Raw genomic sequence first — 57,406 nt, 5'->3', positions numbered from 1 at the left:
CTGCGCGGCGTGGCGTGGACCATCGGGCTCACCGCCATCGGCACCGTGCTGGGCATGATCGTGGGCATCTTCTGTGCGTGGGCCCGCTCGGGCGGGCCGCGCTGGCTGCGGCTCATCGTGGGCACGTACGTGGAGCTGATCCGCAACACGCCCTTCATCGTGCAGCTGTTCTTCATCTTCTTCGGGCTGCCCGCGGCGGGCGTGAAGCTTTCGCCCGAGGTGGCGTCGGTGATCGCGATGGTGATGAATCTCGGCGCCTACTCCACCGAGATCATCCGCGCCGGCATCGAGGCCACGCCCAAGGGGCAGATCGAAGCCGCCGTGAGCCTCGCGCTCAGCAAGGCGCAGGTCTTTTTGCGCGTGGTGCTGCCGCCCGCGCTCAAGAAGGTGTGGCCGGCGATGGTGAGCCAGATCATCATCGTGATGCTGGGCTCGGCGGTGTGCGGCCAGATCTCGACCGAGGAGCTGAGCTACGCGGCCAACCTGATCCAGAGCCGCAACTTCCGCGCGTTCGAGGCTTTCATCATCGCCACGCTGATCTATCTCGCGCTGTCGGTGGCGCTGCGGCGGCTGCTCGACTGGGCGGGGCCGAAGTTCTTCTTCGGCCGCTGAACACGAGGAGCCCATTGCCATGAGTGATTTTTCTCTGTGGGACATCGTGCGCAACCTGCTGATGGCGCTGCGCTGGACCGTGGTGCTCTCGCTGATCGCCTTCATCGGCGGCGGCATCGTGGGCGGGCTGCTGCTGTTCGCGCGGCTGCGCGGCGGCCGCATCGCGGGCAAGGCCGTGGGCCTGTACGTGCAGCTCTTCCAGGGCACGCCGCTGCTGATGCAGCTTTTTCTCGCCTACTTCGGCATCGCGCTGTTCGGCATCGACGTGTCGGCGTGGACGGCCGCGAGCGTGGCGCTCACGCTCTACACGAGCGCCTTTCTCACCGAGATCTGGCGCGGTTGCGTGGCCTCGATCCCGAAGGGCCAGTGGGAGGCCTCGGGCAGCCTGGCCTTGAGCTTCGGCGAGCAGATGCGCCACGTGATCCTGCCGCAGGCCGTGAAGATCGCGATCGCGCCGACGGTCGGGTTCCTGGTGCAGGTGATCAAGGGCACCGCGCTCGCCTCGGTGATCGGCTTTGTCGAACTCACCAAGGCCGGCAGCATGATTTCGAACGCCACCTTCAAGCCCTTCGTGGTGTTCAGCTGCGTCGCCCTGCTTTATTTCGTGCTGTGCTTCCCCGTGAGCCTGTACGCCAAGACCCTCGAGAGAAAGACCCATGGCCGCCGTGCTTGACCCCACCAAACCCGAACCCGCGAGCACCTTCGCCGCGCCCATCGTGCGCATCACGGCGCTGCGCAAGTCCTACGGCACCAACGAGGTGTTGAAGGGCATCGACCTGGACGTCAAGCGCGGCGAGGTGATCGCCATCATCGGCAAGAGCGGCTCGGGCAAGAGCACGCTCCTGCGCTGCATCAACGGGCTGGAGGTGTTCCAGGAAGGCTCGCTCACCGTGGACAGCAAGCCGCTGCTGCACGAGAGCGCGATGGCCATGCGCGAGCTGCGCCAGCGCGTGGGGATGATCTTCCAGAGCTTCAATCTTTTTCCGCACCTCACGGTGGGCAAGAACGTGATGCTCGCGCCCACGCTGGTGAAGAAGCGCGCGTCGCTGGAGGCCGCCTCGCAGGCGCGCAAGCTCCTCGAACGCGTGGGCCTCGCCGAGAAGTTCGATGCGATGCCCGACCAGCTCTCGGGCGGCCAGCAGCAGCGCGTGGCGATCGCCCGCGCGCTCGCGATGGAGCCGGCCGTGCTGCTGTGCGACGAGATCACCTCGGCCCTGGACCCCGAGCTCGTGGGCGAGGTGCTGCGCGTGGTGGAGTCGCTGGCCGACGAGGGCATGACGCTCCTGATGGTGACGCACGAGATGAGCTTCGCGCGCAAGGTGAGCGACCGCGTGATCTTCATGCACCAGGGGCGGGTGCATGAGATGGGGCCGCCGGCGGAGTTGTTCGGCAATCCGCAGACTGCGGAGTTGAAGCAGTTTCTTTCTTCGCTGCACGACTGATTTTTTTCGCTGTCGGTTCGGGGTGGGTGCACAGGCCATCGGGTACTCCCCTCCGCGAATGTCCCCCGGGCTTCGCCCTCCTCCTTGATTTCGCTGCGGGGAGCACCCGACGACCTGCGCACCGGGGCACGCTGCTGGCGTGCGGCCTGTCAACGATGGCTCTGACGGTTCGCGGTCCGCTATCCTCGCCCGCGATGCACATCGACCAAGCCCTCCCCGCCGAAGCGGCCACTGTTGCCGCTGTCCTGAACGAAGCCGCTCGATGGCTCGCCACCGAGGGGCGGCCATTGTGGTCTGCGACCGACGTCGGCATCGAACGCGTGCAGCGCGACACCGATGCGGGGCGCTACTTCATCGCACGTGAGAACGGGGACGTGGCCGGCGTGGTGCGGATCGACATGGAAGATCCCTTCTTCTGGCCCGAGATCGAATCCGGCAGCTCGGCGTTCGTGCACAAGCTGGCTGTTCGCAGGTCGTGGGGCGGCAAGGGCGTATCGACCGCCCTCCTGACCTTCGCGCGCGAACGCACCCGCGGCCTGGACCGCCCGTACCTGCGCCTGGACTGCGTGGCGGACCGGCAGGCGCTGCGCAGGCTCTACGAAGGCTTCGGCTTCGTGCTGCACAGCGTCATCCAGAAGGGAACCGGGTCTTTTGCGCGCTATGAATTGCGCATCGACGGCTGACTGTCCGACAGGCGGTAGCGCCGCACCGGCGCTGGCGGGAACGCATCGGCCTGTGGCAAGCTCGGAACCCCTATGACCCTCCGCTCCCCGTCCCCCCACCGCTCCCCCATCTCCCGCCGCCGGGTGCTGCACGCGCTGCTGGGCGCCGCGGCCCTGCAAGCCCCGTTCGCGGCGCTGGCCGGCTTCAACTTCTTCACCAACGAATACACCGCCAGCCGCGACGAGCTGCAGGCGATGATCGCCAAGCGCTTTCCGGTGGCCGAGCGCTACGCCGAGATCTTCATGGTCGGGCTGCGCGATCCGCAACTGGGGCTGGATGCCGGCACCAACCGCGCGGCCCTCACCGCCACGCTGACGATCGCGAGCCCCCTCTTGGCCGCCTCGCCGGTGCAGGGCGTGGTGTCGATGAGCAGTGCGCTGCGCTACGACGCGGCCACGCGCACGCTGCGTCTGGATCACCCCAAGTCCGAGCGCCTCGAACTGCAGGGCGTGGAAGGCCGCGATGCCGAGCGGCTGCAGAAGGTCGGCGCGGTGGTCGCGCAGGAACTGCTGCAGGGCCAGGTGCTGCGCAGCTTTACCGCCGACGAACTCACCGTGGGCCGCAAGACCTACGAGATCGGTGACATCACCGTGCAGGAAAACGGCATCAAGGTGCAGCTGAAATGAAATACCCCCTGCTCGTCGCCGCATTGCTCGTCGCGGGCTGCGCCGCCATCGCTCCCACCGCGAAGCAGCACTTCGACCTGCAGGCCCACCGCGGCGGACGCGGGCTCGCACCCGAGAACACGCTCGCTGCGTTCTCGAACGCGATCGACCTGGGCGTGACCACGCTCGAACTGGACATCGGGCTCACCGCCGACAACGTGGTCGTGATTTCGCACGACACCACGCTCAACCCCGACCACACGCGCGATGCCAGTGGCAACTGGCTCCCGGCGAACAGTGGTGCAGCCGTGCGCTCGCTCACGCTGGCGCAGTTGCAGACCTACGACGTGGGGCGCCTGAACCCCACGAGCAACTACGGCAAGCAGTTCGCCCTGCAGCAGCCGCGCGACGGCGAACGCATCCCGACGCTCGCCACGCTGTTCGCGCTGGTGCAGGCGCGCGGCGCCGCTTCGGCCACGGTGCACTTCAACATCGAGACCAAGATCGATCCGAACAAGCCGGACGAAACCGCCGCGCCCGAGCCCATGGTGCGCGCGCTGCTCGCCGAGATCGACAAGGCGAAGATGGCCGGCCGCGTGACCATCCAGAGCTTCGACTGGCGCACGCTGGCCCTTGTCGGCCAGTTCGCGCCGCAGCTGCCGCGCGCCTATCTCAGTACGCCGCGCACCCTGAAGGACAGCCGCTGGACCGCGGGCCTGGATGCGGCCGGCTTCGCCTCGGTGCCGCAGTTGGTGAAGGCCGCGGCGGGCAAGGGCGCGGGGCCGGTGATCTGGTCGCCGGCCTATGCCGACCTCACGCCGGCCGTCATCAAGGAAGCCCAGAAGCTCGGCATGAAGGTGCTGCCCTGGACCGTGAACCAGCGTGCCGACATGCAGCGGCTGATGGACTGGGGCGCGGACGGCATCATCACGGACTACCCCGATGTGCTGCGCGACCTGATGCGCGAGCGCGGGCTGTCGATGCCGCCTTCCGGAAAGGCGGCGGGATGAGCGCGACGCAGCAACTCGACGCCATCTCGGCCCGCATCGCGGCGCTCAGCGGTGGCAGCGGATCGGTATCTACGCTTTCGACCGAAGCGCGCGCCAGCACCGAACTGCTCGGCGCCCTGCCCCCGCGCTATGGCGAGGTCTTGCTGAACCTGCTCGACCGGCTCGAATCGAGCGCGCTCTTCAGCGAAGAGAGTTGCTCCTTCAGCCAGAAGGACCTGCTCGACAACCTGCAGGTGTGGGCAGACAAGGCCCGCGGACAACTGGTGTCTTAGGGCACGGGTTTATCATCCCGCCCCATGCGCACCCTGCTGCTCGCCCTCATGATCGCCCTGCTGCCCATCCGCGGCTGGCTGGGCGACGCGATGGCAGTCGAGATGGTGCGGCACTCGCTGCCCGCAGCCTCGCTGGTTGCGGAAGCTGCGCCGGCCAAGGCGGCGGCAGACGCGCATTGCCATGAAGCCATGGAAGCCGCCGACAGCGGCATGGACACCATGGCACACCATGCCGGCGCACACGATGACGGCGGCAACGGCAGCAACAACGACCACGGCACCGACCACCAGGGCTGCGGCACCTGCACCGTCTGCCAGGTCTGCCACACGGTGGCGCTCGGCGGCACACCCCTCATCGACATCGTGCACAGCGCCCCCCAGGCGCCACCGGCGGCCCACGCGGCCCGCTTCGCGAGCGCAGAGCCCGCCCCGGGCCTGAAGCCGCCCATTTCCTGATCTCCCTGCCCGTAGTCCGTCCGCAGTGAGCCTTTGCCGGCTCTCGGCGTTGGTCGTATTGCTCATGGAGATCGAGCGTGAACCCCATTCTTCGCCGGCAATTTGCCGGCACCCTTCGCTGTCGCAAAAGTAGCGACCTGCTCAGGAGCGCCGCGGCACTGGCCGGCGCATTGACGCTGGCCGGCTGCGCCAGCCTTTCACCCGACGGCGGTTCGGCCGACGTGCAGGCGCTGGTCGCAGGCAACCCGCTCCTGGCGGGCAGCACGGCCCAACGCATGCCCGACGAGGCTTCGCAAAAGAGCGTCGATGCGCTGCTCGCCAAGCCGCTCGATGCCGAGGCCGCGGTGCGCATCGCGCTCATCAACAGCCCGCGCGTGCAGGACGCCTTTGCCACGCTGCAGCTGAGCGACGCCGACCGCGTGCAGGCCGCGAGCCTGCCGAACCCGGTGCTCTCGTTCAGCCGTTTGGCGCAGGGCCGCGAGCGCGAGTTCGAGCGGATGCTCAGCTTCAACGTGATCGGGCTCGTCACGCTGCCGTGGCAGGCACGGTGGGCCGGCCAGCGGCACGAGGCCGCCAAGCTGCAGGCCGCGCAGAGCGTGCTGGTACTGGCCGCCGACACGCGCCGCGCGTGGGTGCGCGCGGTGTCGGCGCAGCAGAGCGTGGTGTACCTGCGCGACGCGAAGGAAGCCGCCGAGGCCGGCGCCGAGCTCGCGCACCGCATGGCCCAGGCCGGCAACTGGAGCGCGCTGCAGCGCACGCGCGAGCAGCTGCTGCTGGCCGATGCCGCGGCGCAACTCGCGCGCGCCGAGCAGGCGGCCGTCGCTTCCCGCGAGCAACTCAATCGATTGCTTGGCCTCGGCGGCGGGCGCACGGGCTATACGCTGCCCGATCGCTTGCCTCCCCTGCCGCAGTCCGCGCCCGACCTGGGCGACGTGCAGGCCCGCGCGCTGCGCGACCGGCTCGACGTGCGCTCGGCACAGGCGCAGAACGCGGCGGTGGCCGATTCGCTCGGCCTCACGCGCGCCACACGTGTGATCAACGCGATGGAGATCGGCGCGGTGCGCAACACCACCTTCGAAAACGACGCCGATCGCTCGCAGAAAACGAAGCGCGGCTTCGAACTCGACCTGCCGCTGCCGCTGTTCGACTGGGGCCAGGCGCGCACCGGGCGTGCCGAGGCGCAGTACATGCAATCGGCCGCACGCGTGCGCGACGTGGGCGTGCTGGCCGCGAGCGAGGCGCGCGAGGCCTGGCAGGGCTGGAACACGTCCTACGCACTGGCGCGCCGCTACCGCGACGAGGTGCTGCCGCTGCGCAAGAAGGTCAACGAGGAAATGGTGCTGCGCTACAACGGCATGCTCGCCAGCGTGTGGGAGTTGCTCGGCGAAACCCGCGCGAGCATGCTCGTGGTGAACGCCGGCATCGAGGCGCAGCGCGATTTCTGGCTCGCCGACACCGACCTGCAGCTCGCGCTCACGGGCAGTTCGCCCGGCGGCATGACGGCGCTGCAGACGGCCACGGCCGGCGATGCGCCCGCGGCGGGAGGGCACTGAGATGAACCGCCGCAACTTCTTCGCAGGCGCCGCCACGGCCGTGGCCGCAGCAGGCGTGAGCCGCGTCTCGATGGCCGCGCTGCCCGAGCCCGTGATTCAAGGCTCTACAGCCACGGCACCGCCGCTCACGCCCCCGAACGGCCGCCCGTACAACCCGGTCGTCACCCTCAACGGCTGGACGCTCCCCTGGCGCATGAACGCGGGCGTCAAGGAATTCCACCTCGTCGCCGAACCGGTCGTGCGCGAGATGGCGCCCGGCTTCAAGGTCAACATGTGGGGCTACAACGGCCAGTCGCCGGGCCCGACCATCGAGGTGGTCGAGGGCGACCGCGTGCGCATCTACGTGACCAACCGGCTGCCCGAGCACACGACCGTGCACTGGCATGGCCAGCGCCTGCCCAACGGCATGGACGGCGTGGGCGGCATCACGCAGCCGCACATTCCGCCGGGCAAGACCTTCGTCTACGAATTCACCGCGCGCCGCCCCGGCACCTTCATGTACCACCCGCATGCCGACGAGATGGTGCAGATGGCGATGGGGATGATGGGCTTCTGGGTCACGCATCCGAAGGAGAGCCATCCGCTCATCGAGCCCGTGCAGCGCGACTTCTGCTTTCTGCTCGGCAGCTTCGACGTGGAGCCCGGCAGCGCCACGCCCAAGGTCAACACCATGACCGACTTCAACATCTGGAGCTTCAACAGCCGCGTGTTCCCGGGCATCGACACGCTCAACGTGCGCCGCGGCGATCGCGTGCGCATCCGCGTGGGCAACCTCACGATGACCAACCACCCGATCCATATCCACGGCCACGAGTTCGAGGTGACCGGCACCGATGGCGGCCCCGTGCCGCGCACCGCGCGCTGGCCCGAGGTGTCGGTGGACGTGGCGGTCGGCCAGATGCGGCAGATGGAATTCATCGCCGACGAGGAAGGCGACTGGTCGCTGCACTGCCACAAGGCGCACCACACCATGGGGCCGATGGGGCACGCGGTGCCGACCATGATCGGCGTGGACCACAAGGGCGTGGCCGAGAAGATCCGGAAGCTCGTGCCCGACTACATGGTGATGGGCGACAAGGGCATGGCCGGCATGGGCGGGATGGGCGGCATGGAGATGCCCATTCCCGACAACACGATGCCCATGATGACCGGCGCCGGCCCGTTCGGCTCGGCCGAGATGGGCGGCATGTTCACGCTCTTGAAGGTGCGGCGCGACCAGAAGCCGGGGGACTACAAGGACCCGGGCTGGTTCAAGCACCCGGCCGGCACGGTGGCGCGCGAAGTGCCCGGCGCCGCCGTGCCGCCGGCCACGCGCAACGCGCCATCGCAGGACGACAGCAGCAACACCGACGCCACCGTGCGCAAGCCCTCGGGCGCGCACAACCACTGACCTCATTCACTTTCATTTTCTGGAGTTCATCTCATGAACAAGACCTTCAAGTCCGTCGCCCTCTGCATCGCGCTCGCCGCAACTGCAGCCGCATCGCAAGCCCATGAAAACCACACGCCGAAGCCGAAGGGCGCGGCCACGCTCGCGCCCGAGCAGAAGCCCTGGGGCATCGAAGGCAAGGCCGGCGCCGTGCGCCGCACCATCGACATCGCGATGGCCGACGACATGACCTTCACGCCTTCGGTCATCGAAGTGCGCGAGGGCGACACCATCCGCCTGCGCCTGAAGAACAAGGGCAAGGAACTGCACGAGCTCGTGCTCGGCACCGAGGCGGAGATCGCGAACCACGCGGCCCTGATGAAGAAGTACCCCGACATGGAACACGACGATCCGTGGATGGTGCACGTGCCCGCGGGCAAGACCGGCGAGATGGTCTGGACCTTCAACCGCGCCGGCGACTTCGACTTCGCATGCCTCGTGAAAGACCACTTCGAACTCGGCATGGCCGGCCGCATCCGCGTGCTGGCCGCCGCGCCCAGGAAATCCTGAATGAACGAATCAACCAAGGAGATCACCATGCAACGACGAACCCTCTTGAAGCGCGCCGCCCCGCTGCTGGCGCTCGCATCCACCCTGCCGCTCACCGCTTTCGCCGCGGCGCCGATGGTCGAGATCTGGAAAGACCCGAACTGCGGCTGCTGCCAGGACTGGGTGAAGCACCTCAACAAGAACGGCTTCGCCACGAAGGTGCACGACGAAGGCAACACGGCCGCGCGCACGCGCCTGGGCGTGCCCGCCAAGCTGGGCTCGTGCCACACCGGGCTCATCGGCGGCTACGCCCTCGAAGGCCACGTGCCCGCGCGCGAAGTGCAGCGCCTGCTGAAGGAAAAGCCCAAGGCCGTCGGCCTCGCCGTGCCGGGCATGCCGGTCGGCTCGCCGGGCATGGACGGCCCGGCCTATGGCGACCAGCGCGATCCCTACGACGTGCTGCTCGTGCTGGCCGATGGCAGCACGCGCGTCTATCAAAGCTATCGCTGAAGGAGTTCGGCGATGAAGAAACTCCTCACCACCCTCTCCGCCGCCCTTCTCGCCGCGGCGGCTTTCGCACAGGCCGCGCTGCCCGCTGTCGAAGGCGAAGTGCGCAAGATCGACACCGATGCGAAGAAGATCACCCTCAGGCACGGCGACATCCCGAACCTGGAGATGCCCGGCATGACGATGGTCTTCCGCGTGAAGGACCCCGCGCTGCTCGGCAAGGTGAAGCCCGGCGACAAGGTGCGCTTCACGGCGGACAAGGTCGATGGGGCGCTCACGGTGCTGTCGATCGAGCCCGAGCCGGCCAGCTGAATCGCCCCGGATCGAACGGCGCCAGCGGCGTCTCCGGCTCGATGCCGGCGAGCAGCTGCGCCGCCAGCCGCCCCGTGCGCGCCGAGCCGCACAGGCCCACATGGCCGTGGCCGAACGCGAGCACGATGTCCGCGCTCGCCGCCGAGGGCCCGATGCAGGGCAACCCGTCGGGCATGCTGGGGCGGCGGCCGAGCCAGTGTCTGAAGGTCTTGGCACCGCCCGTTTCTGCCAGCGCCGGAAACATCGATTGCAGATGGCGATGCAGGATCTCCGCGCGGCGCCAGTCGGGCTCGGCGTCCAGCCCGCCGATCTCGACCTGGCCCGCTGCGCGCAGGCCCCCATCCATCCAGTGCGCGATGAGCTTGCCGTCCGCCACCATCACCGGCGTGCGCGGCCCGACGCTCGCGCCTTCGACGACCACGTGGTAGCCGCGTTCGGTATCGAGCGGCACCGGGGAACCCGCGGCTGCGGCCAGCGGGCCGGAATATGCGCCGGCGCAGATGGCGGCGGCATCGCAGGCGACGTCGCCGTGGTCCGTGCGCACCGCGCGCAACCGGCCGCCTTCGATGCGAAAGCCCGTGGCGCGACCGAAGATCCGCTCGGCCCCGGCATCCACCGCATGCTGCGCCAGCGCGGCCACGTAGGCGCCCGGGTCGCGGCAGTGGCCGGCCTCGGGCACGAAGATGCCGAGCGTGTAGCGCGCATCGAGGTCGGGTTCGCGGCGGCGCAGCTCGTCGGCCGGCCACTCCTCCCACTGCACGCCCACGCGCTCGCGCACCCGCCAGCCCAGCGCGTCGTCTTCGAACTCGGCGCGCGAGCGGTAGGCGTGCAGCAGTCCGCGCTGCTCGATGAGCTGCGGCACGCCGGCCTCGGCTGCGAGCTGCGCATGCAGCGCGGGCGCGTCCGCCAGCAGGGTGCGCAGCGCCTCGGCGGTGCGCTGCACACGCGCCTCGGTCCAGCCCGAGGCCAGGTAGCGCAGCAGCCACGGCAGCGCGCGCGGCAGATGGCGCCAGCGCACCGCGAGCGGCCCTAGCGGATCGGCCAGCCAGCCCGGCACCTTGCGCCAGGCGCCGGGGAGCGCGGGCGGCACCACCGAATGCGAGGAGAGCCAGCCTGCGTTGCCGTAGCTCGTCGCCTGCGGGCCACCGGGCGTCTCGGGCTCCAGAAGGGTCACGCGCAGGCCCGCGCGCAGTGCCTCGATGGCGGTGGCGCAGCCCACCGCGCCCGCGCCGATCACCACCACGTGGCGCCGTGCATCGCCCCCGGGGGCGAAACTACTTCTTGCAACTGTCATGGCGCCCATCGTAGAGGCCATGGAGGCACGGTCCCATAATCGGCCGCCATGTCAGCCACGACTTCCACTTCGTCCTCCCCCTCCAACTCTGCCGGTGCCATCACCGACGTCGCCGGCATCGAAGTCGGCCATTTCTCCGACACCCGCCGCCCCACGGGCTGCACCGTCGTCATGGCGCGCGAAGGCGCCGTGGCCGGTGTCGATGTGCGCGGCGCCGCGCCGGGCACGCGCGAGACCGACCTGCTCTCGCCCGGCAACCTGGTGCAGCAGGTGCATGCGGTGATGCTCGCGGGCGGCAGCGCCTGGGGCCTCTCGGCCGCCGAGGGCGCGATGCGCTGGCTCGAGGAGCGCGGCATCGGCATGGACGTGCGCTTCGGCACCCTGCCCATCGTGCCGGCCGCGGTGCTGTTCGACCTGCCGATGGGCGATGCGCGCATCCGCCCCGATGCGGCATCCGGCTATGCGGCCTGCGATGCGGCATCGAACGCCGCGCCCGCCGAGGGCAACGTGGGCGCCGGCAGCGGCGCGCTGGTGGGCAAGCTCTTCGGCGTGCACCGCGCGATGAAGGGCGGCATCGGCACCGCGTCGGTCATCGTCGGCGGCGTCACGGTGGGCGCGCTGATCGCGGTCAACTCGCTGGGCGACGTGATCGACCACAACACCGCGCAGCCCGTGGCGGGCGCGCGCACCGAAGACGGCACCGCCTTGCTCGACACGCGCCGCGCCCTGCTGCGCGGCGAGCTGCCCAAGCCCCTGCTCGCGGGCACCAACACCACGCTGGGCGTGATCGCCACCGACGCGGTGCTGACCAAGGTGCAGGCCAACCGCCTCGCCAGCGTCGCCCATGACGGCCTGGCGCGCGCCATCAACCCCGTGCACACGATGAGCGACGGCGACACGCTGTTCGCGCTGGCCACCGGCCGCGTGCCGCTCGAAGGCAACGCGCCGGGCATGACGGTGCTGGGCACCATGGCGGCCGAGGCGGTGGCCATCGCCACGCTGCGCGCCGTGCGCGCGGCGCAATCGGTCACCGTGGGCGACCTGCACATCCCGTCGGCCACCGACTTCGCCGCGGCGCGCGGCTGAAACCACAAGAAAGGACCACCATGGCGTTCCCCAGAACCCTGAAGCTGATCCTGCTGTCGATCCGCGACCTGATCGCCTCGGCCGGGCCCATCATCTTTCTCGTGATCGGCCTGCTGGTCGCCGCCTACTGGTACCTGAAGCCGCAGCCGCCCAAGCATGTGACGCTGGCCACCGGCCCCACGGGCAGCGCCTATGCGGAGTTCGGCAAGCGCTATGCGGCGGCGCTCAAGGCCAGCGGCATCACGGTCGAGCTGAAACCCACCTCGGGCGCCTCGGAAAACCTGGAGCTGCTGCGCAAGGGCGGCGCCGACGTGGGCTTCGTGCGCGGCGGCAGCGCCGACCCGGTGGCCGACGAAGAGGCGGGGCTCAGTTCGCTCGGCAGCCTGTTCTTCGAGCCGATCTGGCTTTTCTACCGCGCCGACAGCGCGCTGAAGGTCGACAAGAAGACCGGCACGCTCACCTCGCTCACGCAACTGCGCGGCCTGCGCGTGAATGTCGACATGCCCGGCAGCGGGCTGCCCGAGATCATGGAACGGCTCTTCAAGGCCAACCGCCTGGGGCCCGACGACGTGCTGCTGTCCAACCTCGAACAGGCCGCCGCGGCCGAGGCGCTGCAGGCCGGGCTGCTCGATGCGATCGTGCTGTCTTCCGCGCCCCAGTCGCCGCAGGTGCAGCGGCTGCTGCGCGCAGGCGATATCAAGCTGATGGACTTCGGCCAGGCCGATGCGTACTCGCGGCGCTTTCCGTTCCTCTCGGCGGTGACGTTGCCGCGCGGCGTGGTCGACCTGTCGAAAGACCTGCCGCCCTCGGACGTGTCGCTGCTCGCGGCCACCACCTCGCTGCTCTCGCGCGAAGAAACCCACCCTGCCCTGCGCCAGCTGTTCGCGCAATCGGCGCAGACGGTGCACAGCGGCGCGGGCTGGTTCAACCGGGCGCGCGATTTTCCGAACACCCGCACCAGCGAGTTGCCGGTGAGCCCCGAGGGCGACCGCGCGATCAACGGCACGCCGCCGTTCTGGCAGCGCTACCTGCCCTTCTGGGCCAGCAACCTCGTGGAGCGCATGTGGCTGGTGCTGGGCGGTCTGCTGGTGCTGATGCTGCCGCTGAGCCGCGTGATTCCGCCGCTCTACCAGTTCCGCGTGCGGCGGCGCGTGTTCCGCTGGTATGCGCGGCTGCGCGACATCGAAGGCAAGGTCGATGCCAAGACGGGCGAGCGCGACACGCTCCTCAAGGAGCTCGACGACCTCGATCGCGTGGTCAACAAGGTGGCGGTGCCGCTGTCGTATGCGGACGAACTCTATGCGCTGCGCAACAACATCTATGCGGTGAGGAAGCGCGTGCTGGCCGGATCGGCGACTGGCGAAGCGGCATCGGCGCAAGCGCCCGCAACGCCGAAGCCTGCGGAATCCGCCTGACGCCTTGGTCTTGCAAACGCTGATCGATTTCGCCGAGCCGCGCGGCGATGGAGCGACGCGGCTGCGCGTGGCGTTCGGCGCGCCTTCGCGCGTGCTCGTGGCGCGCACCGCCGAAGAAGTGAAGCCGGTGCTGGAGGCCGTCCAGGCGCTGTCGCGCGAGGGGCGCTGGTGCGTGGGCTGTCTGCGCTACGAGGCGGCCGCGGCTTTCGACCCGGCCTTCGCGGTGCATGCGGGTGAGGAGCCGCTGGCGTGGTTCGGCGTGCACGATGCCGCCGTGCCGTGGCCCGATGCAGCGGCTGGTCCCGTGCCTCCCGTCGATTGGCAAGCCGGCCTGTCGCGCGCCGGCTTCGACCGGAACATCGAGGCGATCCATCGCGCGATCGCGAACGGCGAGCTGTACCAACTCAACTACACGGCGCCGCTGCGGGCCGAGTTCCGCGGCGATGCGCACGACTGGTTCATGGCCTTGCGAAAGGCGCAGCCCAACGGCTATGCCGCCTTCATCGACATCGGCGACGAGCAGGTGCTGTCGGTGTCGCCCGAGCTCTTTTTCGACTGGCAGGGCGAGCGGATACTCGCGCGCCCCATGAAAGGCACCGCCCCCCGCGGCGCGACCACCGCCGAAGACGAGGCGATGGCGCTGCGGCTGCGCACCGTGCCCAAGGAGCGCGCCGAGAACGTGATGATCGTGGACCTGATCCGCAACGACCTCTCGCGCGTGGCGCAGCCCTTCTCGGTGCGCGTGCCCCGGCTCTTTCACACCGAGGCGCTGCCCACCGTGTGGCAGATGACCTCCGACGTCGAGGCGAAGGTGCGCGACGGCGTTTCGCTGGTGGATGTGTTCTCCGCGTTGTTTCCGTGCGGCTCGATCACGGGCGCGCCCAAGGTCGGCGCGATGCGCATGATCCGCGCGCTGGAGCCCGAGGCACGCGGCGTGTACTGCGGCGCCGTGGGCGTGGTGCGGCCCGGCGGACATGCGACCTTCAACGTGCCGATCCGCACCGTGACGCTGCGCGGCACCCAGGCGCGCTGCGGCATCGGCAGCGGCATCACCGCCGATGCGCAGGCCGATGCGGAGTGGGATGAGTGGCGGCACAAGCGGGCCTTTCTGGGGCAAGGACCTTCGCCTGTATCGTCTGCGGCCATGGATTCCTTCGAATTGCTGGAGACGCTTGCACTGGTCGATGGCGCCTTGCGCGATGCGCCCGCGCACCTCGCGCGCATGCAAAAGGCCGCGGCGCACTTCGGCCATGCGTGGAGCGAGGCGGCCGCGACGGCATGCCTTCATCGACTGGCCGACGCGCATCCGACGGGTACCTGGCGCGTTCGCCTCCTGCTCGATGCACAGGGGCAGCCCCGCGCGGAGGCCTTCGCCATGGACGCCCCGCCGCCACGCGTGCAATTGCAATTGGCCTCCCGCGCCTTCGCCGAGGCCGACGGCGAGTTCTCCCGCTTCAAGACCACGCGCCGCGCGCACTACGAGGCCTTCGCGCCCACCGCGCCAGGCGTGTTCGACACCCTGCTGTGGAATCGCCACGGCGAGATCACCGAATGCACGCGCGGCAACATCGCCCTGCTGCTCGATGGCCGCTGGGTCACGCCGCCGCTGCGCTGCGGACTGCTCGACGGCATCGGCCGCGCCAGGCGCCTTGGCAGCGGCCAGCTTGCCGAAGCCGTCGTGCGGGTGGACGATCTGCCCCGTGTGCAGGCCCTGGCCTTCGTCAACAGCCTGCGCGGCTGGCTCGACGCCGATCTTGTGCACCCGCAAAAATAGTTCGACAAAGCGCTTGACTTAGAGCGCGCTCCAACTTCGAGAATCAACGCCATGGAAACCAGTCTGACCATCGCGCAAGTCGCACAGCGCACCGGCCTCACGGCCCACACGCTGCGCTACTACGAGCGCATCGGCCTGATCGCCGCGGTGTCTCGCGCACCGGGCGGCCAGCGCCGCTATGCGAGCGCCGACATGGACTGGCTGGCTTTCCTGTTGCGCCTGCGCGAGACCGGCATGCCCATCCAGGGCATGCAGGCCTTCGCCGGGCTTCGAAGCCAGGGGGACGCCAGCGTCGGCGAACGGCGGGAGATGCTCCAGGCGCATCTCGCCGAGGTTCAGGCCCGGGTGGAGGCGCTGCAGCAATCGATGCAGGCGCTTTCGACCAAGATCGCGCACTACCGCGCGATCGAGGCCAAGGCCAAGCCGAAGACAAGGCGTCCTTCGTTGTCGGGCACTGCCCCGGAAAGAAAGACAAGCGATGACGAACACACAAGCCAGCCAGACCCGCAACGACAACCTGCGCTACGAGCGCGGACTGGCCAAGCTCCAGGAAATCGACGGTGAAGGCGGCGTCAAGGTCGTCCAGAGCCTGGCGGACATCGCGCCCGACTTCGCGCGCCTTTTGATCGAATTTCCGTTCGGCGACATCTACTCGCGCCCCGGCCTGGACCTGCGCTCCCGCGAAATCGCGGTGGTGGCCGCGCTCACGGCCATGGGCAATGCGGCGCCGCAGCTGAAGGTGCACATCCAGGGCGCGCTCAATGTCGGCGTGACGCGCACTGAAGTGATCGAGATCATCATGCAGATGGCGGTGTACGCGGGCTTCCCGGCGGCGCTCAACGGCATCACCGCGGCGCGCGAGGTGTTTGCGGCGGACGATAAAAAAAGCGCGCAGTCCCTTGCGGAACCGCGCGCTCTTGCTGAAGCGATCTAAAGCCTATTCCAGAAACACCGAGGAACCGGCTTTGCCGGGCCTCTGGTGTTGCCCCCGGTAGGGGGTTGGCGTAGCGACACGAAGTGCGCGCAGGCTGGGGGCGAGCCTATTTCAGCGCCTTGTAGCGCATGCGCTTGGGCTTGGCGCCCTCTTCGCCGAGGCGCTTCTTCTTGTCGGCTTCGTACTCCTGGTAGTTGCCGTCGAAGAAGGTCCACTGGCTGTCGCCTTCGGCCGCCAGGATGTGCGTGGCGATACGGTCGAGGAACCAGCGGTCATGGCTGATCACCATGACCGTGCCGGCGAACTCGAGCAGCGCGTCTTCGAGTGCGCGCAGGGTTTCCACGTCCAGGTCGTTCGACGGTTCATCGAGCATCAGCACGTTGCCGCCGGCGATCAGGGTCTTGGCGAGGTGCAAACGACCGCGCTCACCGCCCGACAGCGTGCCGACCTTCTTCTGCTGGTCCGCACCGTTGAAGTTGAAGCGACCTGCATACGCACGGCTGGCCATCTGGAACTTGCCGACGTTGATGATGTCCAGGCCGTTCGAGATGTCCTCCCACACGGTCTTCTGATTGGCGAGCTCGTCGCGGTGCTGGTCGACGAAAGCCGCCTTGACGGTCGAGCCGATGACTACGCTGCCGGCGTCCGGCTGTTCCTTGCCTGCGAGCAGCTTGAAGAGCGTCGACTTGCCGGCGCCGTTCGGGCCGATGATGCCGACGATCGCGCCCGGCGGCACGGTGAAGCTCAGGTTGTCGATCAGCATGCGGTCGCCGAAGGACTTGCTGACGCCGTGGAACTCGAACACCTGCTGGCCCAGCCGCTCCGCCACGGGAATGAAGATTTCCTGCGTTTCGTTGCGCTTCTGGTATTCCATGTCGCTCAGCTCTTCGAAGCGGGCCAGGCGCGATTTGCTCTTGGCCTGGCGTGCCTTCGGGTTCTGGCGCGACCACTCCAATTCCTTCTTCAGGGCCTTGGCGTGGGCTTCTTCGCTCTTCTGCTCCTGCGCCAGGCGTTCGCCCTTCTGCTCGAGCCAGGTGCTGTAGTTGCCCTTCCAGGGAATGCCGCGACCGCGGTCCATTTCCAGGATCCACTCGGCCGCGTTGTCCAGGAAGTAGCGATCGTGGGTGATGGCCACCACGGTGCCGGTGAAGCGCTGCAGGAACACTTCGAGCCACTCCACCGATTCGGCGTCCAGGTGGTTGGTCGGCTCGTCGAGCAGCAGCATGTCGGGCTTGGACAGCAGGAGGCGGCACAGCGCCACACGGCGCTTTTCGCCGCCTGACAAGAGGCCGATCTTCGCGTCCCACGGCGGAAGGCGGAGGGCATCGGCGGCAATTTCCAGCTGATGTTCGGAATCGGTGCCGGCGGTGGCGATGACGGCTTCGAGCTGGGCCTGCTCGGCGGCCAGCGCGTCGAAGTCGGCGTCTTCGGCACCGTAGGCGATGTACACCTCTTCCAGGCGTGCCTTGGCCGCGAACACCGCGCCCATGGATTCCTCGACCGATTCGCGCACGGTGTGCTCGTTGTTGAGCTTGGGTTCCTGCTCCAGGTAGCCGATCGTCATCCCCGGCATGGGCAGCGCCTCGCCCTCGAACTCCTTGTCCACACCCGCCATGATCTTGAGCAGCGTGGACTTGCCCGAGCCGTTCAGGCCGAGCACGCCGATCTTGGCGCCGGGGAAGAAAGAGAGCGAAATGTCCTTCAAGAGCTGCCGCTTGGGCGGCACGGTCTTGCTGACACGGTTCATCGAATAGACGTATTGAGCCATCTGTGGATAGTTACCTTGGGTAGCGGAAATTGGGGGAAAAGCGCGGGCGCCAGAACAACGCATCCGGGCGCGGCAAACCACCGATTATCGACTCATGCGACAATAGCCACCGTTGCCGGGTCCAGTTGCCCGCAACACCGGCTCTCTGCCGGGGACGAAGAAGACCCTTCTCACAACGGGTTTTCCGGCTCCCACCCCTGACCTTCATCTGCCTTGACTGGCTCGGCGTCAACACTAAGACGCCAAGCGGGCCGATGCCACTGCGCCGTGTATGGCGCTTATTGTTTCCAATGAATTTTGATGAACTGAAGCTGGCTCCCGCCATCTTGAAGGCTGTGCACGAGCACGGTTACGACACCCCCACCCCCATCCAGGCGCAAGCCTTTCCCGCCGTTCTCGAAGGTCACGACCTGCTCGGCGGCGCCCAGACCGGCACCGGCAAGACGGCCGCCTTCACGCTGCCCATGCTGCACAAGCTCACCATGAGCCGCAGCGCCACCAACAAGTTCGGCGGCGTCGGCATCCGCGCCCTCGTGCTGACCCCCACCCGCGAACTCGCGGCCCAGGTCGAAGAGTCGGTGCGCACCTACGGCAAGTACCTGCAGCTCGATTCGACCGTGATCTTCGGCGGCGTCGGCATGAACCCGCAGATCAGCAAGCTCAAGAAGGGTGTCGACATCCTCGTGGCCACCCCCGGCCGCCTGCTGGACCTGCAGCAGCAAGGCATGCTGGACCTGAGCCAGGTCCAGATGCTCATCCTGGACGAAGCCGACCGCATGCTGGACATGGGCTTCATCCACGACGTGAAGAAGATCCTGGCGCTCGTGCCCAAGGAAAAGCAGAGCCTGCTCTTCTCGGCCACCTTCAGCGACGAGATCCGCGACCTGGCCGCCACGCTGCTCAAGAACCCGCAGAGCATCCAGGTCACGCCGCGCAACACCACCGTGCAGCGCATCACCCAGGTGATCCACCCCGTGGGCCGCGGCAAGAAGAAGGCGCTGCTCGCGCACATCATCAACGAGAACAAGTGGAGCCAGGTGCTCGTGTTCACGCGCACCAAGTTCGGCGCCAACAGCGTGGCCGAATTCCTCACCAAGAACGGCATCGAGGCGATGGCGCTGCACGGCAACAAGAGCCAGAGCGCCCGCACGCAGGCGCTGGCCGGCTTCAAGAGCGGCGACATCCGCGCGCTGGTGGCCACCGACATCGCGGCCCGCGGCATCGACATCGACGAGCTGCCGCACGTCGTGAACTACGAAATCCCGAACGTCAGCGAAGACTACGTTCACCGCATCGGCCGCACCGGCCGTGCCGGTTCGAGCGGCGAGGCCGTGAGCTTCGTGTGCCTGGACGAAGAAGGCTTCATGCAGGAAATCGAACGCTTCACCAAGCAGACGATTCCGGTGCAGATCGTCGAGGGCTTCGGTCCTGAAGAAGGCGAACGCGGCGAGCCGATCGCCATGGGTCGCCAGACGATCTGGGGCGGCGCGGGCCGTCCGCCCAGCCGCGAGGTGATGCAGGCGGCCGCCAAGGCTGCGCGCACCGAGATGCTGTCGCGCATCCGCGAGAACAAGGCCGGCCAGGGCGGCGGTGAACGCGCTGGCGGCGGTGGTGGTGGTGGCGGCGGTCAACGCCGTGGCGGCCAAGGTGGTGGTGGTGGTGGCGGCGGTGGTCAAGGCCGCAACGCCAATGGCGGCGGCCAAGGCCAGGGCCAAGGCCCGCGCGGCCAGGGTGCGCGTCCGGCGCAAGGCCGTGGCCCGCAAGGTCCGGCACGCACGCCGCACCATGCGCCCCAGCATCAACAACAACAGAATCACCTGCCGCACGACGAGCGCCAACCGCGCCATCACGGCAACAGCCACAGCCCGACGCAAGCCAACCAGGTCGCGCACCTGCGTGCCGAAGCGGTTGCCGGTGGCGGTGACGGCCAGCCGGATCCGTTGCGCACGAGCGTCGACCACATGGGTGGCGGACGCGGTCGCGGCCGCCCGGGTGGCGGTGGTGGCGGCTACGGTGGCAACCGTTCGGGCGGCGGTGGCCGTTCGGGTGGCGGCGGTGGTGGTGGTTACGGCGGTGGTGGCGGCGGCGGCGGTGGCAACCGTTCCGGCGGTGGCGGCGGCGGCCGTTCGTTCGGGCGCTGAGCGCTGCCGGCAGGAACACCTGTCTGCAAATAACAAAGGGCACTTCGGTGCCCTTTTTTTATTTGTCGAAAGCCTCGGCGCGAATGTCGCGCCGATGGCCCTGTCAGCCCCTGAACTCGACGGCACGCACGGCAGACGGCTTGCCGGCGAATCCGCTCACGAGGCCGTCGGCGCCGAAGCGCACGTCGACCGGCTCATCTTCCTGAATCGTCCAGTAGCGCCACGTGCTTGCGCCCAGGTCCTTGGTGTCGTTGGGTGATGGATAGCTGAGCGACATCAGCACCTGCGCACGCGTCATGCCGACCAGCACCTTGCCCGAATAGACGGCCTTCTGCACCTCGGGGCTCCACCGCGCGAGCGCCACCCTCGGGTCCGTGGGCACGACGATCTGCCGCGTCCAGCGCAGCACGTCGTCCTTGCTGCGCGCGGTGTCGTCGCGCAGCGTGATGTAGTCGCTGCCCATCGTTCCGTAGAGATAGCGGTCGCGCTTCATGGTGTCGACCATGACCGGCTGACCGGCCGGGATGATGGCGCCTCCGAGCATGTTGGCGCTGGAGATCCAACCCGCGTCGGGGTGGAGATTGCAGCAGGTGTAGCCGGTGACGGGTTGGGGGAGGTGGGTGGCGCAGGCGGTGAGGAGCAGGCCGGTGGTCAATGTGATGGCGAGGATTCGCATGGGGGAGCGGTGTGACAGCTTGATGGGTTTCATTTTTGTATCCAAGGCCAACGGCGAATACGCTCATCGGTATTTAATGGAATTGCAACTTTTGACGTTTTATAAAAATCAGAAACTCATTTCTTCCTCCATTGACTCCATCTCTATATCAAATCAATTATTAATGCATCCACTCAACGGCAGGCAAATCGCACGAGGCCATTTGATTCACGACGTTGAACACATACCGACCTCGTTGCCACGAGAGCCAAAGATAATGCCTCGGGCGTCGGGACCGGCAATTGTTGTTGCAGTCGATATATCAATATTTCCGTGACCTTGCTAAAAACCGTGCGCTCTGTTTCATGGCGCTCAAGGGGCACTCAAATCAACCTCTTGCTGAATGTTTTTGTTAGGTGTGGATTGAAGAAAACCCATCCACGCAAATAAAGCATTCTTCATTTTATTTAACGAAATAGCTTAGCACCTACCCTCATCGTGAAATGAATAGATTTTCGCTTCTCCCAGTGATAAATCTGCTCACCAAGCGTTTCTACCGAAATTAATAAGTTGAATCATTTTTTCGTTTAATAGCGCTATTTCGCACAGTCCATTGGCCAGCGAAGAAATTGTTTCAAGATAGAAAACGCCCCCATCATCCATCAGATAGTTGGCAATAAATTCATCTAAGTCTCTTTGGGGTTTGAGATAAGTGCATGCCGGCCTGAGAATGCCATCTTTATATGCCGCGGATAAATACCAATAAAGTTTTAGTCTCATTCTTAAATAAAATTGGGATAAACAGTTACCTTCGACACCAGCCACGCCTCTACTTTGACTCCACTCGAGGTAATGTCTCCGTCATGAGATTTCTGAAATTGGAGTCTTATTTACAGGTGGAAAAACAACTTCGAATTTAATTCAATCAAATCAGCCGAATTGTAAAAAACCCGGCCTCTATCGATGCATCTAGTCCTGTTGCCAAGAATTTCGAAACGATCGCCAAGGTCGGTAGCAAGGTGTTCGATTTTTTTGAGTGCCATCTATCGCCGCAGCTTCCGCGATGGCAGGCATAAATTATTTATGCCTAGCAGGCGTGCCGGCCCTGGGTATTTCTCTTAAATGGCTTCTTCTCAGTCAATGGTCATCAGCAAGAAAAACTCTCTTTCAGCAGATGGACCAAGTCTTTTTCTCGGCCGAAATATTCAACGTACAAGAATGAAAATTCGTCTATAGCTTGTGCCAAACCTGTACCGTTGGAAATATCGGTACCGCGGGTATCGACCCGACTTTCGTCATCGGGATGTTCGACCGCGAACTGAAACAGTTCGGCAATAGCAGACTTCTTCCGATTTTCTTCCAATAGCTCGCGATCCTTTTGCAAATCCCCCCTAAAAAATTCAATCTTTTCTTGAATGTTTTTTACTTCTTCCAACGATATTTTTCGCTCTAGGCATGCGCGGGCAGCGTCCTCCCACTCGTTTGCCTCAATCGGAAAAAATCTTTCTTCCTTTAACAGATCAAGAGCAGCCAAAAGAAATTCATGGTATTGCTTAAATTTATCACCTCCTTTAAGAATTTTTAGTTTTCTTGTATTGGCAATAAAAAAATCATGATCGCCTGCGCGATTTATCATATATTTACCCTTAGCGTTTGACCTTTGGCGGCAATGTTTGGCCCAGGTTGTTGGTATGCCCGACTCCCAGTTTATTACTTACATATGAGCAGCTAGGACAAGCATTTATTACTGTTCCCGCAGGAATGCCAAATCGTTCTCCGACCTGTGCGGCACCGATCACGCCTGCCGATGGTATCGCGCCAGAATTTGCATTTATGGCATTGGTGTAACACTGAAGCTCGGCACACGTACCCCAGTACTTTACGCCGGCGTCCGAGTTTAGACTCTTGATATATCCATTTAGCGGTATATATCGGTCTATTGCCTTACCGGCTTCTCTACTAAGGCCGACATAAACACTTCCATTGCTCGCGATATAAATTGCCGCGGCGCCAGAGTCTGCTCCTTTTTGAGTCACTAATAAAGCCAATTGCGCTGCCATCGCATCTGCGTTAGCTTGCGTTGGTGCGATCGAAATAACACCCGGATTGCTCAGCCAGTTAGGTGGCAGCCGATCTACCGTAGCAAGCGCATATGTCCTTTGCGCCGCCGGCGCGGCGATCTGCGTCACGACCTCTCCGCCTCCCACCCACCCGGCCAGCGCATCCACGCCCGCTCCAAGCCCTCTCGCAATCGGCGCCACAAGCGGCCCCGCAAGTTGATTCCCAGCCTCAAGCACCAGCCCGTCTGACACGCTCTGCGACTGCTGCCCATGCCACGAGTTGTAGAAGGGGCTGTTGAGTGGCCCGAGCGTCGGATACCCGTTCGAATAAGCGCTTGTCGTGTACGCGATGGCGCTACCGCCTGATCCCGTCGTCACCACGGTGTTGCCATTCGCCTGAGCCAATTGCGTTTGCGTGGCGCAGGCATTGGTCGAGCCCGTGACGGCATCACACGCTGCCCTCAGGGCGCTCTCATTGGCTGCCGATTCGCGCGCAAGCCGATTCGCGGTCGCGCAGGCATCCGCGGAACCTCTCCCCCCGTTGCAAGCCGCAACCGCAGCGTCGTACTGCTGTTGTTGCGACGTATACATCGGGCCTTTGGGATTCTTCTGGCTCAGCCAGTTGTTCTCCACCGCATTCGCACCGGCAGCCGAGGCAATATCCGCCGCGCCCTGAGTGCCACCCACCAGCGCACCCGCGATGCCCGCCACCATCTGCCCGAGCTGGATCGTGCGCTCCGCGGCCTGCGGATCGGCGTTCGGGTTGTAGATCTGCCCCGTCAGGTGCCCCACCACCGCGCCCACCGCACCCGCGCTGCAGCCATCGCCCGAACTCATGCCGCCCCCGCTGCCTGCGGATGCCCGCCCCGCTCCCACGAGGCATCCCGCGACGGCATGCGCGACTTCGGACGCCAGCGCGTTCAGGTTCTTTTCTCCATCGGGCCCGTTCGCGCCGATCCAGTGCGCGCTCCCCGATGCAGCGGTGTTCAGAAGCCCATTCAACAACCCGCTCTTGATCCCATGCTCCACGCTCGTGCCCTGGATCGCCGAGTTGACGAGCCCGCCCGAGACGCTGTTGATCAGGTTGCGGCGCAGCACCTGCTGCCAGCCCACGGTGGTGCCGTCGGGCAGCGTGCGGCCGATGTTGGCGGCCGTGTAGTCATTGATGCCCAGGCCGATGTTCAGCCCCTGCAAGGCCCCCGCGGTCGCCATCGCGGACACGATGCTCTTGATGCCCTGGCTCGACGCCAGCTCCTCGAGCACCGCCCCGACGTTGCCGTTGTTGTTGATGAGGCTGACTGCCGCCTGCGAGGCGATGCTCGACACGCCTGCAGTGACAGCCGCTGAGACAACGGCGCCCGTGGTTCCGCCCACGGTGCCACCGACCGCCGCCCCTATGCCGCTGGCCGCACCCCACGTCAGCACCGTCGCCACGATCGCCACCACCGCCCCGCCAGCGCCCGTCAGGCTGCCCTGGCTTTGCGCCCACTGCCGCTGCGCCAGCGGCACGGCCTGCCAATCGATCTGCAGCCTGTTCAGTGCGGCATCGTTCTGCACCTGCTGCAACCAGCCCATCCCCGGCTGGTTGCGCTGCAGCGCAAGAAGCTGCTCGATGGTCTGCTGCGTGCCGGGTGTGCCGGGCGTGGCGCTCTGGCCGTTGAACGTGTGCTGCGCCATTTCCACGTTCAGCTTGGGTGCCTCCACCTTCAGGGCCTGGCTGTCGATGCGGGTGTAGTTCGCCTCTTCGACGTGCGCGCCGGTCTCGCGCGTGCGCTGGTACATCGGATCGCTCTCGCTGCGGCTCTGGCCCACTTCGGTGGTCGTGGTGACCACGCCCATGTTCACGTGGCCTTTTTCCGCATTCAGGGCCACCTGCTCGTCGGCATGAATGCGCGCCGCATCCAGCGTCAGATCGCCATCGGTGGCGGTGAGCGTGACGTTCCTGCCGCTGAGCGTGGCCGCCGCGAGCGTGGTCTGGTTCACGCTGTCGGTCACGCTCTCCTTGCCGTTCATGCCCTTGCCCGAGCGCTTGAGGTTGCCCATCGTGCCGATGGAGCCTTTGGAGGTCTTGGTGCCGATTTCGCGGTTGGACGCGTTCGTGCCACTCAGCACATTCACCTCCCCGCCCGTGAGCTTCAGGTCGTCGCCCGCGCTCAGGTTGCTGGCATAGACATTGACCTGTCTGCCGGATGTGATGTTCAGGCTCTCGCCCGCAGTGATGCTGGAGGCCTGCTCTGTCTGGCTCGACACCGCGGCGTGCTGCGCGGTGGTGAGCTTGCGGTCGATGCTGGAGCCGCCCAGCTTCGGCACGATGAAGCCCTTGGCCGTGCGCGTCGTGTCGAGGCTGGCCGTCAGGCTGTCTTGCGCGGACACGATGTTCACGTTGCCCGCGGCCTTGAGCGTCGCGCTCTTGCGAGCCTCGATGTCGCTGCCCACCAGATCGATATCGCCTCCGGCAAAGACGCCGACAGACCCGCCGGACAAGCGGCTGCCGATGCTGGTGCTCGATGTGGCATCGCCCACCAAGGTGGTGGTCGTCGATTTGAGCTTGTGCTTCTCCTTGACCTGGCTGCGCTCGACCACCGACGTGGTTTCTTCTCCCGCAACGATGTCGATGTCGCGCGCTGCCGTGAGGCCCAGCACGCCCGTGCCGGCATCGAGGGTCGCGGCGCGCGCGTCGATGCTTCCGCCCTTGGCATCAAGCAACACCGTGCCGTTGCCGGCGACGGTGCTGCCGGCCTCCTTGCTGGACGCATCGCCGCGGAACCCCGTGGCGCCGAGCATCGTCAGCCGGCTTTGCGATTCGGTGACCGTGCCCAGTTCGATGTTCCTGCCGGCCGTGAGGGAGGTGAAGCTGTCCTCGCCCTTGTTCGACAGCACGCCTGCGATCACCTTGACGTCGTTGCCCGCGTTGGCGATCAGCACGCCGCCTGGATCGGTGACGTACACGCCCGCCACGCGGTCGATGTCCGTGCGCGAAGTGCCCGGCTGGATTCCCGTCTTCGTGGTCGTCTCGATGCGGATATCCCGCCCCGCCATCAGCACCGCGCTGTCGCGCGCCGTGATGCTGCCCCCGATGTTCTCCAGATCGTTGCGCGCGTTGAGCCCAACGCTGCCCCCAGCGATGCGCCCCCCGAGGTTCTTCACGTTCTCGGCATTGATCGCCACCAGCGTCCGCCCGGCGATGGTGCCGGTGTTGACCATGTCGCCCTTGCTCTTGATCACCGTCGCATCCGCACTGAGCAACGCGCCCGAACCATCGATGTCGCCCGGCCGCACGCGCACGTACACCTGCGGCGCCAGCGCCTGCTGCGTGCTGCCGTCGGGCAGGGTCACGGTCTGCTCGACGAGCCACACGATGTCGCTGGTGAGTTGCGCCATCTGCGCGGCGCTCAGTGCGATGCCGGGGCGCAGGCCGTATTGCTTTGCGAAGGTGGCGCCCGAGTTCATGAGCGCGATGTACTGGTCGTCGTCGCTCGCAAAGCCTTCGAGAAAGCGATAGCCCGTGAGCTGCGCGACCTGTTCGCGGATGAGCTTCTGTTCGTAGAAACCATCGCCCAGGCGCTTGAGGGTGTTGTTCGGGTCCTGGCCGAGGTTGGTCAACAAATAGTCGCTGCTGAGCCAGTTGCGGTAGTTCGCAAAGCGCGGGTCGGTCTCGACCACGTAGCGGCTGCCCGCCTCGGGGTGGATGTTGAACAGGCTCGCGCGCGGGATGCCGACGTTGGGGCTGCTGGTGCGAACGACCATGGGGATGGTGCGGGTGGCGCCCGCGCGGGCCGTCGACGTCTCGGCCGCGATGGGAGCACCCGTCGATACGCGCGTGGCATTGGCCTCGCCAACCTCCGGCGCGGGCACGCCGCCCGGTGCGGCTTCGGCGCGAACCGCTGCCTCGGAAGGCACGGTGCCGATGGCGGTTCTGCCGTCCTGAACGGCGGCCACGCGATCGACGCCCGCACCGGACTGCGCAGACGCAGCGCCGCCCACATGAACGATGCTCGCCGCGCTGGCCGGCATGGCCGCCACGCCCTGCGGCGCTGCAGTGGCACTGGCGTTGCTCGCACGCTCGCCCGGCACGCCCACCACCGCGCCGACGTTCGCCGGCACCTCCACGATGGTGGCTGCGCCGTGGCCCGCGGTCACCGAGCCGATGCCGCCGGCGATGGCCGCGCCGTTCCCGCCGGCGGTGGCGGCCGCATCGGGCTTCGTGCCTTTCGCGGCGTTGACGTTGGGCTCGTACTTGTACGCGCCAAGTGGAAACGTCTGAGGCGGCAGAATGAGCGGCTTGTTCGCCATCTGCACGTGCATCGTGTTGTCGATCACGGTCGCAAGGCCAATGACCGTGCGCGTGCCCATGAGTTGATTGGGCTGGTAGTCCGGAACATCGAGTTTTCCGCCAGCCAGCACCTGGCTGTTGTCGTTGTACAGGTGCCCGCTGACCGTCATGCTGCCGCCCGCGACGAGGTGTGCGGGGTCGGCGTCGATCGCCCTGTCTTCGGTGGTCGTAATGGCGTTGTTCCAGAGGCCGTAGCCGCCAATGCCCACGAGTTCTCCGGTGTCCTTGCGGTAGACGAAACCATTGACCGGGTCGGCGTTGACCTCTTCCGAGAGGTAGAGGGTGGAGCGGCCGAAACCGCTCCCGACAAACGTCTTGGGTGCGATGCCGACCAGGAAGCCCGGCGTTGTCTTCGGCGTGCCCTTCCGGATGTGCACGTCGCGGTTGTTCACGCTGGCCATCGAGACCGACAGGCCTCCCAGCGATTCGATGTCGGCGCTCAGGTTGTCCAGCACGCCGCCCTGCCCCGTGGCGAGGCGGTTGCCATCGAGCGCGGCGCCGATGCGCATCGCGTCCGCGCCCCCGCCTGCACTGAAGAGCAGCGAATGCTCGCGGTTGTGGATGGCGTTCGCGCCGATGTTCAGCGTGTTGCGCGCGGCAATGGTGCCGGCCTTGGTAGTGCCATTGGCAGCCTCTGCATCGTTGTCGAGCGTGCCCGTCGCAATCGACACCTGGTTGCCGTAGATGCGGCCGGTGCCGATGTTCTTGACCGCGCCTGCATCGATGCGGGTGTTGCCGTTGCTGTCGATCAGGCCGCGGTTGGTGAGCGTGCCGCTTGCGTTGATGGCGGTGTCCGTGCCCGACATCTCGGCGCCTGCGGTGTTCTCGACCTCGCGGCCGCCCACCGTGAGGGCCTGGCCGGCCACGAGCTTGCCGTGGTTGGTGAAACTGCCGGTCGTGGTGTAGGTGAGGTTGCCGCGGGCCGCGAGCCCGGCGTCGTTCACGATGTCCTGCTTCAGCGCGATGGACAGGTTCTTGCCGGCCACGAGTCGGCCGTCGCCGCTGAAGGTCGCGGCGTCGATCTTCAGGTGCTGGTCGCCCACCAGCGCACCGTTGGTGTTGACGAGGTTCAGCGTCTTGGCGGCTGGGTCGGCCGCGCGCGGATCGGCAATCGCCACGGTGCCGCCGCCCGAGATCAGGCCGCCGGTGTTGTCGACCGTGCCGCCGCTGGTCACGGTGGCGTCCGCGTCGGCCCGGATGGCGCCCGACGCATTGTTCACGTTGCCCGCCGCGATGGCGACGCGCTTGCCTTCGATGCCCTGGTCCTTGCCCTGGGTATCGTGGTTGTCGATGCCGCTGGCATCGAGGGTGGCCGTGGCCATCGAGCGCATGAGGCCCGCGGCGTTGACCACGCTGCCCGCGCCGATGCGCAGGTCGCCGGCGGCCATGGTCTGCCCGCCGCTGTTGTCGTAGGCGCCGCCGTGCGTGTCGATGGCCACGGTGGACTGGCCGAGCACGAGGCCGGCCTCCGTGTTGGAGAAGGCCTGCGTGCTGGCGCTCAATGCATTCTTCGCACCGATGAAGCCGGCCGCGTTGTCGATCGAGCCGGTCCTCAGGTCCAGCGTGTCCGCGCTGGCGATGCCGCCCTGCTTGCTGGCGTGGGCGGCTGCATCGGTGTTGCTCAGCGCCTTGCCATGCGTCTCGATGGCCATCGCGCCGCCGGACTGGATCAGGCCCGAGTTGTTGACGAGCGCGCCCGAGTTCAGGGCCACTGTGGTGGCTGCGGCGAGGGTGCCTTGCGTGTTGTCGAGCGCGCTGCCGTGCGTGTCCACGGACAGGCTGTCGCCGAGGGCTTTGCCCCCGATGTTTCTGAGGCCGCCGTTCTCCAACGCGATCCGCGCCGCCGCCTGCAGCGTGCCGGCATCGTTCGTCGTGGCGCCCGTCGTGGTGACGGTCAGGCCGCCCTTGACTGCTGCCGCTGTGCCCTTGCTGTTGTCCAGCGTGTCCGCCACGAGCGTGGTGTTGCCGTTGGCGGCCAGCATGCCGCCAACGTTGGTCGCGGCACCACCGACGGTGGCGCGGAGGTCGCCGGCGGCGGTCACGCTGCCGGCGTCGTTGTTCAGGCGCCCAGCGGCGATGGTGGCGTTGCCCCCCGCGCCGATCGCGCCACCCTTGCTGTTGTCCAGCGCACCGGTCACGGCCATGTCGAGATCGGCCGTGCCCGCCGCGCGGACCGCGCCGCCTTGGTTCGCCAGGCTGCCAGCCGCGACGTCCAGGTGGCCGTTGCTGGCGATGGTGCCCGCGCTGTTGTCGATGGCGCCCACGATGGCGATGCGCGTGGCATCAGCGCCGCTCTGGACGATCCGCCCGCCGCGGTTGCCGAGGGAACCTGCGTCGATGGCGATGCTCCGGGCGCTGGTCGTTCCGGCACTTTGATCGAAGGCGCCCGCCACATCCGCCACGAAGGCGCCGTTGGCGGTGATCTGTCCTGCTGCGCCGCTGAAGCTGCCGGCCTTCAGGGACAAGGTGCCTTGGCCTTCGGAAACCGCATGCTCGATGCGGCCGGCTGCGTTGGTCATCGCGCCGCCGGCACCCAGGCTCAGGTCGCGGCCGTTGCTGGCGATGCGTCCGCCGTCGTTGTTCAAATTGCCTCCGACAGCGATGGTCGTCGCGCGCGTTCCGACCTGCACGATCTCGCCGCTGGTGTTGGCCAGGTTCGAGACCTTCAATTCCAGGCGGCCTGCATCGAGCGTGCCGCTGTCGTTGATCAGCGTTCGCGATGGATCGGCATCGGCCGTGAGGGCCAGCTTGCCCGGCGTGACGACCGTGGCATGACTGGTCACGACGTCGCCTTGGTCGGCCGCGAGCGCGATGTTCGCGGCGCTGGTCCGGCTCTTCGAGAGATCGATGCTCGCGCCCAGCAGCAAGGCGTTGCCGGCCGCCAGGTTCGTTCCCTGCGCCACGAGTGCGCCATGGGCCTTGATGCTCAGGTCGCCCACCGCGCCCGGCTTGCCGTCGCCCTGGACGCCCGCGCCGAACACGCTCTTCTCGCCGCCTTGCACGCTGTCGGCCGTGATGGTCGTGTGGCGGCCCGACGTGATGCTGCCGTCGTTGGCCAGAGGGCCCTGGACGTCCACCGTGGTGTCGTTGGCGCTGCGCAGGCTACCGGTATTGGCAAGGCTTCCCGCCTGCAGGCCGAGATCGGTCGCGGCGCCGATGTAGCCCCGGGCGTTGGTCAGGGCATGGGCCACGTCGAGTTTCGCGGCCGCCTGGACCGATTGGATCGAGCCCTTGTCGTTGTTCAGGGAAGCCGCCGCGAGTGCGAGCGCCTGGTTGGCGATCAGCGAACCGCCCGCGTTGTCCGCGGCGCCGCGGATGCTCGCTGTCAGTCTGTCGCGCGCGGAAACGGTGCCGACGCTGTTGTCCAGGCTGCCCGCTTCGAGCACGACGCTGCCGTTCGCGGCGATGGTGCCGCCGTGGTTGCCGGTTGCTGCGGCGGTGGTGCTCGCTACGTCGCCTGCAGCCGTGAGGCGGCCCGCTGCGTTGTCCAGGGTGCCTGCGCGGAGCGTGGCGTTGCCGCCTGAAGCCATCTCGCCCCGGTCGCTGTTTCGCAGCAGGCCGTTCACGTCGATGGACAGGTTCGCGCGCTCGCCGGTGCGCAATGTGCCGGCCTTGTTGTCCAGGCTGGCCGCGACGAACGTCAGATCGCCGTTGCTTGCCAGGACACCGCCGCTGTTGTCGATGGCGCCCGAAGTCTCGATGCGCATGGCGCCCGTGCCGGTCTGCACGATCTGGCCGCCGTCGGTGTTGGCGAGGTTCGAAAGCTTCAGCTCGAGCTGTTTGGCGTCGAGCTTGCCGGCGTCGTTGACGAGGGTTTGTGCTGCGTTGCTGTTGGCGGTGATGCGCAAGGTACCCGGTGTGACAACCGTGGCTTTGTTCGTCGTCACATCTCCCTGGGTGGCTGCGATCGCGATGTTCGCGGCGCTGGTCTGGCTGAACGACAGGTCCACGCTCGCGCCTTGCAGCGTGGCATTGCCGGCTGCGAGGGTCGTGCCGTGCGCGGCGAGTGCGCCGCCGGCGCTGACGCTCAGATCGCCCCCCGCGCCCAGCTTGCCATCGCGCTGGATGCCCGCGCCCAGCACACCCGTGCTGCTGTCTTGTACGCTGCCTGCCGTGACGGTGGCGTTACGGCCTGCGGTGATGCTGCCGTCGTTGGACAGCGCATCGCTCACTGTCACGCTGATGTCGTTGGCGCCGCGCAAGGTGCCTGCGTTGGACAAGCTGCCGGCTTTGATGCTCAGGTCGCTCGCGGCACCGACATGGCCCAAGCCATTGTTCAGGGCGCCGCCCACGTTCAATCGGCTTGCAGCCTGCGCGGACTGGACCGATCCCTTGTCGTTGGCCAGTGAACCGGCATCGAGCACGAGCGCCTGCTTCGCGACCAGCGTGCCTGCGGTGTTGTCCACCGCACCCTGGACATTCGCCGTCAACGTGTTCAATGCGGAAACGGTGCCACCTGCGTTGTCGAGGCTTCCGGCGTTGAGGGTCGTGTGGCCGTTCGCCGCGATGGTGCCGCCCTGGTTGCGGGTCGCGCCGCTCGTGGTGCTCGATGCATTGCCCGCGGCCGTGATGCGTCCGGCATCGTTGTCGAGCCTGCCCGTCTGGACCGTGGTGTTGCCGCCCGCGGTCATCTCCCCTTGGCGGTTGTCCACGAGGCCTGTCGCGGTGACCGTGAGATCAGACGCTTGCGCGGCCCGCAATGTGCCGCCCTTGTTGTTCAGGCTCGCGGCGGCGAGGGCCAGGCTGCCGTTGCTCGCCAAGGTGCCGCCGCTGTTGTCGATGGCGCCCGAGGTTGCGATGCGCGTTGCGCCGGCTCCGGTCTGGACGATCTCGCCGCCTTGGGTGTTCGCGAGGTTCGAGACCTGCAGGTCCAGCTGGTTCGCGTTGAGCTTGCCGCCTTCGTTGACCAGCGTCTGGCCGGGCTGCGCATTGGCCGTCACGCTCAGGGCGCCCGATGTGGCGAGCGTGGCCTTGCTCGTCGTCGCATTGCCTTGTGTTGCGGCGACTGCGATGTTGGCCGCGCGGGTCTGGCTGCCCGAGAGGTCGGCGCTCGATCCTTGCAGCGCGACATTGCCGGCAGCGATGGTGTTGCCGTTCGCGACCAGTGCGCCGGAGGTCGTGACGCGCAGATCGCCTGCAGCGCCCAGCGTGCCGTCGCCTTGCACGCCTGCGCCGAGCATGCCGGTGCTGCTGCTCTGCAGGCTGCCGGCGGTGACCGCCGCGTTGCGCCCTGCGGTGATGCTGCCGTCGTTGGCGAGCGCGCCGTCGACCGCAATGCCGACGTCGTTCGCACCGCGCAGGCTGCCGCTGTTCACGAGCGAGCCTGCCTGGACGTTCAAGTCGCCAGCCGCACCAACAGCACCACCGCCGCCATTGACCCACCGACCTGCCACAGAGAGCTGCACGCCCGCTTGTGCCGACTGGATGCGGCCCTTGGTGTTGTCCAGCGAGCCGGTGGTGAGCGCCAGACCCTGGTTGGAGGCCAGCGTGCCGGCACTGTTGATCGTGGCGCCGGTCACGCTGGCGGTCAGTGCACCCGTCGCGGCAATCGTTCCGCGCGTGTTGTCCGCCTGGCCTTGAACCGTGAGGGCTGTATCGGCGCCGCTGGCAAGCGTGCCGTCGATGTTGATCAGGTCGCCGCTCGTGGCGATGCTCAGGCTGCCCGCATCCAGCTTGCCCCCGGTGTTGTCGAACTGCCCGACGTTCGCGCCAAAACTCCGGCTCACGCTGAGCGCGCCGCCCGCATTGCTGAACCTGGCGCCGGTCACGGCCATGGTGGCCACGTCGAGCGTGCCGCCCGCGTTGTCGATCTGCGGTGTCTTGAGCGCGATCGGTCCGCCCGCGTAGATGTGCCCGCCGTCGTTCCGGATCGCGCCGGCGGCGGTGATGCTTCCGGGCGTCGCGGGAACGTACGGCGCAGTCGGCGATGCGCCGCCACCGGTGGAGGCTGCACCCGGCGTGGGCGAACTCCCGCCGGGAGACGTGCCACTGGCCGTGCCGCTGGCCGTGCCACTGGCGCCGGCGGGGCTTGCGCTTGTGCTGCTCGCATCGGGGCTGGCCGGCGGCGCGGGCTCCCCGCCGATCACGCCGCCATTCGTGTTGCTCAAGGTCCGCGAATCGATCGCAAGACCCGAGGTGCCGGCCTGCCGGATGGTGCCGCGATTGCCGATGTCCGCGCCGCTGGCAAGCTCGATGCGTTCGCCTTCCAGCGTCCCGCTGTTCTCGAGCCAGCCTTTCGCCGTCACCACGAGACCACCGGCCCCCGCGCCGATGCTGCCCGCATTGCGCACGCCCAGCCCGGCTTCGGTGCCGATGAGCGTGATCTTCCGGGCGTACATGCCGCCCAGCGCGGCCACGTCGAGCGCGAAGCCGGGTGCCGCACCGGTGCTTGCCGCGGGCGTGACGTTGCCGTGATCGGCGCTGACCTGGCTGGCGCCTGCCACCACCTTGAGTTCATTGGCCCAGATGCCCGCGTTGACCTGCACGGCCCGTGCAAGGATGGCGGCGTAGTCCGTCCGACTCAGGTCCAGCCCCGCGCCTTCGATGCGAACGGTACCGCTGCGCACGACGAAGCTGTCGAGGCCACCGAAGGCATCGAGCTGCGGCAGCCCGGTGGTCAGCGTGGCGCGCGACGCGTTGATGAAGCCGCTGCCGCCCACCAGGATGCCCGCGGGGTTGGCGATGACCACCTCGGCGCGCTGCCCGGCCACTTCGATCTGGCCTCGCAGCTGCGACGGGTTGCCGCCGTTGATCTCGTTCAGGATCACGCGCGCCGGCCCGCCGGCCAGCCAGGGGTTGCCCTGCACCCACCCGCCGAGTTGGCTCTGCACGTTGACGCGGCTGTTGTTCAGGATGACGCCGTTTCGCATCACATCGAACTGGCTGTAGACGTTGCGGCTGACGCCCGCTGCGGACGGCGTCTGGATGTTGACCAGCGGCACGCCGTTGGGCGCCACGAGAACGGTCGGACGCAGGCTGCCCGGGACCATGGGGCTCGCGACGATCTGCGCCTGCCCGGGCAATGCCACCAGCAGACCGAAGAGCACCGAGGCGGCGGCGGGTGCGCTCTTGCCGGTAGCCCTGGATGCGCCCTTGCCGGTGCTGGTCGCGGTTTCCTGGACCACCATGCGCATGCCGCGCGCGGCGTTGAAGACGATGCGATGAAGATGCTTGTTCATTTGTTTTTTCTCCCTGCGGCTCAGAAGCTGAAGTTCAAGTTGAGGCCCGTGGTGACCCTGGACGTGCGGTATCCCTCGGGCTTGCTGAGGGGCACGCCGGCGAAGAGGTCGCAGTTCAGGCCTCCCCATGCGCCGCGCACGCCGACCACGCCTCCGGCGAGGTGGTGGCCGAGCAGCCCCGCGGCCGACTTGCCGCCCACCCGGCCGTAATCGATGCCCACGTAGAGCTCGGCGCCGCTCGCTCCCGCGGCCCAGCCGACGTCGCTGCGCAGCAGCCAGCCGCGGTCGCCCAGCAGGCTGGTCTCGCCGTCGAAGCCGCGCACGGTGTAGCGGCCACCGATGGCAAAGCGGTCTTGCGGCGTGAGCTGGGTCCGGTTCCATTGCGCGCGCCACTGGCCGACGTAGCGAAATTTCTGCGCGCCGAGCTTGAAAGGCGCGTTCAGGCTCACGTCCGCCGCGACGAGGCGAAAGCGGCTGGTGCCTTCGTCGAATTGCTCTTCGGGTGCGCGCTCGGCGCCGAATGCGCCGGTGCCCTGGCGCAGGGCCAGCGTGCCTTCCACCGTGGCCTGGCCGATGAACTCCCTGTGGCTCAAGGCGGCCTCCCAGCCAGCGATCACGCGATGCTGGATCGAGATCTCCGCGCCATCGCCGAAGCTGCGCGACTGGCGCTGGAACGCGCGGATCGCCAGCGTCGTCTTGCGGTGCTGGTCGCGATGGATCAGGCGCGAAAGCCTGACCTCGGCATTGCGGCTCTTGCCCGCGTACACGATGCCCGCGTTCGCACCGGCTACGGTTTGCCGGTATTGGCTGTTCGACGCGGTGAAGCCCAGCAGCCAATAGCCCCGGGGCAGCGAGTAGTGGACGGTCTGGCTCTCGGTGCCGCGGTTCGGGTTGCCGAGAAAGTGCCCGTCGATGCTGTGGTTGGCATTGACGTAGAAGAGGTCGTTGAGGCCGAGCAGGTTGTCCGCCGAGACGGTGGCGCCGGCCTGGTACCTGCCGGTGGTTTCGGTGCCGCTGTCATCCAGGCTCAGCGTGCCGCGCAGCTTGCGCCGTTGCACGTACGTGACCACGAGATCGCTGTCGCCGGGGCGTGCATCGGGAGACGGCGACGCCTCGATCCGGATGTCGGCTTCGGCGGTGGGCACGCGCTTGAAGTTCTCCAGCCCCTGCTCGATATCGCGAAGGTTGAGCAAGTCGCCGGGCCGCGCGGGAATCGCGCCCGAAAGCAGCGCGCGGTCGCCGCCCAAGCCGGTGCTCGAATCGGGTGTCGCGCGAATGGCGGCGATGCGGCCGGACACGAGCGTGACGGTGAGCGTGCCGGCGGACAGGTCCTGCCGCGCGGCCAGCACGCGGGTCGTGACGAAGCCCTTGGCGATGATGGCCTGCTGCAGGCGCGCCATGACGACATCGACACCCCGCGTGCCGATGCAGCGGCCGATGGCGCTGTCGCTCGCATCGGGGCCGCCTGCGGCCTCCAGCATCCATTGGAATTCATCGGCCCGCTCACCCGCAAGCACGAGGTGATCGATGCGAAAGCACGGGAATTCGGAAGCCGGCAGGCGCTGCGCATCGGGCGCCAACAGCTCCTGGCGGCGACTGTCGATCGCGCGCTCCTGCTGCGCGCGCATCACGCGTTCTCGCTCTTGTTGACGCAGTTGTTCGACGAAGGCGTTGGGCGATGAAGGATTCGCTTGCGCCACGGCGCAGGAAGACGCAATGAGCAGCAGGCAGCAAATGGAAAGCGCGCGCAGCGATGGCTGCACGCAAGGGGTAAGGCGCAAAAGCATGGAAGTTCGGAAAAAGCGGGCCACAAGCCGTGGCGCGCCGATGTTGTCTTGCAGATGCCCACGGAAACGTGGCAAGACTGCAAACCGAAAACTTTCCCCGCGGACCTGTCAGATAAGCCACGAATCGCAATTCGATTGCGTTAACCGACTGCAATCAAACGTCAACTTTTTGTCTTGTTTTGCGTTACCGGACACAATCGTCAAGCCATGCAATACATCCCCCCCAACTACGCCACCCTCTTCGTAGCCACCTGCAACCTGCTCAACCTCGCGAACCCCCACCGCGTGTACTACGAGAACCAGGACGCCTACAACGAGCGCGAGTACGAGCGAAAGATCGACTGGATCGGCGAGCGTTTCCACGCGCTCAATGCCGATGTGCTCGCGGTGCAGGAAGTGTGGGACGAAGCGGCGCTGAAAGCCGCCATAGCGCGCAGCGGCTTGCGCTACGACTTCGTTTCGGTGCCCGGTGCCGAGAACACGCCGCCGCCCGGAAGCCCGCCGGGCACGCCGGCCAGAACGGGTGCGCAAGGCACGCCGCGCGTCGGCATCGCCACGCGGCTGCAGGTGGACAACGTCCAGTCCTTCGTCGATTTCCCGCCGGGCTTCGGTGTCGAGGTGCCGGGCCTCGGCCCCCACACGCGCTTCGAGCGCCCGCCCCTCCTGGCCACGCTGCGCATGAAGCACGGCCAGCAGGTGCATGTGCTCACGGTGCACCTGAAGTCCAAGCGCCCCAAGTTCCTGCAGGACGCCCAGGGCAATCACCTGGAGGACCGCGACGACCGCAAGGTCGGCGTGATGGCCTCGCTGCGCTCGCTCCTGATGCGCGGCGCCGAGGCCGCGGCCCTGCGCTGCATCGTCATCGACCTGCTGCAGGACACGAACACGCCGCTGGTGGTGATGGGCGATTTCAACGACAACCCGCACAGCGTGACCACGCAGCTCGTGGCGGCCACCTCCGAGGTGGCCTACGACAAGGCCGCGCGCGACGTGGCACTGTTCAACGCCTACGAGATGCAGGGCGAGTCGGCGCTGAAGAAGGACGTGGCCTATTCGCACATCCACCAGGGTTTTCCGGACGTGCTCGACCAGATCCTGGTGAGCGAAGAATTCGTCGCCAGCAGCCGCCACAGCCTGGGCGACGTGCGGCGGGTCGACTACTTCAACGACCACCTGCACGAAGGCCGCGACCGCTCGCGCTCGGACCACGGCTTCGTGCGCGCGCTGCTGCGGCTGCGCACGGCCTGAAGCTGAAGCCCGTTCAGCGCTGCATGCGCTGGCCGATCAGCCCGCCTTGAGTCTCGGCGGCGGGCGGCTGAGTTTCGGCAGGCGGCGGCGCGAGGCGAGCACGTCCTCGATGTCCTGGCGTGCGCCGTCGATGAGGCAGATGACCGCGCGCTCGGCCTTGTCGGGGTTGCGCGCGATCACCGCGTCGAGCACCGCGCGGTGCAGCGGCAGCGAGCGCGCCGGGCCGTCGGCCTTGGCGGCCGAGATCTCGAAGCTGGTGCGCAGCAGCGCGTTGAGCGCCTTGCTCATCTGCGCGAGCATGCGGTTGCGCGCGGCACCCAGCAGGCCGTTGTGAAAGCGCAGGTCGAAGGTGATGTAGTCACCGCCGTGCTCGACGGCTTCCTTCATGCCGGCGAAGGCGCTTTCGATTTCTTCGATGTCCTTCGCATCGGCCCGCTCGGCTGCGAGCCGCACGGCCGCGGGCTCCACCACGCGCCGCAAGTCCTGCAGGTCGCGCAGGAACCCGGGCGTGAGACCGGCCCGCGATTGCCAGGTGATGACGTCGGGATCGAACCAGTTCCACTGGTCCTGCGGCAGCACGCGCGTGCCGACCTTGGGGCCCGTGACGACGAGCCCCTTGGCCGCAAGCGACTTGATGGCCTCGCGCACCACGGTGCGGCTCACGCCGAGTTCCTCGCCGAGGAGCGGCTCGGGCGGTATCGACGCCCCGACCGCATAGCGGCCGGCAACGATGGCTTCGCCGAGCAGTTCGAGCGTGCGGCCGTGGATGTTCTTGATCATGCGTGCGATGCGAAATTTGCTATCCCTGCGGCCGAAAACATCAAGGCTTCGGCTCGCTCATAAGGCCTATCATATGATGATTGAAACGCCATCCGGCAGGGCAAACCCTCGAGGTTCCGCACCGAAGCCGGCAATCGAGAGAGACAAACCGATGAGCACTCCCCCCCCGAAAAAAAGCCAGCGAACTGCGCAGCCAGCAATGGTTCGGCCGCCACGACCGCGACGGCTTCATCTACCGCAGCTGGATGAAAGGCAAGGGCGTGCCGCACGACCAGTTCGACGGTCGCCCGGTCATCGGCATCTGCAACACCTTCAGCGAGCTCACGCCCTGCAACTCGCACTTCCGCACGCTCGCCGAGCAGGTGAAGATCGGCGTGTATGAGGCGGGCGGCTTCCCGCTCGAGTTCCCGGTGATGTCGCTGGGCGAAACGCTCTTGCGCCCGACCGCCATGCTGTACCGCAACCTTGCGAGCATGGACGTGGAAGAAAGCATTCGCGGCAACCCGCTCGACGGCGTGGTGCTGCTCATGGGCTGCGACAAGACCACGCCCGCGCTCATGATGGGCGCGGCCAGCGTGGACCTCCCGACCATCGGTGTCTCGGGCGGACCGATGCTCTCGGGCAAGTGGCGCGGACAGGAACTGGGCTCGGGCACCGGCGTGTGGCAGATGAGCGAGCAGGTGCGCGCCGGCACGCTCAAGCTGCAGGACTTCTTCGAGGCCGAGAGTTGCATGCACCGGAGCCACGGCCATTGCATGACGATGGGCACCGCGAGCACCATGGCCTGCATGGTCGAGTCGCTGGGCATGGGCCTTCCGGGCAATGCGGCCTACCCCGCCGTCGACGGGCGGCGCAATGTGTTGGCGCGGCAGGCGGGCCGCCGCATCGTGGACATGGTGCATGAGGACATGAACATGTCCAGGATCCTCACGCGCGAGGCGATCGAGAACGCGATCAAGGTGAACGCGGCCGTGGGCGGCTCGACCAACCTCGTGATCCACCTCCTGGCCATTGCGGGCCGCATCGGCGTGGACCTCACGCTCGACGACTTCGACCGCCTCGCCTCGGAACTCCCGTGCCTCGTGAACCTGCAGCCCTCGGGCCAGTTCCTGATGGAGGACTTCTGCTATGCGGGCGGCCTGCCAGTGGTCATCAAGGAGATCGCCCGGCACCTGCACAAGGACATCCTCACCGTCACCGGCCAGAGCCTGTGGGACAACGTGAAGGATGCCGAGAACTACGGCCCGCAGGTCATCCGCCCCCTGGCCGATCCCTTCAAGGACAAGGCCGGCATCTGCGTGCTGCGCGGCAACCTCGCGCCCAACGGCGCGATCATCAAGCCCAGCGCGGCCACGCCCGAGCTGCTGGTGCACAAGGGGCGCGCGGTGGTGTTCGAGAGCGCCGACGACCTGCACAGGCGCATCGACGACGAGGACCTGAACATCGATGAGCACTGCATCATGGTGCTCAAGAACTGCGGCCCCAAGGGCTACCCCGGCATGGCAGAGGCCGGCAACATGCCGCTGCCGCCCAAGGTGCTGCGCAAGGGCATCACCGACATGGTCCGCATCAGCGATGCGCGCATGAGCGGCACGGCCTACGGCACGGTGGTGCTGCACACGGCGCCCGAAGCGGCCGCGGGCGGACCGCTCGCGCTGGTGCAGGACGGCGACATCGTCGAACTCGACGTACCGAACCGCAAGCTGCACCTGCACGTGAGCGACGAAGAGCTGGCCAGGCGCCGCGAGACATGGGTCGCACCGAAGGCGCCGCTCGACTCGGGGTACTGGAAGCTCTATGTCGACACGGTGCTGCAGGCCGACCAGGGTGCGGACCTCGCTTTCCTGCGCGGCCGGCGCGGGGCATTCGTCCCGCGCGACAATCACTGAGATGACAAGACTGGTAGCAATCGACTGGGGCACGAGTTCCCTCCGCGGCGCACTGCTGGATACGGACGGCAAGGTGCTCGAAGAACGCAGCGATGCGCGCGGCATCCTCAAGGTGCCCGAAGGCGGATTCCCCGCCGTCTTCGAAGCGCTGTTCGGCGACTGGATGCGCCTGGAAGGCGCGCGCTGCCTCATCTCCGGCATGGCCGGCAGCAAGCAGGGCTGGGTCGAGGCACCGTACTGCGCCTGCCCGGCGGGCCGCGTCGAGGTGGGCCGCAAGATCATCCACATCGACGCGATTCCCGGTGCGCGCATCGCCATCGTGCCGGGCCTCAGTGACGAGCACGACGGCGTGCCCGACGTGATGCGCGGCGAGGAGGTGCAGATCTTCGGCGCCATGGCGCTCACCGGTGCGAGCGACGGCCTCTTCGTGCTGCCCGGCACGCACAACAAGTGGGCCACTGTCAGCAAGGGCCGCGTCGCGGGCTTTCGCACCTGCATGACGGGCGAGTTCTACGCGCTCTTGAGCCAGCACTCGATCCTCGCGCGCACGCTCGATGCCGCCGCGCCGCTGGACGAAGCGGCGTTCCTGCAGGGCGTGACCCAATCGGAGAACGGCCACGGCCTGTTGCACAACGCCTTCGGCGCACGCACGCTCGCGCTGTTCGATCGCATGCCGAAAGAGGAGCTGTCCAGCTACCTCTCGGGCCTCCTGATCGGCGAAGAGCTGCGCACCCAATCGCTGCAGGCGGCCGGCGAGGTGGTGCTGATCGGCTCGCCCGTGCTCACCGAGCGCTACGCCCTGGCCCTGCGCGCCGCCGGCGTTGCCACGCGCACGCTCGGCGCCGAGGCCACCTGGGCCGGACTGCATGCGCTGTCCGGTTTTCTTGCAGCAGACAACCACTGAATCCAGCCATGACCACGCCCCTTGAAAAATTCAACGCCGCGATGCGCGACCTGCCGCTCGTGGCCATCCTTCGCGGCCTCTCGCCCGCCGAGGCCGCGGACGTTGGCGATGCCATCGTCGAGCCCGGCTTCCGGCTGCTCGAGGTGCCGCTCAATTCGCCGCAGCCCCTGGCCAGCATCGCGCTCATGCGCACGCGTTTTCCGCAAGCGCTGGTGGGCGCGGGCACGGTGCTCGACGCGCAGCAGGTGCGCGATGTGCACGCGGCCGGCGGCGAGCTGATCGTCTCGCCCAACTTCAACGCCGCGGTCATCGCCGAGGCCGTGAAGCTCGGCATGGTGTGCCTGCCCGGCGTGATGACGCCGACCGAGGCCTTCGGCGCGCTCGCGGCCGGCGCCACCGGACTGAAGCTCTTCCCCGCCGAGCTGGCCTCGCCCGCGGTGGTGAAGGCGCTGCTCGCGGTGCTGCCGGCCGGCACGCCCGTGATGCCCGTGGGCGGCATCACGCCGTTGAACATGGGCGAGTGGCGCGCGGCGGGCGCGGCCGGCTTCGGCATCGGCTCCGCGCTCTACAAGCCCGGCAAAGAGGCCCCGGCGGTGCGCGACGATGCGAAGAAATTCATCGCGGCCTGGACAGGCGTCACCCACGCTTGATCGCACGCCTGATCCATTGCCGGTTCACAAGAAAAACGAAGGAGACACGATGTCCGCAGATTCCGACTACGCCAGCCCCGCCGTCCGCAAGCTCCGCGAAGACCTCGCGCTGGCCCTGCGCGCCGCTGCCCACCACGGGCTGTCCGAAGGCGTGTGCAACCACTTCAGCGTGATGCTGCCGGGCGTGCAGGACCGCTACCTCATCAACCCGCGCGGCCTGCACTGGAGCGAGATCGGCCCCGACGACATCGTGCTGATCGACGTGCACGGCGAGGTGCTCGCCGGCCGCCATCGCGTGGAGCCCACCGCCCTCTTCATCCACGGCGCGGTGCATCGGCTCACGGGCCACGCGGTCGTGCTGCACTGCCACATGCCCTACGCCACCGCGCTCACGCTCACGGTGGACCGCGCGCTCGACCCGACCGCGAGCCAGAATGCGATGCGCTACATGAACCGCATCGCGATCGACGCGGTCTACAACGGCCTGGCGCTCGACGATGCAGAGGGCGAGCGCATCGCGCGTTCCATGGCGGGCGAGAACGCCGGCAAGGACATCGCCTTTCTCGCGAACCACGGCGTGATCGTGGCGGGCGCCACCATCGCGCATGCCTACGACGATCTGTACTACCTCGAACGGGCGTGCCTGCACCAGGTGATCGCCCAATCGACCGGGCGTCCCCTCGCGCCCGTCGATGCGAAGCTGGCCGCGCACGTGGCGGCGCAGATCCAGGGCGAGCGCGAGCAGTCGGACCTGTTCTTCGAAGCGCTGCGCCGCATGCTGCCCGCCCCGCGCGCCTGAGCGCACACCGGCACGGCCTCCCGGCCTACAACCAACGGCACACCTGCGGCGGTGCCCAGCGCATGCCGCAGCCCTTAGGATCAGGCATGCCCACTTGACGTCACACGTCTACGGGCTGCTTACAGCTCTTCATCCGATTTCGCCTCCGCCTTACACAAGGTTCACACAAGGCAACGACGATGAGGCTTCCAACCACTCCACGGGAGTTGCCATGAAAAAGCTCAGTTTCGCAATCGCCGCAGCCGCCCTCATGTCGCTGGCTGCCATCAGCGCACCGGCGCAAGCCCAGACCGGCGGACGCTTCATCCAGGCCCAGGTGTACGTGGTGCCGCCACCGCCGCCGCGCCGCTACTACGCGCCGCCCCCGCCGCGCCACTATCACCCGGGCTACTACCGCGATGGCCGCCGCTACGACAACGGCCGCCGCTGGGACGACCGCCGCCACTACGGCGGCCGCCGGGACAACGATGGGGACGGCGTGCCCAACCGCTACGACCGCCGGCCCAACAATCCGTACCGCAACTGATCGATGAGAACGAAAAAACCCGGGCCGAGCGCCCGGGTTTTTTCTTGCGGGCGCCGCTCAGGCCGCTCAGGCGCTCAGGCCGCGGCAGGTTTCGGTGCCGCCGCATAGGCCGGCGTCTCGCTCGACAGGCTCTGCTTGAGCTGGCGCGAAACCTCGTCGGCCAGCACCTCGGGCCTGCCGGCCTCCACGCCCGCGAACGCCTGGCGCGCCACGTCGTCGGGCGATGCCTTGGCGCCCGGCACGTGCGCGGCCATGTCGGTGTCCATGTAGGCCACGTGCAGGCTCGTCACCTGCGTGCCCTGCCCGGCCAGTTCGTTGCGCAGGCCGTTGCTCAGCGACCATGCCGCCGACTTCGTCGCGCTGTAGGTCGCCACGCTCGGAAAGCTCACCCAACTCAGCGCCGACAGCACGTTGATGACCGCACCGCCACCGTGGGCCGCGAGCACCGGCGCAAAGGCTTGCGTCAGCGCCCAGGGGCCGAAGAAGTTGGTCTCGAACTCGGCGCGCGCCGCATCGACCGCGCCCGCACCCAGCAGACTCGATCCGCGCGAGATGCCGGCGTTGTTGACGAGCAGCGTGACGTCGCCGCAGGCGGCCACCGCCGCGGCGATCTGCGCGGGCTGGGTCACGTCGAGCGGCACCGGCGTCACGCCCGCCAGCGTGATGCTCTTCGGGTCGCGCGCGGCGCCATAGACCTTGCTCGCGCCCGCCGCGAGCGCGGCCTTGGCAAAGGCCAGCCCGAGACCGCGGTTGGCGCCGGTGATGAAGACGACGGAGTCCTTGATTTTCATGGGAAGCCTTTCGCTGTGTAGAAACTGTTTCAGGCCTGCGCCACCCGGCGCAGCAATCCGGTGGGCGTGCGCGGCCAGCCCACGCGCCCGAACCATGCACCACCCGCGATCGCCGAGGCGATCACGATGCCGTACACCACCAGCGCCACGCCCTGCGCCGCGAAGACGCCGGTGAGCCCGCCGCCCCAGCGCAGTGCGAGCCAGCCGCCCGTGCCCGCCACGGCGAGCCGGGCGATGTTGCCGAGCACCGGCCACAGCAGGCGGCCCGCGCCCTGCGAAGCAAAGTACAGGACGAGCCCCACGCCGAAGAAGCCGTAGAGCGGCCCCACCACGCGCAGGTAGTGCGTGCCGGTCTCCAGCATCGCGGGGTCGTTGCCGAACAGCAGCAGCCACGGCCGCGGGAACAGCGCGGCCGCCAGGCCGATGGTCTCGGTCAGCGCAAAGGCAAGCGCCGCGCCGGCCCAGGTGGCGCGCAGCGCGCGTTCGCGCTGCCCCGCGCCCATGCAGGTACCGACCATCGCGACCAGGGGTGCGCCCAGGCCGAACACCAGCGGCACCAGCAGGTATTCGAGCCGCGACGCCGTGCCATAGCCGGCCAGCGCGCCCGAGCCGAAGTGCCCGGTGAGTGCGGTCGCGATGCCGATCGACAGGTTGGTCGCCACCGTCGACACCGCGCCCACGAGCCCGATGCGCAGGATGTCGCGGAACATCGGCCACTGCAGCTTCAGCGCCGCCAGTGTCGGCTTGAGCAGGCTGCGCGGCGAGCGCAGGTAGACGATGAGCGCGATGGAACCCAGCAGGTAGTAGAGCAGCAGCGCCATGGCGCCGCCGGCGATGCCCATGCCCGGGATCGGCCCCCAGCCGAAGATCAGGAGCGGCGACGCCGGAATGAGGAACACCACGCCCACCACCGTGACGTTGGCGGGCACCGCCATGTTGCCGGTGCCGCGGATGATCGCGGAGAGCGAGTTGAAGAGCCACACCAGCACCGCGCCCGCGAACACCCAGTTGGAGTACGTGAGCGCCGCATCGAGCGAAGGGCCGGTGCCGCCCATGATGCCGTAGAGCCAGCGTCCGCCGAACAGCAGCGCCAGCGAAAAGAACAGGCCGAAGCCCAGCGCGATGACGACCGCATGCCACACCAGCGCATCGGCATCGTCGCGGCGGCGCGCGCCGAGTGCGCGGGCGATCGACGAGGCGATGCCGCCGCCCATCGCGCCGCTGGAGGTCATCTGCATCAGCATCACGATCGGGAACACCAGCGCCATGCCGGCGAGCGCATCCGTGCCGAGCTTGCCGACGAAGTAGGTCTCGATGAGCCCGACGGAGGCCTGCGCCACCATCACGAGCACGTTGGGGGCTGCAAGGCGCAGCAGCGTGGGCACGATGGGCGCCTCGAGCAGGCGGCGCGTGCGCGGGTCGAGTTCGCCTTTGGCGGAGGTGGTCATGGCGGGGCCTTCGGGTGGTCGATCAGGCGCGCGCAGTCGCAGTCGCAGTCGCAGTCGCAGTCGCAGCTGCGGCGGCGGCTGCGGCTGCGGGCGTAGCCGGCGTGCCGGCCTTGGCTGCCGGACGGCGGATCATCATCACGATCACCGCCGCGACGAGGCAGGCCGCACCGGCTGCGTACAGCGCCGGCGTGTAGGTCAGGAGCAGCGTGCGCGCAAAGCCCGCGCCATAGGCGGCCGTGGCGGCGCCCAGCTGGTGCGCGGCAAAGATCCAGCCGAACACGAGGCCCACCTTGGCAGGACCGAAGGTCGCGCCCGCGAGCTTGACGGTCGGCGGCACGGTGGCGATCCAGTCAAGGCCGTAGAACATCGCGAAGAGGCCCAGGCCGTAGATCGTGAATTCCGAATGCGGCAGCCAGAAGAGCGACAACCCGCGAAGGCCGTAGTACCAGAAGAGCAACTTGCGGTTGTCGTAGCGGTCCGAGAGCCAGCCCGAGAGGATGGTGCCCACGAAGTCGAAGGCGCCCATCATCGCGAGCACCGAGGCCGCGGGCACCGCGCCCATGCCGTTGTCGCCGCACAGCGAGATGAAGTGCGTCTGCACGAGGCCGTTGGTGCTCAGGCCGCAGATGAAGAAGGTGGCGGCCAGGATCAGGAAGGTGCGGTTGGTCGCGACTTCTCTCAGCACGCGGAACGGCGTGGCGAAGTTCATCATCGCCGCGGGCGCGGCCGGTGCCGCGGGCTGCGTGCCGGGCACCTCGCCGTAGGGCAGCAGGCCGATGTCGGACGGCCGGTTGCGCATGAGGCACAGCGCGAGCACCGCGATCAGCACGCTGCCGATCACGATCGGCACGATGGCCGAGCGCCAGCCCCAGTGCTCGATCATCCAGGCCGCGAACGGGAGGAACGCCAGTTGCCCCGTCGCCGAACTGGCCGTGAGCATGCCGATGACCAGCCCGCGGCGCGCGACGAACCAGCGGTTGGCCACCACCGCGCCGAGCACCAGCGCGGTCATGCCGGTGCCCAGGCCCAGCATCAGGCTCCAGAGCACGAAGAGCTGCCACAGCTGCGAAGCCATGGTGACCAGCGCCATGCCCAGGCCCACCAGCGCAAGGCCGGTGCAGATCACTGCGCGCAGGCCATAGCGCTCCATCAGCACCGCGGCAAACGGGCCCATGAGGCCGAAGAGCGCAAAGCGCAGCGCGAGCGCCGAGGAGATCTGCTCGGTGCTCCAGCCGAACTCCTTGGTGAGCGGCTGCAGCATCGCGCCCGGCAGGCCGAGCGCGGCCGACATCGTCAGCATGGTCAGGAAGGTGATGGCGGCGACGATCCATCCGTAGTGGATGCCGCGGCGCTGCAGCCATGCGGAAACTTGGGTGGCGAACATGGGGCCTCTGCTGTTGGAATGGGATGTGGAGGAGGAGAAGGGAAAGCAATGCCGCGCGCAGCTGTGCGCGTGAGGCGAAAGTGATGTTGCGGGCCGGTCCGGGTCAGTCGCTGCAGTCGGGCGCGTCTTCCGCGCCGAGCAGCTCGAGCGACTCGTCGATCAGCTGGTGCAGGGCCAGCACGCGCTCCACGCCCAGCAGCGCGTTGAGCTTCTGCTGCGCGGTCTTCCAGTGGTGCTGGGCTTCGCGCCACTTGGCCTCGCCCTCGGGCGTGAGCGCCACCAGCCGACTGCGCGCATCGGCGCCGGCGCTCTGCGTGACCCAGCCGGCGGCAATCAGCGGCTGCATGTTGCGGCTCAGCGTGGAGGCGGTGGTCTTGAGCTCGACCGCGAAGTCGACCGGGCGAACGGCGCCCAGCCGCTTGAGGTGCGACAGCAGCGAGTACTGCGTGGTCTTCAGGCCGCTCTTGGACACCTCGGCGTCGTAGTGCATCGACAGGCGACGCATGAGTTGTCGTACCTTGAAACTGGTGCAGCCGCGCGGCTTGGTCTGGATGTCCATGGGGTATTATTGTAGATGCAACTATTGCATATGCAACTTCATCATCCCGCCAAAGCCCCCAGGAGAAATACAGGCATGACGCAACCCACCAGCCAGCTCGACGCATGGATCGCCGAGGAGCGCGTGATCATCGACCGCCTGGACAACGGCCCCGGCCCCGGCCTCGCCCACCCCGAACAGATCGCCGGCAAGACCGGTCTCGAAGTGATGCAGGCGATGCTCAATGGCGAGATTCCCTATGCAGCCATCGCCAAGACGCTGGACTTCACGATCCTCTCCGTGAGCAAGGGCGTGGCCGTGTTCCAGGGCACGCCGCTCGCGCAGCACCTGAACCCGCTGGGCACCATCCACGGCGGCTGGGTCGCCACGATGCTCGATTCGGCCCTGGGCTGCTCGGTCCACACGATGATGCCGGCCGGCCGCGCCTACACGACCGCCGAACTGAGCGTGAACTACGTGAAGGGCCTCACGCCCAAGGTGCAGCGGGTGCGCGCCGAAGGCAAGGTGATCCATTGCGGCAAGCAGCTCGCCACCGCCGAGGCGCGGCTCGTCGGGGCCGACGGCACGCTGTATGCGCATGCCACGACGACGTGCCTGGTGTTCGAGATTCCTCCGGCCCGGTGATGCAGCAGGGCAGTAGGCCTTCGGCTTGTAAGTCCAAAGGGCGCCCCCTCCTCCCGCCTGTTGATAATTGTTCTCATCGGCGTCGCCATCAACGGCCGCCGGTGTCTCCCCAAGAACACGTTACCGCCCTGGAGGATCTGTCATGACCCAACGCTTCGGCGCTCCGACCCGCGCTGCGCACGCACTGACCGGCGTCGCCACCGCCTGGCTCGCCCTCATCGCCCTGCCCGCGCATGCCGCCGAAGAACTCACGCTCTACACGACGCGCGAGCCCGCGCTGATCCAGCCGCTGATCTCCGCCTTCAGCGCGCAAAGCAACATCAAGGTCAACACCGTGTTCGTGAAGGACGGGCTCCTGGAGCGCGTCAAGGCCGAGGGCGCGCGCTCGCCGGCCGACGTGCTGATGACCGTGGACATCGGCAACCTCATGGACCTGGTCGACGGCGGCGTGACGCAGCCCGTGAAATCGCCCGCGCTCGAATCGGCCGTTCCCGCCAACCTGCGCGGCGCCGACGGCCAGTGGTTCGCGCTCTCGCTGCGCGCCCGCGTGCTCTACGCGGACAAGACCCAGCCGATCACCAGCTTCCGCTACGAAGACCTCGCCAACCCGAAGTACAAGGGCAAGGTCTGCATCCGCGCGGGCCAGCATCCCTACAACACGGCCCTCGTCTCCGCGCTGATCGCGCACGACGGCGAGGCCAAGGCCGAGCAGTGGCTGCGCGGCGTCAAGGCCAACCTCGCGCGCAAGGCCACGGGCGGCGACCGCGACGTGGCGCGCGACATCCTGGGCGGCATCTGCGACATCGGCCTGGCCAACTCGTACTACGTCGGCCAGATGAAGAGCGCGAAGGAAGGCACCGACGCGCGCAAGTGGGGCGATGCGATCAAGGTGGTGCGCCCGACCTTCGCCAACGCCAGGAGCGGCGGCACGCACGTCAACATCAGCGGCGCCTCGGTGGCGAAGAACGCGCCGCAGCGCGCCAATGCGGTCAAGCTGCTGGAGTTCCTGGTGTCCGAGCCGGCGCAGGCGCTCTATGCGCAGACCAACTACGAGTACCCGGTGCGCAGGGGCGTGGCGCTCGATCCGATCATCGGCCAGAGCATCGGCGAGCTGAAGGTCGATCCGCTGCCGCTAACCGAGATCGCCAAGTACCGCAAGCAGGCCAGCGCACTCGTTGACAAGGTCGGCTTCGATCAGTGACGCCATCGATAGGGCACGCCTTGCCGGTGCCCGAATCATGCGAATGACACGGCGCCAGCCGCCGGCCCTGCAAGCCGCAGGACCGGTCTGGCGCCTTGCCTCGTTCGCGATCGCCATCGGCGTGCTCGCGCCCGTGCTCACGCTCGCGTGGCTCGCGTTCGGTTCCGGCGTCTCGCACTGGGGGCCGCTGTTCGCGCACGTGCTGCCGCAGGCGGCGCTCAACACGGCGCTGCTGCTGGCCGGTGTCGGCACGCTGGTGCTGGTGATCGGCACCGGCTGCGCGTGGCTCGTCACGGCGCATGATTTTCCGGGGCGCGGCGTGCTGCACTGGGCGCTGCTGCTGCCGCTCGCGATGCCGACCTACATCGTCGCCTTCGCGTACCTGGACCTGCTGCACCCCATAGGCCCCGTGCAGGGCGCGATCCGCTGGGTGCTGGGCTTCGACAGCCCGCGCCAGTTCCGCCTGCCCGACCTGCGCTCGATGCCGGGCGCGATCTTCGTGCTGGGCTTCGTGCTCTATCCCTACGTCTACATGACGGCGCGCGCGATGTTCATGACGCAGCCGGCGCACTTGCTGGAAGCCGCGCGCACGCTGGGCGAGAGCCGGCGCGGCGCGTTCTTTCGCGTGGCGCTGCCGCTCGCGCGGCCGGCCCTTGCCGTGGGCCTGAGCCTTGCGCTGCTGGAAACGCTCAACGACATCGGCGCCTCGGAATTCCTCGGCGTCAACACGCTCACGGTGGCGGTCTACACCACGTGGATCACGCGCTCGGACCTGGCCGGCGCGGCGCAGATCGCCTGCGCGATGCTGTTCGTGGTGGTCGCGCTCGTCTGGCTCGAACGCAACGGCCGCCAGCACCAGCGCTTCGGTTCCACGCAGCGCATGCGCGCCGTGCAGCCGCGGCGCCTGCATGGCGGCGCCGGCTGGGCCGCGACCGCCGTCACGGCGCTGCCGGTGCTGATCGGCTTCGTGGCGCCGGCGCTGTACCTCGTCTGGGAAAGCGCCAAGCGGCTGCGCCAGGGCGGTGGCATTTCGCAGGGGCTGGTCGCCAGCCTCGGCAACACGCTCGCATTGGCCGCGGGCGTCACCGTGATGGCCGTGGGCGCGGGACTGATCGTCGCCTGGGCGGCGCGCAGCCAGGGCGCCAGCCCCAACCGCGCGCGCTGGCAGGCGCGCGCCGCCACGCTGGGCTACGCGGTGCCGGGCACGGTGCTCGCCATCGGCCTGCTCACGCCGGCGCTGGCTTTCGATGCCGCGCTCGCAACGCTGTTCGGATGGCAAGGCCTGCCGCTGATGAGCGCGGGCATCGTGCTGGTCGTGGCCTGCGCGATCCGCTTTCTCGCGATGCCGGTGGGCGGCATCGAGGCCGGCCTCGCGCGCATTCCGCCCGCCATCGAGCAGGCCTCGCGCCTGCTCGGCGAAACCACCGCGGGCACGCTGCGCCGTGTGCACCTGCCGCTGCTGCAGCCGGCCATTGCGGCGGGCGCGCTGCTGGTCTTCGTCGATGCGATGAAGGAGTTGCCCGCCACGCTGCTGCTGCGCCCCGCCAACTTCGACACCCTGGCCACCTGGCTCTACGCCGAGGCCGCGCGCGGCACCTATGAAGAAGGCGCGATCGCCGCGCTCGCCATCGTGCTGGCCGGCCTGCTGCCGGTGGTGCTGCTGGCGCGCAACCAGCTAGGCACGACGCCGGTCGCACCCGTTCCGGAAAATACATGAGCTCCGCGCTGCACCTCGAATCGATCCAGCTCGCGTACGACACGCCGCGTGGCCCGCACACCGTGGTCGACGATTTCTCGCTGTCGCTCGCGGCCGGCGACATCGCCTGCCTCTTCGGCCCCTCGGGCTGCGGCAAGACCACGGTGCTGCGCGCCATCGCGGGCTTCGAGCCGCTGCGTGCGGGCACGATCCGCCTGGACGACGTGGCGCTCTCCTCCGCCCGCACGCACCTGCCGCCCGAGCAGCGGCGCGTGGGGATGATGTTCCAGGAGTACGCGCTGTTCCCGCACCTCTCGGCCGCGAAGAACGTCGCCTTCGGGCTGCGCCGCCTCGGCCGCGCGGCGCAAGAGGCGCGCGTGGCCGAAATGCTGGCGCTGGTCGGCCTGGCCGAGGCCGGCGAGCGCTATCCGCACGAGCTCTCGGGTGGCCAGCAGCAGCGCATTGCGCTGGCCCGTGCGCTCGCGCCTTCACCCGCGCTGCTGCTGCTGGACGAACCCTTCTCCAACCTGGACGGCGGCACGCGCGAACGCCTCACCGCCGAGGTGCGCGGCATCCTGAAGCAGGCAGGCCAGACCGCCATCCTGGTCACGCACAACGAGCCCGAGGCGCATGCGATGGCCGACCGCATTGGCGTGATGCACAACGGGCGCATCACGCACTGGCTCGACACCACGGCCTAGCACAAGGCGCCAAATTGGCGAATGGGCTTTCCGGAAAAAGGTTGTTCGGGATCGCAAGAATCGCGGCGATCCAAGTACGCAACATAAGACGGAGAGCCACATGTCCCAACCCCTCACACTCATCAGCCACCTGCTGTGCCCCTACGTCCAGCGCGCCGCCATCGCGCTCGGTGAAAAAGGCGTGCCCTTCGAGCGCGTCGTGATCGACCTGGCGAACAAGCCCCAGTGGTTTCTCGACATCTCGCCGCTGGGCAAGGTGCCGCTCCTGAAGGTGCAGCGCGCGGACGGCACCGAGGCCGTGCTGTTCGAGAGCAACGTGATCTGCGAGTACCTCGAAGAGACGCAACCCGGCGCGCGCCTGCATCCCGAAGACCCGCTCACCCGCGCCGGGCACCGCGCATGGATGGAGTTCGGCTCGGCCATCCTCGCCGACCTCTGGGGCTACGAGACCACGCAGGATGCCGCCGTGTTCGAGCAGAAGCGCCTCGCGCTGATCGCCAAGTTCGAGCGCGTCGAGGCGGCGCTCGGCGCGGGCCCCTACTTCGCGGGCAAGGACTTCAGCCTGGTCGATGCGGTCTTCGCGCCGGTGTTCCGCTACTTCGAGGTGTTCGACACGCTCATCGATTCGCGCATCTTCGCCGCGCTGCCCAAGGTCGATGCCTGGCGCAAGGCGCTGGCCGCACGCCCGAGCGTGCGCGATGCGGTGGTGCCCGAGTACCCGCAGCACCTGATGGAGTTCCTCAAGCGCCACGCGTCCCACCTGCTGACGGCGGCGGCTTGATCGGCGCGGCGGGAAGCCGACAATAGCGGCTTCCCCCTTTCATAAAACCACACGGCCCCACGAGATGCGATTCCTTCACACCATGCTGCGCGTCGGCAACCTCCAGCGCTCCATCGACTTCTACACACAAGTGCTCGGCATGAACCTGCTGCGCACGTCGGAAAACCCCGAGTACAAGTACAGCCTCGCCTTCCTCGGCTTCGACAAGGGCAACCCCGACCAGGCCGAGATCGAACTCACCTTCAACTGGGGCACCGAGAGCTACGACCTGGGCACCGCCTACGGCCACATCGCGCTCGGCGTGCCCGATGCGTACGCGGCCTGCGCGAAGATCAAGGCGGCGGGCGGCAACGTGACGCGCGAGGCGGGCCCGGTCAAGGGCGGCACGACGGTGATCGCCTTCGTGACCGACCCCGATGGCTACAAGATCGAATTGATCCAGCGCGCCGAGTCCGCCGAAGGCGCCGGCCTGCGCTGAAGCGCTTCGGGTAACGCCATGGCCAGCCCGAAGAAAGAAAAGAAGACGACACGTCACATCGCGCTGCTGCGCGGCGTGAACGTCAATGGCATCACGATCAAGAGCGCGGACCTGAAGGCGCTCTTCGTCGAGCTCGGCTTCGATGAAGTGCGCACGGTGCTCGCGAGCGGCAACGTGCTGTTCGACACCGGCGAGAGCGATGCCAGTGCCTTGCGCAAACGCATCGAGCACGCCCTGCGCGAGCGCTTCGGCTACGACGCGTGGATCGTGCTGCTCACGCAGAAGCAGGTGGCCGACATGGCTGCGGCCTACCCCTTCGAGCGCATCGACGAGGAGCGCCACCCGTACCTCGTGTTCGGCTCCGACCCCGCGATGCTCGACGAGGTGATGGAAAAGGCCGGCACCGTCGACCCGAAGCTCGAACGCCTGAAGCGCGGCAAGGGCGTGCTCTATTGGCAATGCCCGCGCGGCGAGAGCACCGACACGCCCGTGGCCAAGCTGCTGGCCAAGACGCGCTACAAGTCGAGCACAACGGCGCGCAACCTGCGCACGGTGGAAAAGCTGCTGACAGACTGAGCTTCTGTAAAGACGCCCGCACATCGGGAAAGCGAGAACTTTGGTGGCATGCGAGTTGCAATAGATTGAAAAGCCGACCGACCGGTACAGCGTCGGCGTATTTCATTTCTTCCACGATGCACACCTCCAGACTCCTCCCTGTCTCCACCCTGGCCGCCCTCGCTGCGGCCCTGCTCACCGCCTGCGGCGGCGGCTCCGGCGGCTCGTTCGGCTTCGCGCCATTGCCGATCACCAACGCGCCGCCCCCGCCACAGCCTCCCGCCGGCCCGCCCGCCACCGACGCACCGCCGGTCGTGCGCTTCGATCCCGCCCTGTGCACGCAGCAGGCCGGCGCGCCGCACGGCCAGACGGCCGGCATCACCGGCACCAACCTGATGGTGACCTCCGCGCACTACGAGGCCTCCAAGGCCGGCTGCAAGATCCTGGCGACCGGCGGCAGCGCCATCGACGCGGCGATTGCCGTGCAGGCCGTGCTGGGCACGGCCGAGCCCTTCGCCTCGGGGCTGGGCGGCGGCACGCTCATCACGTACTACGACGCGGCCAGCAAGAAGGTGCGCACCTTCGACGGCCTTTCCGCCGCGCCCTCGAGCACCGGCGGCGCGGCCGACGTGTACAAGGCCGTCGCGCAGGACGTGTCCACCACGCCGCCGTACAACCTTTGCAAGTCGGGCCTCACGGTCGGCGCGAGCATCTCCTCGCAGCAGGGCAACACCAACATCTCCGCACGCGCCGTGGGCATTCCGGGCACGGTGGCGGTGCTCGACCTGGTGCACCGCAGCTACGGCAAGAAGGCCTGGAACACGCTGTGGGACGACGCCATCGGCCTGGCCGAGAACGGCTTTCCGATGACGAAGTACATGTACGCGACGCTCTACGCCGACAGCGCCGAGTTCGACGACGACGGCAACCCCGTCTCCGCGGGCACCGGCGTGGCCGCCTGGGTGAACTCGGCCAACACGGTGCGGGGCGCGCCGCGCTGCAAGTACCCGGACATCGCCAAGCGCTACTGCGACCCGGCCGATGTCTCGAAACAGAAGCCGTTGCCCATCGGCACGCTCATCACCAACCCCGAGCTCGCGCAAACCATGAAGCTCGTGCGCGACGGCGGCGCCACCGCCTTCTACGACCCGGCGCAGGACACGGTGAAAGCCATCGTGCAGCGCACCACGCTGGACAGCTTGCCGTGCAAGTCGATCCTTCCGAACTCGGGGCCGGCGGGCAGCCCGAGCACCGCGACGACCATCGCGTCGATCCCCAGCCTCATGGCGCCCGCCGACTTCCCGGCCTACAAGGCGGTGGAGCGCAAGCCGATGGTCGGCACGCGCTTCGGCACGACCATCTACACGCAGCCCGCGCCCTCGTTCGGCGGCTTCGTCACGCTGTATTCGCTGGGCATCCTGGAGCGCAAGCAGGTGCAGGACGAGAAGGCGCTGGACACGCCGCGCTTCGTCTACCTCGCGGCCGAGGCGAGCCGGCTCGCGAACGTCGACCGGCGCGCGGTCATCGGCGACCCGGCCTATTCGAACAGCAACGCGCGCGCTTCGGTGCTGCTGAGCGACATCGAACTCGACAAGCGCGCCGCGCAGATCGGCGAGACCGCCTTCGCCACCGCGCCCGCGGGCAACATCGGCAGCTTCGTGGCGACGGACCCGGCCGGCTACGACACGATGGCCGCGCTGGCCAAGCCCCGCAAGACGATGCTCGCCAAGGCAGCGACCGGCAGCGCGCACGACGAGGACTGGAACACCACGAGCAACGTCGCGATCGTCGACGGCTACGGCAATGCGCTGTCGATGACCACCACCATCAACACCCACTGGGGCGCGCACATCGAGGCGGCCGGCATCATGCTGAACAACGTGATGTCGAACTTCTCGGCCGGCACGCCGCTCAGCGGCTCGGACGTGAACGGCTATGCGGGCACCAAGCGGCCGCGCACCTCGATCGCGCCGGCCATCGCCTTCGACGGCAACGGCAAGCTGCGGCTGGTGTGGGGTTCGGCGGGGGGCGGGCCGATTCCCGACTACATCGTGAAGACCTTCATGGGCAACGTGGTGTACGGGCTGGACCTGCAGGCGGCCGTCAACGCGCCCAACTTCACGGGCCAGAACGGCAATGCGGAACTGGAGGCCGGCTCGGCGTTGGCACCGCTCGCGGGCGACATGCGCGCGCGCTTCGGCTACACGACGGACAACCTGCTGGTGACGGGGCTCCTGAGCGGGATCAGCGGCATCGCCGTGACACAGAACCCGAACGGCAGCGCCACCTACAGCGGCGCTGCGGACAACCGCCGCTCGGGCGCCGCGAACGGCTATTGACCGAGAGGGCCGGGCTGCCGCTCAGCAGCCCAGCAGGTCGGCCAGTTCATTGATGTCGCGCGCATGCAGGCTGTTGTCGGCCTGCGGCGAGACATCCTTCGGCTGCGCGCGGCCGAACTCGTGGGGCCGCTCGATGTAGGCGGTCTTCAGGCCGCACACGCGCGCCGCCGCCAGGTCGTCATGGTGCGCGGCCGCGAGCATCACCTGCCCCGGCGTCGCATCGAACACGCCGGCCACGCCGAGGTACGTGCGCGGGTCGGGTTTGTAGGCCTTGAACACCTCGGCCGACAGCACGCAGTCCCAGGGCAGGCCGGCGCGCTTGGCCATCTCGGTCAGGAGGCCGATGTTGCCGTTGGAGAGCGTGCAGATGGTGAACCTCTTCTTGAGCCGCGTGAGCCCCGTCACCGAATCGGGCCACGCCGGCAGGCGATGCCACGCACGGCTCAGGTCGCGCTTGGCGGCCGAGTCGAGGCGGTCGGCCATGTCGAAGTCGCGCAGCACCTGCTCGAGCATGCTCAGGTGCAGTTCGTCGAGCAGCGTGAAGCCGCCCTCGCCGGCCGCGATGCGCTCCATCACCGCCTTCATCGCGGGCTGGTAGCCGGCGCGCCAGGCGAGCGCGAAGGTCGCGCCTTCCACGCCCGGCAGCACGCGCTCGACTTCGGCGGCGATGCCGCTGTGCCAGTCGACCACCGTGCCGAACACGTCGAACGCGATGACCTTCAAGTCGCTCGCGTCGAATTCAGCGCGCATGTCAGCGCGACAGCTGGCTCGCGGCGCGTGCCAGCTGTTCGATGCGCGTCCAGTCGCCGTCGCGGATCGCATCCGTCGGCACGATCCACGAGCCGCCCACGCAGGCCACGTTCGAGAGCGCGAGGAACTCGGCCGCGTTGCCCGCATGGATGCCGCCCGTGGGGCAGAAGGTGACGTCGCCGAACGGGCCCTGCCAGGCCTTGAGCATCGGCAGGCCGCCCGCCTGCAGCGCAGGGAAGAACTTCAGCGCGGTGTAGCCGTCTTCCTGCGCCGTCATGATTTCGCTGCCGGTCGCCACGCCGGGCAGCAGCGGCAGGCCCAGGTCGTGGCAGGCCTTGCCGACCGAGCGCGTGTAGCCCGGGCTCACGCCGAACTTCGCGCCCGCCAGTGCCGAGGCCTGCGCATCGGCCGCGCTGCGGATGGTGCCGGCGCCGGCCACGGCCTCGGGCACTTCCCTGGCGATGGCCTCGATGCACTGCAGCGCCTGCGGCGTGCGCAGCGTGACCTCCAGCATGCGGATGCCGCCGGCCACCAGCGCGCGCGCCAGCGGAATGGCGTCCTTCACGTCGTTGAGCACGATGACCGGGATGACCGGTGCGTCGCGCATCACTTCGAGCGCGGTGAGTTTGTCGTTCATAGCCATGAGCAGGCTCCTTCTTCAGCAGTCAATGCATTGCGGCGCATGCCAGCGAACAGTTCGCGGCCGAGGCCGTGTCCGTCGGCGATGCGCTGCGCGTCGGGCAGCGTCGCGGTCTCGCGCGCGGCCCATTCGTCTTCGGGCAGCAGGACAGCGAGGGTACCCGCTACGGCATCGAGGCGGATCACATCGCCGTCGCGCACCTTGGCCAGCGGTCCGCCCGCAGCGGCTTCGGGCGACACGTGGATGGCCGCGGGGATCTTGCCCGACGCGCCGCTCATGCGGCCGTCGGTGACCAGCGCCACGCGGAAGCCCTTGCCCTGCAGCACCGACAGCGGCGGCGTGAGCTTGTGCAGCTCGGGCATGCCGTTGGCCTGCGGGCCCTGCCAGCGCACCACGCAGACCACGTCGCGCTCCAGCTCGCCGGCGGTGAAGGCTTTCTGCAGCGCGGCCTGCGAGTCGAACACGCGCGCGGGCGCCTCGATGACGTGGCGATCGTCGGGCACCGACGACACCTTGATCACGCTGCGGCCGAGATTGCCGCTGAGCAGCTTCAGGCCGCCGGTGGCGCTGAACGGCTCGGCGACCGTGCGTGCGACCGCGTCGTTCTTCGAGGGCGCGGCGGCGTGCCATGACAGGCGTTGCTCGCCGCCTTCGACCAGCTCGGGGATGCTGGCGAATTCGCGGATGCCGCCGGCGCGCACGGTGAGCACGTCGCCGTGCATCAGGCCCGCATCGACCAGCTCGCCGATCACGAAGCCCGGGCCGCCCGCGGCCTGGAACTCGTTCACGTCGGCGCTGCCGTTGGGGTACACGCGGGTCAGCAGGGGA

Annotated in this window: 48 protein-coding genes (2 of these 48 only partly in view); 33 read left to right on the top strand and 15 right to left on the bottom strand. The window is 67.7% G+C overall.

What is annotated here, in order from left to right; genetic code table 11:
• From BM133_RS00930 to BM133_RS00870, 13 genes are all read left to right on the top strand, one after another.
• Positions 1-612, top strand: partial view of an amino acid ABC transporter permease gene (locus tag BM133_RS00930; RefSeq protein WP_093431000.1) — the 3' portion only. The gene continues 51 nt to the left of window position 1, outside the view; 612 of the gene's 663 nt are visible here — the last part of the coding sequence; the start codon falls outside the window, past its left edge; its stop codon occupies positions 610-612.
• A 19-nt stretch (positions 613-631) separates the two neighbouring features.
• Complete coding sequence (locus BM133_RS00925; RefSeq protein WP_093430999.1) at positions 632-1,285, top strand: amino acid ABC transporter permease; 654 nt, start codon at positions 632-634, stop codon at positions 1,283-1,285.
• Positions 1,269-2,054 carry an amino acid ABC transporter ATP-binding protein gene (locus BM133_RS00920; RefSeq protein ID WP_093430998.1) on the top strand — a complete coding sequence of 262 codons (786 nt, stop codon included), beginning with the start codon at positions 1,269-1,271 and terminating at the stop codon, positions 2,052-2,054. The genes BM133_RS00925 and BM133_RS00920 overlap by 17 nt, the downstream gene beginning before the upstream one ends.
• A 194-nt stretch (positions 2,055-2,248) precedes the next feature.
• Positions 2,249-2,737 (top strand): GNAT family N-acetyltransferase, encoded by a 489-nt coding sequence (locus tag BM133_RS00915; protein ID WP_093430996.1) that lies wholly within the window; start codon positions 2,249-2,251, stop codon positions 2,735-2,737.
• 72 nt (positions 2,738-2,809) lie between these two features.
• Complete coding sequence (locus BM133_RS00910; RefSeq protein WP_093430995.1) at positions 2,810-3,403, top strand: YceB family lipoprotein; 594 nt, start codon at positions 2,810-2,812, stop codon at positions 3,401-3,403.
• Positions 3,400-4,392, top strand: coding sequence for a glycerophosphodiester phosphodiesterase (locus tag BM133_RS00905; protein WP_093430994.1), 993 nt, complete (start codon positions 3,400-3,402; stop codon positions 4,390-4,392). Before BM133_RS00910 ends, BM133_RS00905 begins: the two co-directional genes overlap by 4 nt.
• Positions 4,389-4,664: a hypothetical protein gene (locus BM133_RS00900; RefSeq protein ID WP_093430992.1), complete on the top strand. Its 276-nt coding sequence runs from the start codon at positions 4,389-4,391 to the stop codon at positions 4,662-4,664. The genes BM133_RS00905 and BM133_RS00900 overlap by 4 nt, the downstream gene beginning before the upstream one ends.
• 24 nt (positions 4,665-4,688) lie before the next feature.
• A complete protein-coding gene (locus BM133_RS00895) occupies positions 4,689-5,120 on the top strand; it encodes a hypothetical protein (RefSeq protein WP_093430991.1) in 432 nt (143 codons plus the stop codon).
• 77 nt (positions 5,121-5,197) lie between these two features.
• The gene (locus tag BM133_RS00890) at positions 5,198-6,673 is read left to right on the top strand and encodes a TolC family protein (protein WP_093430990.1); all 1,476 of its coding nucleotides are present in this window, start codon (positions 5,198-5,200) and stop codon (positions 6,671-6,673) included.
• A gap of 1 nt (position 6,674) precedes the next feature.
• Positions 6,675-8,063 carry a multicopper oxidase family protein gene (locus BM133_RS00885; RefSeq protein ID WP_093430988.1) on the top strand — a complete coding sequence of 463 codons (1,389 nt, stop codon included), beginning with the start codon at positions 6,675-6,677 and terminating at the stop codon, positions 8,061-8,063.
• Between the two features lie 33 nt (positions 8,064-8,096).
• Positions 8,097-8,612 (top strand): cupredoxin domain-containing protein, encoded by a 516-nt coding sequence (locus BM133_RS00880; RefSeq protein ID WP_093430987.1) that lies wholly within the window; start codon positions 8,097-8,099, stop codon positions 8,610-8,612.
• Between the two features lie 27 nt (positions 8,613-8,639).
• Complete coding sequence (locus tag BM133_RS00875; protein WP_093434933.1) at positions 8,640-9,101, top strand: DUF411 domain-containing protein; 462 nt, start codon at positions 8,640-8,642, stop codon at positions 9,099-9,101.
• 12 nt (positions 9,102-9,113) lie between these two features.
• Positions 9,114-9,410: a copper-binding protein gene (locus BM133_RS00870; RefSeq protein WP_093430985.1), complete on the top strand. Its 297-nt coding sequence runs from the start codon at positions 9,114-9,116 to the stop codon at positions 9,408-9,410.
• On the opposite strand, the gene BM133_RS00865 is transcribed toward BM133_RS00870, so the two are convergent.
• Positions 9,373-10,704 carry an NAD(P)/FAD-dependent oxidoreductase gene (locus BM133_RS00865; protein WP_093434931.1) on the bottom strand — a complete coding sequence of 444 codons (1,332 nt, stop codon included), beginning with the start codon at positions 10,702-10,704 and terminating at the stop codon, positions 9,373-9,375. The genes BM133_RS00870 and BM133_RS00865 overlap by 38 nt on opposite strands.
• Positions 10,705-10,752: 48 nt before the next feature.
• On the opposite strand from BM133_RS00865, the gene BM133_RS00860 reads away from it, so the two are divergent.
• From BM133_RS00860 to BM133_RS00840, 5 genes are read left to right on the top strand one after another with little or no spacing between them, the layout of a single operon-like run.
• Complete coding sequence (locus tag BM133_RS00860; protein WP_093430984.1) at positions 10,753-11,790, top strand: P1 family peptidase; 1,038 nt, start codon at positions 10,753-10,755, stop codon at positions 11,788-11,790.
• A 20-nt stretch (positions 11,791-11,810) separates the two neighbouring features.
• On the top strand, positions 11,811-13,205 hold the full coding sequence (locus tag BM133_RS00855) for a TAXI family TRAP transporter solute-binding subunit (protein ID WP_093430982.1): 1,395 nt from the start codon (positions 11,811-11,813) through the stop codon (positions 13,203-13,205).
• Between the two features lie 4 nt (positions 13,206-13,209).
• The gene (gene pabB, locus BM133_RS00850) at positions 13,210-14,979 is read left to right on the top strand and encodes an aminodeoxychorismate synthase component I (protein WP_371286299.1); all 1,770 of its coding nucleotides are present in this window, start codon (positions 13,210-13,212) and stop codon (positions 14,977-14,979) included.
• Between the two features lie 51 nt (positions 14,980-15,030).
• Entirely contained in the window at positions 15,031-15,543 is a 513-nt protein-coding gene (locus BM133_RS00845; RefSeq protein WP_093430981.1) for a MerR family transcriptional regulator, read from the top strand.
• Positions 15,458-15,913, top strand: coding sequence for a carboxymuconolactone decarboxylase family protein (locus BM133_RS00840; RefSeq protein ID WP_093430979.1), 456 nt, complete (start codon positions 15,458-15,460; stop codon positions 15,911-15,913). The genes BM133_RS00845 and BM133_RS00840 overlap by 86 nt, the downstream gene beginning before the upstream one ends.
• A gap of 106 nt (positions 15,914-16,019) precedes the next feature.
• Here BM133_RS00840 and ettA read toward each other — a convergent pair whose 3' ends face one another.
• On the bottom strand, positions 16,020-17,681 hold the full coding sequence (gene ettA / locus BM133_RS00835; protein WP_093128258.1) for an energy-dependent translational throttle protein EttA: 1,662 nt from the start codon (positions 17,679-17,681) through the stop codon (positions 16,020-16,022).
• Positions 17,682-17,971: 290 nt separating this feature from the next.
• Between ettA and BM133_RS00830 the strand changes: the two genes are divergently transcribed.
• Complete coding sequence (locus tag BM133_RS00830) at positions 17,972-19,822, top strand: DEAD/DEAH box helicase (protein WP_093430978.1); 1,851 nt, start codon at positions 17,972-17,974, stop codon at positions 19,820-19,822.
• A 103-nt stretch (positions 19,823-19,925) separates the two neighbouring features.
• On the opposite strand, the gene BM133_RS00825 is transcribed toward BM133_RS00830, so the two are convergent.
• From BM133_RS00825 to BM133_RS00815, 5 genes are all read right to left on the bottom strand, one after another.
• The gene (locus BM133_RS00825; protein WP_093430976.1) at positions 19,926-20,498 is read right to left on the bottom strand and encodes a hypothetical protein; all 573 of its coding nucleotides are present in this window, start codon (positions 20,496-20,498) and stop codon (positions 19,926-19,928) included.
• A gap of 519 nt (positions 20,499-21,017) precedes the next feature.
• Positions 21,018-21,302, bottom strand: coding sequence for a hypothetical protein (locus BM133_RS34400; RefSeq protein ID WP_143100047.1), 285 nt, complete (start codon positions 21,300-21,302; stop codon positions 21,018-21,020).
• Positions 21,303-21,624: 322 nt separating this feature from the next.
• On the bottom strand, positions 21,625-22,113 hold the full coding sequence (locus BM133_RS34395) for a hypothetical protein (protein WP_143100046.1): 489 nt from the start codon (positions 22,111-22,113) through the stop codon (positions 21,625-21,627).
• Between the two features lie 10 nt (positions 22,114-22,123).
• Positions 22,124-34,048 carry a two-partner secretion domain-containing protein gene (locus tag BM133_RS00820; protein WP_093430975.1) on the bottom strand — a complete coding sequence of 3,975 codons (11,925 nt, stop codon included), beginning with the start codon at positions 34,046-34,048 and terminating at the stop codon, positions 22,124-22,126.
• Between the two features lie 20 nt (positions 34,049-34,068).
• The gene (locus BM133_RS00815) at positions 34,069-35,835 is read right to left on the bottom strand and encodes a ShlB/FhaC/HecB family hemolysin secretion/activation protein (RefSeq protein WP_093430973.1); all 1,767 of its coding nucleotides are present in this window, start codon (positions 35,833-35,835) and stop codon (positions 34,069-34,071) included.
• 207 nt (positions 35,836-36,042) lie between these two features.
• On the opposite strand from BM133_RS00815, the gene BM133_RS00810 reads away from it, so the two are divergent.
• Complete coding sequence (locus BM133_RS00810) at positions 36,043-37,083, top strand: endonuclease/exonuclease/phosphatase family protein (protein WP_093430972.1); 1,041 nt, start codon at positions 36,043-36,045, stop codon at positions 37,081-37,083.
• 36 nt (positions 37,084-37,119) lie between these two features.
• Here BM133_RS00810 and BM133_RS00805 read toward each other — a convergent pair whose 3' ends face one another.
• Entirely contained in the window at positions 37,120-37,863 is a 744-nt protein-coding gene (locus BM133_RS00805; protein ID WP_093430970.1) for a FadR/GntR family transcriptional regulator, read from the bottom strand.
• A 185-nt stretch (positions 37,864-38,048) separates the two neighbouring features.
• Here BM133_RS00805 and BM133_RS00800 point away from each other — a divergent pair, with 185 nt between their 5' ends.
• From BM133_RS00800 to BM133_RS00780, 5 genes are all read left to right on the top strand, one after another.
• Entirely contained in the window at positions 38,049-39,752 is a 1,704-nt protein-coding gene (locus BM133_RS00800) for an IlvD/Edd family dehydratase (RefSeq protein ID WP_093430969.1), read from the top strand.
• A gap of 1 nt (position 39,753) precedes the next feature.
• Positions 39,754-40,656, top strand: coding sequence for a 2-dehydro-3-deoxygalactonokinase (locus BM133_RS00795; protein ID WP_093430967.1), 903 nt, complete (start codon positions 39,754-39,756; stop codon positions 40,654-40,656).
• 8 nt (positions 40,657-40,664) lie between these two features.
• A complete protein-coding gene (locus tag BM133_RS00790; protein ID WP_093430966.1) occupies positions 40,665-41,306 on the top strand; it encodes a 2-dehydro-3-deoxy-6-phosphogalactonate aldolase in 642 nt (213 codons plus the stop codon).
• A 49-nt stretch (positions 41,307-41,355) separates the two neighbouring features.
• Complete coding sequence (locus BM133_RS00785) at positions 41,356-42,105, top strand: aldolase (protein WP_093430964.1); 750 nt, start codon at positions 41,356-41,358, stop codon at positions 42,103-42,105.
• Between the two features lie 211 nt (positions 42,106-42,316).
• Positions 42,317-42,631 carry a hypothetical protein gene (locus tag BM133_RS00780; RefSeq protein ID WP_093430963.1) on the top strand — a complete coding sequence of 105 codons (315 nt, stop codon included), beginning with the start codon at positions 42,317-42,319 and terminating at the stop codon, positions 42,629-42,631.
• Between the two features lie 74 nt (positions 42,632-42,705).
• Here the strand turns inward: BM133_RS00780 and BM133_RS00775 are convergent, their stop codons facing one another.
• From BM133_RS00775 to BM133_RS00760, 4 genes are all read right to left on the bottom strand, one after another.
• Positions 42,706-43,422 (bottom strand): SDR family oxidoreductase, encoded by a 717-nt coding sequence (locus BM133_RS00775; RefSeq protein WP_093430961.1) that lies wholly within the window; start codon positions 43,420-43,422, stop codon positions 42,706-42,708.
• Between the two features lie 29 nt (positions 43,423-43,451).
• Entirely contained in the window at positions 43,452-44,870 is a 1,419-nt protein-coding gene (locus BM133_RS00770) for an MATE family efflux transporter (protein WP_093430960.1), read from the bottom strand.
• Positions 44,871-44,892: 22 nt separating this feature from the next.
• Entirely contained in the window at positions 44,893-46,254 is a 1,362-nt protein-coding gene (locus tag BM133_RS00765) for an MFS transporter (protein ID WP_093430958.1), read from the bottom strand.
• Between the two features lie 103 nt (positions 46,255-46,357).
• The gene (locus BM133_RS00760; RefSeq protein WP_093430957.1) at positions 46,358-46,813 is read right to left on the bottom strand and encodes a MarR family winged helix-turn-helix transcriptional regulator; all 456 of its coding nucleotides are present in this window, start codon (positions 46,811-46,813) and stop codon (positions 46,358-46,360) included.
• Positions 46,814-46,888: 75 nt separating this feature from the next.
• Here BM133_RS00760 and BM133_RS00755 point away from each other — a divergent pair, with 75 nt between their 5' ends.
• The 8 genes from BM133_RS00755 (at position 46,889) to BM133_RS00720 (ending at position 55,188) form a co-directional block, all read left to right on the top strand.
• On the top strand, positions 46,889-47,437 hold the full coding sequence (locus BM133_RS00755) for a PaaI family thioesterase (RefSeq protein WP_093430955.1): 549 nt from the start codon (positions 46,889-46,891) through the stop codon (positions 47,435-47,437).
• Positions 47,438-47,579: 142 nt separating this feature from the next.
• The gene (locus BM133_RS00750) at positions 47,580-48,638 is read left to right on the top strand and encodes a Fe(3+) ABC transporter substrate-binding protein (protein ID WP_093430954.1); all 1,059 of its coding nucleotides are present in this window, start codon (positions 47,580-47,582) and stop codon (positions 48,636-48,638) included.
• A gap of 43 nt (positions 48,639-48,681) precedes the next feature.
• Positions 48,682-50,355 carry an ABC transporter permease gene (locus tag BM133_RS00745; protein ID WP_093430952.1) on the top strand — a complete coding sequence of 558 codons (1,674 nt, stop codon included), beginning with the start codon at positions 48,682-48,684 and terminating at the stop codon, positions 50,353-50,355.
• Positions 50,352-51,035, top strand: a complete 684-nt coding sequence (locus BM133_RS00740; protein WP_093430951.1) for an ABC transporter ATP-binding protein — start codon at positions 50,352-50,354, stop codon at positions 51,033-51,035. Before BM133_RS00745 ends, BM133_RS00740 begins: the two co-directional genes overlap by 4 nt.
• 100 nt (positions 51,036-51,135) lie before the next feature.
• Entirely contained in the window at positions 51,136-51,816 is a 681-nt protein-coding gene (locus BM133_RS00735) for a glutathione S-transferase family protein (protein ID WP_093430950.1), read from the top strand.
• 64 nt (positions 51,817-51,880) lie between these two features.
• Positions 51,881-52,294 carry a lactoylglutathione lyase gene (gloA, locus tag BM133_RS00730; protein WP_093430949.1) on the top strand — a complete coding sequence of 138 codons (414 nt, stop codon included), beginning with the start codon at positions 51,881-51,883 and terminating at the stop codon, positions 52,292-52,294.
• A gap of 18 nt (positions 52,295-52,312) precedes the next feature.
• On the top strand, positions 52,313-52,870 hold the full coding sequence (locus BM133_RS00725; protein WP_093430947.1) for a DUF1697 domain-containing protein: 558 nt from the start codon (positions 52,313-52,315) through the stop codon (positions 52,868-52,870).
• 116 nt (positions 52,871-52,986) lie between these two features.
• Positions 52,987-55,188 carry a gamma-glutamyltransferase family protein gene (locus BM133_RS00720; protein WP_093430946.1) on the top strand — a complete coding sequence of 734 codons (2,202 nt, stop codon included), beginning with the start codon at positions 52,987-52,989 and terminating at the stop codon, positions 55,186-55,188.
• 21 nt (positions 55,189-55,209) lie between these two features.
• Here the strand turns inward: BM133_RS00720 and BM133_RS00715 are convergent, their stop codons facing one another.
• The 3 genes in view from BM133_RS00715 to edd are tightly spaced (at most 1 nt apart) and all read right to left on the bottom strand, a layout consistent with a single transcriptional unit that may run on beyond the window.
• A complete protein-coding gene (locus tag BM133_RS00715) occupies positions 55,210-55,938 on the bottom strand; it encodes a haloacid dehalogenase type II (protein ID WP_093430944.1) in 729 nt (242 codons plus the stop codon).
• 1 nt (position 55,939) lies between these two features.
• Entirely contained in the window at positions 55,940-56,575 is a 636-nt protein-coding gene (gene eda, locus BM133_RS00710) for a bifunctional 4-hydroxy-2-oxoglutarate aldolase/2-dehydro-3-deoxy-phosphogluconate aldolase (protein ID WP_177224809.1), read from the bottom strand.
• A protein-coding gene (edd, locus tag BM133_RS00705; protein ID WP_093430941.1) for a phosphogluconate dehydratase crosses the window boundary here: on the bottom strand, positions 56,572-57,406 show its 3' portion. Its footprint extends 1,001 nt past the window's final position; the window shows 835 of its 1,836 coding nt (coding positions 1,002-1,836); the start codon falls outside the window, past its right edge; the stop codon is at positions 56,572-56,574. The genes eda and edd overlap by 4 nt, the downstream gene beginning before the upstream one ends.

The sequence above is a fragment of the Variovorax sp. 770b2 genome (assembly GCF_900115685.1).
Lineage (GTDB): Bacteria > Pseudomonadota > Gammaproteobacteria > Burkholderiales > Burkholderiaceae_C > Variovorax.
The sequence above is the reverse complement of the archived record's forward strand: the minus strand, read 5'-3'. Positions and strand labels throughout refer to the sequence as shown.

What these genes read in the sequence shown, in the direction of transcription:
- BM133_RS00925 (WP_093430999.1), top strand. Translation starts at nt 632, where the DNA reads ATGAGTGATTTTTCTCTGTGGGACATCGTGCGCAACCTGCTGATGGCG.
- BM133_RS00920 (WP_093430998.1), top strand. Translation starts at nt 1,269, where the DNA reads ATGGCCGCCGTGCTTGACCCCACCAAACCCGAACCCGCGAGCACCTTC.
- BM133_RS00915 (WP_093430996.1), top strand. Translation starts at nt 2,249, where the DNA reads ATGCACATCGACCAAGCCCTCCCCGCCGAAGCGGCCACTGTTGCCGCT.
- BM133_RS00910 (WP_093430995.1), top strand. Translation starts at nt 2,810, where the DNA reads ATGACCCTCCGCTCCCCGTCCCCCCACCGCTCCCCCATCTCCCGCCGC.
- BM133_RS00905 (WP_093430994.1), top strand. Translation starts at nt 3,400, where the DNA reads ATGAAATACCCCCTGCTCGTCGCCGCATTGCTCGTCGCGGGCTGCGCC.
- BM133_RS00900 (WP_093430992.1), top strand. Translation starts at nt 4,389, where the DNA reads ATGAGCGCGACGCAGCAACTCGACGCCATCTCGGCCCGCATCGCGGCG.
- BM133_RS00895 (WP_093430991.1), top strand. Translation starts at nt 4,689, where the DNA reads ATGCGCACCCTGCTGCTCGCCCTCATGATCGCCCTGCTGCCCATCCGC.
- BM133_RS00885 (WP_093430988.1), top strand. Translation starts at nt 6,675, where the DNA reads ATGAACCGCCGCAACTTCTTCGCAGGCGCCGCCACGGCCGTGGCCGCA.
- BM133_RS00880 (WP_093430987.1), top strand. Translation starts at nt 8,097, where the DNA reads ATGAACAAGACCTTCAAGTCCGTCGCCCTCTGCATCGCGCTCGCCGCA.
- BM133_RS00875 (WP_093434933.1), top strand. Translation starts at nt 8,640, where the DNA reads ATGCAACGACGAACCCTCTTGAAGCGCGCCGCCCCGCTGCTGGCGCTC.
- BM133_RS00870 (WP_093430985.1), top strand. Translation starts at nt 9,114, where the DNA reads ATGAAGAAACTCCTCACCACCCTCTCCGCCGCCCTTCTCGCCGCGGCG.
- BM133_RS00865 (WP_093434931.1), bottom strand. Translation starts at nt 10,704, where the DNA reads ATGACAGTTGCAAGAAGTAGTTTCGCCCCCGGGGGCGATGCACGGCGC.
- BM133_RS00860 (WP_093430984.1), top strand. Translation starts at nt 10,753, where the DNA reads ATGTCAGCCACGACTTCCACTTCGTCCTCCCCCTCCAACTCTGCCGGT.
- BM133_RS00855 (WP_093430982.1), top strand. Translation starts at nt 11,811, where the DNA reads ATGGCGTTCCCCAGAACCCTGAAGCTGATCCTGCTGTCGATCCGCGAC.
- BM133_RS00845 (WP_093430981.1), top strand. Translation starts at nt 15,031, where the DNA reads ATGGAAACCAGTCTGACCATCGCGCAAGTCGCACAGCGCACCGGCCTC.
- BM133_RS00840 (WP_093430979.1), top strand. Translation starts at nt 15,458, where the DNA reads ATGACGAACACACAAGCCAGCCAGACCCGCAACGACAACCTGCGCTAC.
- ettA (WP_093128258.1), bottom strand. Translation starts at nt 17,681, where the DNA reads ATGGCTCAATACGTCTATTCGATGAACCGTGTCAGCAAGACCGTGCCG.
- BM133_RS00830 (WP_093430978.1), top strand. Translation starts at nt 17,972, where the DNA reads ATGAATTTTGATGAACTGAAGCTGGCTCCCGCCATCTTGAAGGCTGTG.
- BM133_RS00825 (WP_093430976.1), bottom strand. Translation starts at nt 20,498, where the DNA reads ATGCGAATCCTCGCCATCACATTGACCACCGGCCTGCTCCTCACCGCC.
- BM133_RS34395 (WP_143100046.1), bottom strand. Translation starts at nt 22,113, where the DNA reads ATGATAAATCGCGCAGGCGATCATGATTTTTTTATTGCCAATACAAGA.
- BM133_RS00820 (WP_093430975.1), bottom strand. Translation starts at nt 34,048, where the DNA reads ATGAACAAGCATCTTCATCGCATCGTCTTCAACGCCGCGCGCGGCATG.
- BM133_RS00815 (WP_093430973.1), bottom strand. Translation starts at nt 35,835, where the DNA reads ATGCTTTTGCGCCTTACCCCTTGCGTGCAGCCATCGCTGCGCGCGCTT.
- BM133_RS00810 (WP_093430972.1), top strand. Translation starts at nt 36,043, where the DNA reads ATGCAATACATCCCCCCCAACTACGCCACCCTCTTCGTAGCCACCTGC.
- BM133_RS00805 (WP_093430970.1), bottom strand. Translation starts at nt 37,863, where the DNA reads ATGATCAAGAACATCCACGGCCGCACGCTCGAACTGCTCGGCGAAGCC.
- BM133_RS00795 (WP_093430967.1), top strand. Translation starts at nt 39,754, where the DNA reads ATGACAAGACTGGTAGCAATCGACTGGGGCACGAGTTCCCTCCGCGGC.
- BM133_RS00790 (WP_093430966.1), top strand. Translation starts at nt 40,665, where the DNA reads ATGACCACGCCCCTTGAAAAATTCAACGCCGCGATGCGCGACCTGCCG.
- BM133_RS00785 (WP_093430964.1), top strand. Translation starts at nt 41,356, where the DNA reads ATGTCCGCAGATTCCGACTACGCCAGCCCCGCCGTCCGCAAGCTCCGC.
- BM133_RS00780 (WP_093430963.1), top strand. Translation starts at nt 42,317, where the DNA reads ATGAAAAAGCTCAGTTTCGCAATCGCCGCAGCCGCCCTCATGTCGCTG.
- BM133_RS00775 (WP_093430961.1), bottom strand. Translation starts at nt 43,422, where the DNA reads ATGAAAATCAAGGACTCCGTCGTCTTCATCACCGGCGCCAACCGCGGT.
- BM133_RS00770 (WP_093430960.1), bottom strand. Translation starts at nt 44,870, where the DNA reads ATGACCACCTCCGCCAAAGGCGAACTCGACCCGCGCACGCGCCGCCTG.
- BM133_RS00765 (WP_093430958.1), bottom strand. Translation starts at nt 46,254, where the DNA reads ATGTTCGCCACCCAAGTTTCCGCATGGCTGCAGCGCCGCGGCATCCAC.
- BM133_RS00760 (WP_093430957.1), bottom strand. Translation starts at nt 46,813, where the DNA reads ATGGACATCCAGACCAAGCCGCGCGGCTGCACCAGTTTCAAGGTACGA.
- BM133_RS00755 (WP_093430955.1), top strand. Translation starts at nt 46,889, where the DNA reads ATGACGCAACCCACCAGCCAGCTCGACGCATGGATCGCCGAGGAGCGC.
- BM133_RS00750 (WP_093430954.1), top strand. Translation starts at nt 47,580, where the DNA reads ATGACCCAACGCTTCGGCGCTCCGACCCGCGCTGCGCACGCACTGACC.
- BM133_RS00745 (WP_093430952.1), top strand. Translation starts at nt 48,682, where the DNA reads ATGACACGGCGCCAGCCGCCGGCCCTGCAAGCCGCAGGACCGGTCTGG.
- BM133_RS00740 (WP_093430951.1), top strand. Translation starts at nt 50,352, where the DNA reads ATGAGCTCCGCGCTGCACCTCGAATCGATCCAGCTCGCGTACGACACG.
- BM133_RS00735 (WP_093430950.1), top strand. Translation starts at nt 51,136, where the DNA reads ATGTCCCAACCCCTCACACTCATCAGCCACCTGCTGTGCCCCTACGTC.
- gloA (WP_093430949.1), top strand. Translation starts at nt 51,881, where the DNA reads ATGCGATTCCTTCACACCATGCTGCGCGTCGGCAACCTCCAGCGCTCC.
- BM133_RS00725 (WP_093430947.1), top strand. Translation starts at nt 52,313, where the DNA reads ATGGCCAGCCCGAAGAAAGAAAAGAAGACGACACGTCACATCGCGCTG.
- BM133_RS00720 (WP_093430946.1), top strand. Translation starts at nt 52,987, where the DNA reads ATGCACACCTCCAGACTCCTCCCTGTCTCCACCCTGGCCGCCCTCGCT.
- BM133_RS00715 (WP_093430944.1), bottom strand. Translation starts at nt 55,938, where the DNA reads ATGCGCGCTGAATTCGACGCGAGCGACTTGAAGGTCATCGCGTTCGAC.
- eda (WP_177224809.1), bottom strand. Translation starts at nt 56,575, where the DNA reads ATGAACGACAAACTCACCGCGCTCGAAGTGATGCGCGACGCACCGGTC.